Below are 57,438 nucleotides of genomic sequence, written 5' to 3' on the forward strand. Positions count from 1 at the left end.
CGAATGTCTGAAGAGGTGGCAGTTCTACACCTGGCCGGAGGTTCAGAGGGCGGCGAAGTCTGTCGGGACCCTCATCCTTGAGCAGCTCGTCAGCCGCGACCTCTGGGACGGTCTGACGCAGGCCGATCAGGCTGCGGTTCACTGGCTCATGGCGGAGGGGCATGCCGTGAGCGGCGTGCAGGAGGAGCGCCTCGATCGTGATCGCGAAGGGCCCCGAATCCAGTCGCTCTATGAGGCTGCCGACCACTTCACCGCGCTATGTGGCGGCCGTTGGTACCAGGGAAAGCAGGGGCGGGTGCGTGAGGGGCGCTCTGCCGTCGACTTTGCGGCGCGCTTCACGGTGATGCCTGACGGGTGGCGTGAGGAGGCCATGCGGCGGGCTATGGCCGGCCAGGACATCGCCTCGACGATCGCTCAGGCTGCCATGTACCGCAACATCCTCCGCAGCGTGCACGGCATTGGTTCGACGAATGAGTAGGCAACCCACGTGCTGTGGAAGGCCCATGGTTCTGTCGCAGGATCGCAAGACGTATACGTGCCTGGAGTGTTGGGCCGGTTGCTGTTGGACGGGCCGGCGCGCGGTGGGGCGGCAGGGTTCTGGGGCCGGTGAGGTTGGCCACCCGGGACCCTGCTCGCTCCACCCCCTCTGTCCGATCCGCCTCCCCGTCCCCGTGCCTAGGGGAGCGGGCGGAGGGGATGTAGCCACGTTCACCTCACTGTGCCGAGGTGGGCGGGGCTTCGACGTTTCCGCAGGTCAAGGGGTTTTCTATCGATACCTCCAGCGGCTTCAACGGCTGTTTTCTGCTGTGCCTGCTGTGACGAGTTCTAACCGTCCGTACGGGCAGGGGAGTTGAGGGCGAGCAGCGACAGCAGTCCGCGAACTCCCGTGTCGAAGGCGGCGGTCGAGCCGGACGCGCGGGCCAGGACGTACCCGCCCTGGACCGTGGCGACGATGGTCGCGGCGATCTCCTCGCCGTCCAACGAGGGGGCGAACTCGCCCCGCTCCTGCCCCTCCTCGACGAGTGCCGCGAGCCGCTCGCGCAGCCAGTCCAGCGTCTCGTCGACGGGTGCGCGCAGCTCATCGCTGGCGATGACGTCCGGGTCCATGGTCATCCGCCCGATCGGGCAACCGCGCAGCACATCGCGCTCGCGTCGCAGATAGGCCTCGACACGCTCGTACGGAGAGCCGGGCCCGTCCAGTACTCCCTCGGCGGTAGCGCGCATCTGGTCGGCCGTACGCCGGATCGCGGTGAGGGCCAGATCGGGCTTGCCCGCGAAGTGGTGGTACATGCTGCCCTGCCCCGCACCGGCCCGCTGCTGGATCGCCTTGGGGCTCGTGCCCACGTATCCCCGCTCCCACAGCAGCTCGCGGGTGGCCTCGATCAGTCGCTCCGGAGTGCTCATGAGATCACTGTACCTACTAGTAGGTACAGAAGCGCATACCAGTAGGTACAGAGCTGGGGGAGCAGGGGAGAACCCCGTTCGTACTCCCGAGGAGGTACGCGTACTGCCGCTGGCCGTACGACGACCCGGACCCCCTCCCGGCGCGAGCCTCGAAGCATCACCGGAACACCCACCGAGGAGATGACTTCAGATGCAGACCCTGGCGCACTGGGACGGCGGGCTCGGCCCGTGGATCCTTCTCTTCCCGCTGATCTGGGCGGCCGTCGTGATCGGCGTCGTGACCGTCCTCCGCCGTACCGTGTGGCGCGGCCGTCGCGGCCCGTGGCGCGGCATGGACCACGCCGCGACGGACGTCCGCCCGACCGGCGACTCGCCGATCGCGATGCTCGGCCGGCGCTTCGCCTCCGGCGAGATCGACGAGGACGAGTACTGGCGTCGGCTCTCCGTCCTGGACGAGCAGTTCGGACGCACCGACTTCGGACGTACGGGCAAGGGCGGTGCTTCCCAATGACGTTGTCAAGCCGCGTTGGTGACGGGTGGTGTGACTTGGTAGCACCGTTGGTCACGGATGAGTGCCCAGATGACGTTCACCCGTCGGCGGGCAAGTGCGATGACGGCCTGGACGTGCCGTTTCCCCTCGGCGCGCTTGCGGTCGTAGAACTGCCGCGAGTTCGCATCACAGCGGATGCTGATGAGTGCGGAGGTGTAGAAGACCCGTTGCAGGCGCCGGTGGTATCGCTTCGGCCGGTGCAGGTTGCCGCTGGTCTTCCCGGAGTCGCGGGGTGCTGGGGCAAGGCCCGCGAAGGCCGCGAGGCGGTCTGGGGTCGGGAAGGAGCCCAGGTCGCCGTCGATGGCGGCAAGGAACTCGGCCCCGAGCAGCGGACCGATGCCGGGCATGCTCTCGATCACTTCGGCGAGAGGGTGTTCGCGAAACCGGCCCTCGATGAGCTTGTCGATCTCAGCGACTTTCTCGTTGAGGGTCATCACCTCCTTCGCGAGGGTGCGCACCATCGTGGCGATGGGCCTCTCCCCGACGACGGCGGTGTGCTGTCGCTCGGCAGCTCCGACTGCTGCGGTGGCCAGGGCCTGGGCTCCGCGGACCTTGCGGTTGCTCAGCCAGGTGGCCAGGCGGCTGGTGCCACAGCGGCGGATCGCGGCCGGGGTCTGGTAGCCGGTCAGCAGTACCAGCGGTCCCGTGTTGGAAAGGTCCAGGGCCCGCTCCAGAGCGGGAAACATACTGGTCAACGTGGAACGAAGCCGATTGATGGTCCGGGTGCGGTCGGTGACCAGGTCCACGCGGCGGCTGGTGAGAAGGCCCAGCTCGATGCTCGCCTCGTCGCCGGGGCGGACCGGCTGCAGGTCCCGGCGCATGCGGGCCTGATCGGCGATCACGAGGGCGTCGCGGGCATCGGTCTTGCCCTCACCGCGGTAGCCGTCGGTGGCCCGGTTGACCGCACGTCCGGGGATGTAGAGGAGTTCCTGGCCGTGGTTGACCAGCAGGGCAATCAGCAGGCTGGGCTCGCCCCCGGTCATGTCGAGAGCCCAGGTTGCCCTGTCCCCGTCGGTCAGCGCCAGGACATCAGCGAGAAGCTTCAAGAGCTCCGGTTCGTCGTTGGCCACGCGCCGCGAGAGCAGTGTGCTGCCCTCGGCGTCGAGAACGAGGCAGTGGTGGTGGGTCTTGCCGCAGTCGGTCCCGGCCCATATCCGGCTCATCGTGCTCCATCAGGTCGTGCTTGCAGTTCGTACCACGGACGACCTCGCCGGCTTTGCTCTACGCAGCGACTTTCTCGCACTTCCCAATTGGCGGCCGAGTCGTCGTGGGGAGCCCGGCGGCCAAGCACCGGAAGCCACGAACGGCAGCGGCATGAAAGCCACACCCGGCTCCCCTGGGTGCCACAACCCTACGAACGGCTGCGACGAACCCAGGAAGAAGGTAGAGCGGCATGAGCACCGCGACCGCCACGAAGGCCACGCGGACCGCGGCACGTGTCGCCGACGCCGTGAAGGTGTACGGCGGCGGCGACACCGCCGTCCGGGCCCTGGACGGGGTGAGCGTCACCTTTCCGGCCGGACGCTTCACCGCGATCATGGGGCCCTCGGGCTCAGGCAAGTCCACCCTGATGCACTGTGCGGCCGGCCTGGACACCCTCACCTCCGGCGCCGCGTTCATCGGCGACACCGAGCTGAGCAGGCTCGACGACCGCCGCCTCACGCTGCTGCGCCGCGACCGCATCGGCTTCGTCTTCCAGGCGTTCAACCTGGTCCCGACGCTGACCGTCGCGGAGAACATCACGCTGCCGATGGACCTCGCGGGCGGCCGGGGCGACGGCTCGGCGCGGGAGTGGATCGACGCGCTCGTGGACGTCGTCGGCCTGCGCGACCGGCTGCACCACCGGCCCTCCGAACTCTCCGGCGGCCAGCAGCAACGCGTCGCCGTGGCAAGGGCGTTCGCCGGTCAGCCCGACGTCGTCTTCGCCGACGAGCCGACCGGCAACCTCGACTCGCGCTCCGGCGAGGAGGTCCTGAACCTCCTCGGCCGGGCCGTACGCCAGATGGACCGCACGGTCGTCATGGTCACCCACGACCCGGTCGCCGCCGCACACGCCGACGAGGTCGTCTTCCTCGCCGACGGGCGGCTCGTCGACCGGATAGAAGCCCCCACGGCCGACAAGGTCCTGGACCGCATGAAGGCCTTCGACAGCAAGGGAGCGCCGCCGTCATGAACGCCTCCGTGCGCATCAGCGTGTCCTCCCTGCGTGCCCACAAGCGCCGCTTCGCCGGTACGTTCCTGGCGGTGCTCCTCGGCGTCGCCTTCCTGGCCGGCACGCTCGTCATGGGCGACACCCTGCGCGCCGGCTTCGACACGATGTTCGGCAACGCCACGAGCGGCACCGACGCCGTCGTCCGCAGCGCGGGCACCATCACCACGCCGGGCGAGAGCCAGGGCGTACGGCAGCCCGTCGACACCGACCTGGTGACGGCCGTCGAGAAGGCCCCGGGTGTCGCGGCGGCCGTGCCCGACATCCAGGGCGCCGGCCAGCTCGTCGGCGCGAACGGCAAGCCCATCGGCGGCCAGGGTCCGCCCACCCTCGCGGGCAACTGGATCGACGACCCGAAGCTGAACTCGTACCAACTGGCCGAGGGACGCGCCCCGTCGAAGTCCGGCGAGGTGGTCGTCAACCGCGGTGCCGCCGAGAAGGGCGACCTGAAGATCGGCGACACGACGACACTGCGGACCCCCGACCCGGTCAAGGTCACGATCGTCGGCCTCGCGACCTTCGGCGGCGAGGACGGCATGGCCCAGGTGACCTACACCGGCATGACGCGGTCCGATGCCGAGAAGTACCTGACCGCGCAGCCCGGCGAGGCCGCGAGCATCCTGGTGCGGGCCGGACCCGGCACCGGTCAGCAGGAACTCGTGGATGCCCTGACTCCCGTACTCCCCAAGGGAGTTGAGGCGATCACCGGTCAGGAGCTGGCCGCGGAGAACACCGACATGATCTCCGGCCAGTTCCTGACACTCTTCACCACCTTCCTGCTCGTGTTCTCCGGCGTGGCGCTGCTGGTCGCGACCTTCTCCATCCACAACACCTTCGCGATCGTGGTCGCCCAACGCACCCGCGAGAACGCCCTGTTGCGCGCTCTCGGTGCCTCACGACGGCAGGTCACCGCGTCGACCCTGGTCGAGGCGAGCGTCGTCGCCGTGGTCGCGTCCGCCGCCGGTCTCGCGGGCGGCATCGGCATCGCGGCCGGACTCCAGGCGCTGTTCCCGGCCATCGGATTCCCGTTCCCCGAGGGCGACTTGGTGATCAGCGGGCTGTCCATGGCCCTGCCGCTCGCGGTCGGCATCGTGGTCTGTCTCGGCTCCGCGCTGCTGCCCGCCGTACGCGCCGGGCGCACCGCACCACTGGCAGCCCTGCGCGAGACGGCCGTCGACCAGTCCGGGGCGTCCCGTACCCGTGCCGTCGTGGGCACCGGTCTCGCGGCACTGGCGGTCGCCGTCACACTGACCGGCGTCATCGTCAGCCCGTCCCTGTGGCTCGCCGGAAGCGGCGCGATCCTGGCGCTCGCCGCCTTCGTGGTCCTCGGCCCGGTCGCGTCGACCACCGCCGTACGCGTCCTCGGCAGCCCGCTCGACAAGCTGCGCGGAGTCACCGGCGCACTGGCCCGGCGCAACGCCCTGCGCAGCCCCAAGCGCACGGCCGCCACCGCCGGCGCGCTGATGATCGGCGTCGCCGTCGTGTCACTGTTCACGGTCTTCGGCGCCTCGCTGAAGGCGACCATGGACCAGACCGTGTCACGGTCCTTCGCGGGCGATGTCGCCGTGAGCACCCCCTCGTTCGGCGCGGGCGGCAGCGGACTGAGCCCGCGGCTCGCCCCCGCGATCGCCGAGCGGCCCGAGGTCGACACGGCGGTCGGACTCGGCCGCGGCGTCGCTGAAGTCGACGGCGAGGGACGGGCGTTGACCGTCACCGACCCGGTCGCACTGGAGCGCGCCTTCGACCTCGGCGACGTACAGGGCTCCATGCGGAACCTCGGCGACGACGGCATCGCCATCACCGAGAGCGAGGCCGACAAGCAGGGCCTCAGGACCGGTGACACCGCCCAACTTGCCTTCACCGACGGCAAGAAGGAGACCTTCACGGTCCGCGCGGTCTACGGCCGGTCGGAGCTGGCAGGCGAGTACGTCATCACCCGCGAGGCCTGGGCCCCGCACCGCACCCAGGACTCCGACACACTCGTGGCCGTCACCTTCAAGGACGGCGTGAGCGCGGCCGACGGCAAGGCGGCGGTCGAGAAGGTCACGTCGGCGTACGGCAATCCGGAGGTGCAGACCCGCGACGAGTACGCGCAGTCCTCGGCCGGTGGCATCGACATGATGCTCACCCTGGTCTACGCGCTCCTCGCGCTCGCGGTGCTCATCGCACTGCTCGGCATCGCCAACACGCTGACCCTCGCGGTCCACGAACGCACCCGCGAACTCGGCCTGTTGAGGGCCGTCGGGCAGACCAGGTCGCAACTGCGCGCGATGGTCCGCTGGGAGTCGGTACTGGTCGCCGCGTTCGGCACGGTCGGCGGACTCGCACTCGGCGGCTTCCTCGGCTGGGTGCTCGTGAAGGCCTCCGACGGAGCGTCCGACAGCACCTTCGCCTTCGCGGTGCCGCCGGTCCAGCTCGCGGTGGTGGCCCTGGTGGGTGTCGCCGCCGGAGCCCTCGCGGGCCTGCGCCCGGCCCGGCGGGCCGCACGCCTCGACGTACTGCGCGCCATCGCCACGGAGTAGCCGGAGCGACTGGACGAACGCGCCCTCGCCACGGACGAACTGGACGAACGCCACCTCGCCACCGACTGAGGGAGGAGAAGGAGGAGGTCTTGGTCACCGCCCGGTCAGCCAGCAACGGCCGACCGGGCGGGAGCGTGTTCGGTCCGGAGCGTGCCGGCGGCGTGCTCCACCTCCGCGAAACTGCGGGTGGGCGACTCCGCGGCCGCGCCGTACGGCGGGCAGGCGGGCAGACCCGCTGTCGGGGCAGCCGCCGGAAGGGTGAACCACACGACCTTGCCCGACTCGCCGTCCGGCCGCACACCCCAGCTCTCGCTGACCGCGGCGACCATCGCGAGTCCGCGTCCGCAGGTCGCGGAGGAGTCCGCGTCCCGCACCTCGGGAAGGCGGGGGTCGTGGTCGTGCACCGAGACGGTGAGCCGGTCGAGCAGCAGCTCGATCTCCACGGTGCACAACTTGTCGGGCAGGGCGTGCCGGTGGACGTTGGTCAACAGCTCTGTCACACCGAGCGAGGCCCGGTCTATCAAGGGATCCAGATGCCAGTAGCGCAACTGCGCAGATACGATTCTGCGGACCTGGCCGATCCGCGACGGCAGGGCTTGGAGCTCCACCGTGCAATGCCTGCTTGGCTGGCTGATCACGGCTGCGACTCCCCGAATTGAGGTCCGGAAGAAGACGGAGTGCGGATCCAGCGGGCGGTCTACGTGCAAACGGCCGCCTGCGGTTGGTGGCCGGCGAGCTGGTTCGCAGCGTTATCGCCGGTAAACCCAGAGTGACGTGAGAACAGAGTGACTCAGGAGGTGCGGTCCCGCAACTCGCGGCGTTCTCGGCAACTGGACCGTCGCGCGTGGGCTCTCGACGCGTGGGCTCTCAGCGCCCGCGCCCCGCCGCCTTGCGCACGGCCTCGATGAACCTGCTGGCCGCCGGTGGGCCCGGTTCCCCCGGAGCCGGGTCGTGGTCGCCCAGGGTGAGCAGATAGCGCGTGCCGTTGACGTCCGCCAACGCCCGGTCCTCATGGGCGAACCAGGGCTTCGACGCCCGGACCGCCTGCACCGGCGCGCTGTCGATCTCGCTGCCGTAACTGGTCAGCAACTCCAGCCTGCCGTCGCTGATCCGGACCTGTCCGGCCCGCGTGAGCGAACGCAGCCTCTTTCCGATCCGCACGCCCGTGGCTGTGAACTCCGGCTCCGCCATGTGCCCCGCCCCCTTGTGCGCTTCGGTCGTATGCGCTTCGGTCGTGCCCTGTCGTGATCCGGCGTGGATCCCGATCCAGTGTGCATCCTCGTCAGGACCGGCGTCCTGTTCGGTGCAGTCTGCCTGCCTCCGGCGTCGAGCACCAGTACGCATGGTGACGTCACGCGTACTCGCCGGGGCACTCGCGCGAATGCGCCCCCTACCGCCCGCGACGGGCTGCGCCAGGGGTTCCTTTGAGGTGCCCAAAGGTGTGTTTATGCAGGTGAGAAGGGTGCGGAAGGTGCTTATGATCGAGGTGTCCGACCGCGTGAACCGGCGTCGGCGCAACCGAAGGAGCCCCGCCGTGACCACCCCACAGCAGGCCCGCACCCATGAGCCGATGGCCACACTCGATGTCGATCACAGCGACGCGGAGTACCGGCACTGGCTCAAAGAAGCCGTACGGAAGGTCCAGGCCGACGCGAACAGATCGGCCGACACCCACCTCCTGCGCTTCCCGCTGCCCGAGAAGTGGGGCATCGACCTCTACCTCAAGGACGAGTCCACCCACCCCACCGGCAGCCTCAAGCACCGCCTGGCCCGCTCGCTGTTCCTGTACGGCCTGTGCAACGGCTGGATCCGCCGCGACCGCCCGGTCATCGAGGCCTCCAGCGGCTCCACCGCCGTCTCCGAGGCCTACTTCGCGAAGCTGATCGGGGTGCCCTTCATCGCCGTCATGCCCCGCACAACCAGCCCCGAGAAATGCCGCCTCATCGAATTCCACGGCGGACAGTGCCACTTCGTGAACGACCCGCGGACGATGTACGAGGAGTCGGCGGCCCTCGCGGCCGAGACCGGCGGGCACTACATGGACCAGTTCACCTACGCGGAGCGGGCCACGGACTGGCGCGGCAACAACAACATCGCCGAATCGATCTACCGCCAGCTGGAGTTGGAGCGCTACCCCGAACCGGCGTGGATCGTCGCCACCGCCGGCACGGGTGGCACGTCGGCGACCATCGCTCGGTATGTGCACTACATGCAGCACAACACCCGTATCTGTGTGGCCGATCCGGAGAACTCCTGCTTCTTCGAGGGCTGGACCACGGGCGACGCGGACGTCACCACCGACTGCGGATCACGCATCGAGGGCATCGGCCGGCCTCGGATGGAACCGAGCTTCGTGCCGGGGGCCATCGACCGGATGATGAAGGTGCCGGACGCGGCGAGCGTGGCCGCCGTGCGCGCACTGGAAGCGGCCATCGGCCGCAAGGCGGGCGGTTCGACCGGTACCGGGTTGTGGAGCTCGCTGAAGATCGTCGCGGAGATGGCGGCGGCGGGGCGGACGGGGAGCGTGGTGACTCTGTTGTGTGACCCGGGGGATCGGTATCTGGACAAGTACTACTCGGACGAGTGGGTGGCCGGTCAGGGGCTGGACATCGAGCCGTATGCGGGGGCGATCGAGTCGCTGTTGGCCACGGGGGCCTGGCCGGACTGAGTGGCTCGGGGGCTTGCGTGGTGTTCGTCCGCGGGGCAGTGGGGGCTGGTCGCTTCCCCACTCTCGGCTTCGCTCGAGCGGGGGGACCCCCATCGCGGCGGAGCCGCATGATGTAACAGCCCCGCGCCCCTGAGGAGAGGCGGCCCCTCTGCGTCACGCGGGCATCGAAGCGAGCCGTCGGTCCAGCTTTGTCACCGCGTCGCGGAACGCCCGGCCCAGGCCCGCTCGGCCCAGCTTTATCGCGAAGCGGAACGGGGCCGTTCCGTCGGCGGCCCAGGTCCACTGCACCCTCGTACCCGTGCCGCTGCGCGCGAGGCGCCACTCCTCCACGAGGGCGCGGGTGCCGGGAGCGTTCGTCACGTCGACGCGGTACGTGTACAGCTCGGAGGGCTCGGCCGCGAGGATCGTCTCCTCGAAGCGCGTCCCGCCCTTCAGCCGGACGTGCCGCCCGGACCCGTCCTCGGTCGGGCGGGCCAGCTTCACCGCCGAGAACCACTCGGACCAGCCGGCCACGTCCTCGGCCAGCGCGCGATAGACGGTCTCGGGAGGCGAGTCGACCTCTCTCGCGAACACCAGACGCAGGGGAGCGGTCTCGACGAAGTCCAGTCCCACCGGACGCAGTCGGTGTGCCATGTACGGACCCCCTCGCGGGAACACAACGGGAACGAATCCGAACGCAGCCCCACAACACGGCAGTTGACGAGGCATCGTCACCATAGCTGGCGGCCTGGCGGATGTCTGTACCGCCCACGGATGCCGCCCAGGGGTGCCGCCTAGGGATGCCGCCCAGGGGTGCCGCCTAGGGATACCGCCCACCGACGCCGCCCACGGATACGACGGCCGTCGCCGCGGCAGTCGTCAGGTGCCGTCGTCAGACGTCCGTCTCGTTCTCGTGCTCGCTCTCGTCCTCGGGCTCGCCCGCCACCACCAGGCGCCGCAGATGCTCGGAGATCTCCTCGCGCGCCCCGGCGGTCAGCCCGTCATCCGTGACCAGGGTGTCGACCTGTTCCAGCGCGGCGAACGAACTCAGGCCCACCGTGCCCCACTTGGTGTGGTCCGCGACCACGACGACACGCCGAGCCGACTGGACGAGCCGCCGGTTGGTCTCGGCCTCGGCCAGGTTCGGCGTCGACAGGCCGGCCTCCACCGATATGCCGTGCACACCCAGGAACAGCACATCGAAGTGGAGCGCCCCGATCGCCTGGTCCGCGACGGGCCCCACCAGTGAGTCCGACGGAGTGCGCACACCGCCGGTCAGCACGACCGTCGCCGCTCCCTGCCGCTGCCCCGAAGTGCGCTGCGCGGCGTGGAAGACGTCGGCCACCCGCACCGAGTTGGTCACCACCGTCAGGTCCGGCACGTCGAGCAGCTGATGGGCGAGCGCGTACGTCGTCGTACCGCCCGACAGCGCGATCGCCGTACCCGGTGCGACCATCGCCGCGGCGGCCCGCGCGATGTCCTCCTTGGCCGTCAGCTCCATACCCGACTTGGCCTCGAAGCCCGGCTCGTGCGTGCTCGCCTCGACCACCGGGACCGCGCCGCCGTGCACCTTCTCCACCACGCCCTGCCGGGCGAGCGCGTCGAGGTCGCGGCGGACCGTCATGTCGGACACGCCGAGTTTCCTGGTGAGTTCGTTGACGCGGACACCGCCGCGCCGCCGGACCTCGTCGAGGATCAGAGCGCGCCGCTGCTCCGCGAGGAGGTTCTGATTCTCACTCACGTCCGCTCCGGTTCCCTTCGCCTCGACCTGCCCGACACGTCCCCGAACCCCGTCCGACAAGGCCATTTCCCCGCACCTCCGGTCCATGGGATGCCCCATCCTCGCACGGGCCACCGCAGGTCGCGCCACTGCCTGTGGCGACGCGCACACGTCACGCTGCCATCTTCCGTTCGTCACTGTCACACGGATCGGGGAGATTCCGTGACGAGTGGTGCTCAGACGCCTCTGAGGCGGGATCCTTATACCTGAACATGACACATGCTGCACAGGTATCACGGGGGAAGTAGAACAGTGGAGCGTCCACAGAGGCATGCCTCGCCGCATGAGGCGAGCGGTTCCGAGCGGCGGCCCGCGACGGCCGACACCGCACTCGAACTCCTGGTCCACGGCGTCGGCGGCACGACGCCCCAGGAGATGTTGAACGATCCGCGCACCGTCCGGATCACCGGCGACGACACGGCCGCGGTCTTCCGCCGCGCCGACGACGCCGAAGCTGAGAAGGACGCGGAGAAGGAAGCCGCGGAACGACCCGATGAGGACCGCGGTACGCCGGTTCCCGAGGCGTACGTGTGGAGCAATCTCACCTCCGGCAACGGCTCGCGCGCCCTGTGGCTGCTGCTCCTGCCGTTCATGGTGGTCAACCTCGCCCACTGGATGCGGCCCACGGCGCGGGACAACCGGGTCCGGACGGTACGGCTCTACGGCCTGCTCGTCCGCCTCGCAGGACTGACCCTCACGGTGCTGCTGGTCGCCGCCGCCTGCGAGGTCGCCCTCGACCTGGCCGCCTGGCAGTGCGCGGGCACGAGCGGCTGCGCCCGGGAGCACTCCTGGCTGGGGTTCCTCTCCCCGGCTGGCCCCGATGCCGGCTGGTGGAGCCAGCCCGGCCGCCGGCTCGCCCTCGCCTCCCTGGTACCCGCGGCCCTCACCGGCCTCCTCTGGTACCTCTCGCACCGCACCTGGAGCGCGTACGAGTCCCAGCAGCCGATCGAGTACGGGCCCGAGCCCGACGAGGTGAGCAGCCGTGCGGGACTCGGCCGCCCCGGCTTCTGGTACGGGCGCCGGCTGGTGGCCCGGCTGCGCGCGGCGCACACCGCCGCGGGCCTGCTGACGATCCTCGCGGCGGTCGGCACCTCCGCCGCCCGCTACGACCGCGCGGCCGGCGGCCCGCCCGTCCTGGACGCGCTCGGCCGGATCATGGAGGCGACGCTCGTGGTGGGCGGGGCCGTCGTGCTCTGGGTGGTCTGCCGCCGCGGCCGCAGCGAGAACCGGCTCGACCGGCACATCGACGCCGCCCTCGTGCGCTGGCTGCCCATCGGCTCGCTCCTCCTGCTCGCCGCCACCCTGCTGTACGCCGGCTGGTCGCGCCCGGCGTGGGGCTCGGAACACCGGCTGCCGGGCGGGGGCGCGATCTTCGGCAGCATCGCACTCGTCCAGTGCCTGCTCGTGATCGTGCTCGGCGTGGTGGCCCGCCTCCTGTACCGCGCCCACCCGGACCCCCGTACCGCGATGCGCGGCCTGGCCGGGCCCGCCGTCGCGATGCTGGCCTGCGCCCTGGGCGGCGTGATGTCCGGCGGGGTGGCCCAGCGCGTCGCCGACTGGCTGGACGGCACCGGAGGAACGATCGAGGGCCCGCCCGTCCTGCTGACCTGGCAGGCCTCCGTCATCCCGCCGCTGCTGATCGTCGTACTCGTCCTCGTCGGCTGGCTGGCCAGGCGTACCGTGCGGTTGCGCCGCATCGAGACGGCCGCGGTGGGTCTCGACTACCGGGGCGAGCCCGCGGACACCGAGCGCACCCGTCGCATCGCGGGCATGCGCGCGATGGCCGCGCTCACGGACCGGGCGCCCCGGATCGTCGGCATCACCTCCATCGTGACGCTGCTGCTGGGCGCCCTGGCCCTGGTGGGCGCCCTGACCACCGACGAGACGCCGGACGAGGCGGCGAACGGCTCGTACGCCGTCGTGCAGGGCGGGGCACAGACCGCGCAGGCACTCGGTTCCTGGCTGATCGGCGTCGGCTTCATACTGTTCGTCACCTGGGGGCGCCGCGCCTACAAGGACCCCTCCGCCCGGCGCACCATCGGCATCCTGTGGGACGTCGGCACGTTCTGGCCGCGCGCGGCACACCCGTTCGCGCCCCCTTGCTACGCCGAGCGCGCCGTGCCCGACCTGACCTGGCGGATGGCGACCTGGACCAGCGCCAAGAGCGGCCGGCGGCTCGTGATCTCCGGCCACTCCCAGGGCAGCGTCCTCGCGGCCGCCGCGGCCTGGCAGCTCAAGCCGTCGGTGCGCAGGCGGGTCGCGCTGCTGACGTACGGTTCGCCCCTGGAGCGGCTCTACGGGCGCTGGTTCCCGGCCCACTTCGGGCCCGACGCGCTCAGCGGGCTGCACCGCGAGGTCGACTGCTGGCGCAACCTGTACCGGGCCACGGACCCCATCGGCGGCCCCGTCCGACTGCCCGGCGACTGCGGGCCCCAGGTCGACCGCGAGGCCCTGAAGGACCCTCTCGCGTACGGCCGTACGAAGGATCACCCGCTCCCCGCGCCGATCCTCGGCCACTCCGACTACCAGGCGGACCCCGCCTTCGCCGAGGAGCGGGAGAAACTGCTCGCCCGGCTCCGGCCGGAGGTGCCGGGTCCGCGCCCGGACAACGGACCGGAGGAACCGCAGGAACCGCAGGAAACGCGGCTGGAACCGACGACCATGTGAGGTGGCCGACGCGACAGGGCGTCAGGCGTCGGGGCGTCAGGGCCTCGGCGCCGCACGGCCTCAGGGCAGCTCCGGCAGGTCCTCCGCGTACAGCAGGGTGAGGTCGTCCGTGCTCGGTTCGGAGAACTGGGCGACCCGCCCCGCGTGCCGCTCCACCATCGCCTCGAAGGTCTGCCGCGCCGTACGGCCGTTGCCGAACGCGGGCCCCTTCGGGATCGCCGTGAAGTACTTGACCAGCGCCTCGCCCGCACCCGGCGCGAGCCGGTACTCGTGCTCCTCGGCCTGCTGCTCCACGATCCGCAGCAACTCCTCGGCGTCGTAGTCGCCGAAGGTGATGGTCCGCGAGAACCGGGACGCCACACCGGGGTTGACGGTCAGGAAGCGCTCCATCTCGGCCGTGTAGCCGGCGACGATCACCACCACCGCCTCCCGGTGGTCCTCCATCAGCTTCACGAGCGTGTCGATGGCCTCGCGGCCGAAGTCGCGCCCCGAGTCCTCCGGCGAGAGCGCGTACGCCTCGTCGATGAACAGCACGCCGCCGCGCGCCCGGTCGAAGGCCTCCTGCGTACGGATGGCCGTGGAGCCGATGTGCTCGCCGACCAGGTCCACCCTGGACACCTCGACGAGATGCCCTTTCTCCAGGACTCCGAGCGAGGCGAGGATCTCGCCGTACAGTCGGCCGACCGTCGTCTTGCCGGTGCCGGGGGAGCCCGTGAAGACCAGATGGCGCCGGGCGGAGGCCGCCTTGAGACCCGCCAGCTGGCGGCGGCGGCCGACCTCGATCATGTCGGTGAGGGCCCGCACCTCGCGCTTGACGCTCTCCAGGCCCACCAGCGCGTCCAGTTCGCCGAGCACGGCCGTCGACGTGCGCGCGGGCTGCTCGGGCTCCTGGGAAGCGACGAGCGGCTCCTGCTCGGTGATGCGCTGCCCCGGGATCGCCCCCAGCAGACCGGAGGACTGACTCGTGGTCTGTACGGCGGTCTCCTGCGCCGGGGGCCGCACACTCGCGCTCTCGTCGCTCGTGCAGTCCTCGACCACGGGACCCGTACCGGACGCTTGGTCGCCGCCGGCGTCCGCGAACTCGTAACCACCGCGCGCGCACCGCTCCGTGCGGCACTTCTTCAGCGTCGTACGGCAGCCGTCGAGCACATGGAAGCCGTATCCGCCGCTGCCCGTGACCCGGCAGCCGTGGAAGGTGCCGCGGCCGCCCGCCGACACATAGAAGCCGGCCTCGGCCGGCGAGGTGACCGTGCACCGCTCGATGGTGGGGTCGGCACCCTTGGTGACGATCACGCCCGTCTGCGTACCGTCCACCGTGCAGCCGTTCAGCGTGCCGCCGCTGCCGTGGTCGCGGAACCAGGCGCCCGTCGCGGCGTCCCGGATGCGGCAGTCGTCGAGCTGCGCGGTCGCGCCGTCGCTCACCGACACGGCCGTGTTGCGGACCTGTGAGATGTCGCTGTCGACGACGTCCGCGCGCGAGCCGCGGTCGAGGACGAACAGGGCGTCCGGCACGTCGTGCACACGGCAGGAGTCGAGTACGACCGTCGCGCCGTCGCTGACCCACACCGCGGGGTAGTCGCCCGTACTGTCGTGGATCTCGCACTGGTTGGCGTCCACGCGCGTGCCCGGGTCCCAGACCGACAGGCCGTTGCGCCCGAACTGCCGCACGGTGGAACGGGTCATGGTGAGGACCGAGCGGGACCGCAGATCGACCGCGTTCTCCGGGATGTCGTGGATGCGGCAGTCGGCCAGCGTCAGCACGGCGTCCGTGTCGAGCGTGACGCCGTCCGCGGTCGTACGGTGCACATCGCAGTCGGTGAGATGCGCCGTGGCCCGGGCGGTGACCTGTACGCCGCTGCCCCTGACCTCGTACACCTCGCAGCCGATGGCCTCCAGGGCGGACTGCTCGCCGGTCGCCGACAGGCCCGCGCCCGAGGTGTGGTGGATCCGGCAGCGCTCCAGCCGCGGATGGGCGCCGCCGCGCACCGAGACGCCCGCCTGGCCGGCCGCGACGACCTCGCACTCCTCGAACACCCCGCCCCCGCTGTCCAGTACGGCGATGCCGACCCCCGCGGGGTTGTCGACGGTGCAGCGCCGGACGGTCGGACGCGCGCCCCCGCGGACCTCGATACCGGCCGCGGACCGGGTGACGATCCGGATGTCCGTCAGCTCCGGTGTGCCCTCCTCGACGAGGAGCGCGGGCGCCGCCGAGTCCTGGCCCTCCACGAGCAGGTCCTGGACCACGGCGGAGGCGCGCACGGTGAGCGGCACTCCGTCGATGGGCGCGATGCGCACGGAACCGGGGGAGCCCTCGGGGCCGCGCAGCGTCACCGCCCGCTGGACGACGAGGTTCTCGCGGTAGGTTCCGGCGGCGACGGTGAGGACGTCACCGTCGGCCGCTGCCTCCAGGGCGGCGGCGAGCGATGCGTACTCACCCGTGCGGCGCCGCCACCGCGACGTACCGGTGTGCGTCACCTGGACCGTGCCCTGTGCCATGGCGCTGCTGTGCCCCCACCTCGTCCTACGCGGGTCCTGAGAGGGTCTTCCCGACACCCGGCCGCGTCAACTCGGCGCACGGGGAACGAGAACTGCCTCTCACGACGATGCCGAACACCTCGGCCGGTCCACCGTAGCGTGCGCGGGGCCGGCCGGTTGACCGGAGCGGCCAGGCCGTCAACTGCCCGCGCCTGTCCTGCCCCAGTCCGGACCGGCCTGCGACCACGCCTGGTCGAGGCGCTCGTACCTGCGCCGCACCATGCGCCACACCACCAGGCGCCGGGAACCCTCGACGAGTCCCGCGCAGACGACGGCCGTGCCGAATCCGGCCAGGACGGCGTGCGTCGCCGCCGTCGCGGTGTCCAGCGGCCGGCCGACTATTCGGCCGTGCTTGTCCGTCCAGACCGTGAAGCGGTCGCCGCGCTGCGGGGACTTCAAGGACGCCATGACCGTGTCGCGCCGCGCGGTGCCGTCGGGGGCCGTCCAGTCGGCGAGCACCCGGCTGTGCGCGTCACGTCCCGAGGCCGTCTCGGGATCGGGGTCGAGCGGGGTCCGGTCCGTCTTCTTGACGACGGTCGCCGCCACCGGATGGCGGTCCAGCCGCTGCTCGCGCACCGCCTGCTGCAGGGCGTCCTCGGCGAGTCCGCCGACCAGGACACCGACCAGGGGTGCCGCGACGAGGATCAGCAGCAGCGCCGCCAGCGCAAGCCACGCCTCGGCGAGATCCGTCCTGCGCCGCAGCGGGTTGTGCCGCCAGCGCCAGAGTCCCCTGATGGCCCGCAACGTCCCGACCCCCTTACGCCTCCGTGATAGCCCCCATCGGAGTCGTTCACGCGCGCGGCCGGGGAAGAGAGAGCGAGATCACCCTCCACCGGCCTCTCATGAACTTCTCACACAAGCTCAACGGGCGTGCCGGGCGTCGGTGTTCCCGAGCGAGGGGCCCAGTTCCCGTGCGAAGGCCTGGTTCCCGTACGAGGGGCCTATTCGAGGATCCTGACGGGATCTCCCACGCGGACCGAGCCTGGGGACTCCGGCACGAGATTCTGCCCGAAGACCAGCTTGTCGCCGAATCGGCGGTGGCGGGCGAGGGTGCGCAGCGGCTCCTTGCCGCGCTCGGCGGTGGTCTGGTTCGTGGTGGTCACGACACAGCGCCCGCACATCTTCGCGACCCGGAAGGTGACCTCACCGATGGCGATCCGGGACCAGTCGTCCTCCGCCCAGGAGGCGGTGCCCCCGACCACCACGTTCGGCCGGAAGCGGTTCATGGGGAGCGGGCCCTCGTCGGGCCGATCGCCCTGCGCGACGAGCGCGTTGACGGCGTCGAGCGAGCCGAGTGTGGTGAGCAGCAGGGGGTAGCCGTCGGCGAAGCTCACGGTCTCGCCCGGCCGGGCGAACTCCGGGTCGATGGGCCGACGTGTGGCCGGGTCGTCCAGGTGCATGAGCCGCACCCCGATGCCGAGATAGTCGCTGAACCAGGTGTGGGCCGCCGCGTCGGCGGGGACCACCTCCACCTTGTCGTTCCAGACATCCACCGGTGTCGTCCCGGTCGGCTCGGGCACGCGGACGGTCAGTGGGTCACAGCCGGGCGCGGACAGCAGAATTCCGCCGCCGGGCAACAGCTCGGCGGCGACCAACGCCAGGCGCGGCTGCGGGCGTTGGGTGACGACCTTGTCGCTCTCGTCGATCAGCACCCAGCGGCGGTCACCCGCCAGACCCCATGGCTCCACGACCGACTCACGCAGGTCACTGCCCCCGGCCGCCTTCAGTGGATAGAGGTGGATCGAGTGCAGTACCGGCTTCGACATGAGGTCATCCTGCCAACAACCGCGGACAACCTCCGCCGATTTCTCTCAGTAGCCGCGGTACTGCTGGTTGTTGTAGGGCTCCTGGTGCGGAGCCGGGGCGGGCCGCGGGGCCGCGGGACGCATCGCCTCGTACCCCGTGCCGCCCGCCATGGGCCGCTGCGGCTGGGGAGCCTGCGGGCCCGGGTAGCCGCGCGGCACGCCGGCCTGCTGAGGGATGTACGGCGCGGCCTGCTGCAGCGGAGCGGGCTGCTGGGCCTGCGGGTAGGCGTACGAAGGAGCCTGCTGGGAGGGACCGGCAGGCAGGGCGGGCAGTGCTGCGGGCAGAGCGGGCAGGTGACTGCCCGTGTCGTACGCCGCGGGGACCCGGATCGGGGCGATCTGCGGGGTTCCCCGCTCGGCCACGAGAGAGTCGTAGATCGGAGTGTCCGGGAAGGAGGCGGAGTAGTAACCGCCGCCATAGGTGGAGCGGGGGGAGGTCATGGCACATAAGTTAAGCCCACGATGTGCTGGTTGGGGAGACCGATAAGAGGGTTGTTTTCCGTGTCGGCAGTGGTGTGGAACCCCCAATATGAGCGAACTTGGTGAAAAGGGGCGGCGGGTAGAGCTCTGCACATGTAAAAGCCGAGTTCCGGACGGGTTACTGGTGAGTCGCTTGATGATCGTGCGACCCGGGTGATGGGCGTTCGCCGCTCGGGGGATTAGGTTGGCGCAGAACGACTGCACGAACCGCACGACCTGAACGAAACTGCACGCGACGAGGCGCGGTCTTGCGCGGAGACACCCGATGGGGAGCGGATATGTCAATGCCCAAAGGATCGAACGTTCCGGTGCCGACGACCGGACTCCGCGTCGAACTCGGTTGGCGGGCCGGCCCGGGCGTACCCGACGCGGATGCCTCGGCCCTGCTGCTGGCCTCGGGGAAGGTCCGTTCCGACGCCGACTTCGTCTTCTACAACCAGCCGGCCCACTCCTCCGGCGCGGTGCGCCACGAGGGCAAGAAGGACGTCGGCGGCCAGGTGAACGACACGCTGCTCGTCGACCTCGCGCGCGTGGAGCCCGCGATCGACAGGGTGGTGCTCGCCGCGTCCTCCGACGGCGGGACGTTCGGGCAGGTGCCCGGGCTCTACATCCGGGTTGTCGACGCACAGCAGGGCACGGAGGTCGCGCGCTTCGACAGCGAGGGCGCGAGTGTGGAGACGGCCTTCGTGCTCGGGGAGTTCTACCGCCGCCAGGGCGCCTGGAAGTTCCGCGCCGTGGGCCAGGGCTACAGCAGCGGACTCGAAGGACTCGCCACGGACTTCGGGATCACGGTGGACGAACCGCAGCGGGCGGCGCCGGCTCCCGTGCCGCCGCGGCCCGCCCCCGCGGCCCCACGACCCGCTCCTGTGGCCCCGCCGGTCACGGCAGCGCCGGTGACACCGCCGGCCGCACCACCGGCCCCGCCCGCGCCGCCCGCGACTCCGGTACGCCTGACCAAGGTCACGCTCACCAAGGAAGCCCCGTCCGTCTCGCTGACCAAGCAGGGCGGCACGTCCGGCGTGATGCGCGTGAACCTCAACTGGCAGGTGCGCAAGCAGTTCTCCGGGTGGCAGGCCAAGCTGGGCCGGGCCGTCGCCATGCACGCGGACCTCGACCTCGACCTGTGCGCCCTGTACGAGCTCTCGGACGGCAGCAAGGGAGTCGTCCAGGCACTGGGCAACGCCTTCGGAGCGCTGCATCAGCCGCCGTTCATCCATCTCGACGGCGACGACCGCACCGGCGCCTCGACGAGTGGCGAGAACCTCAGCATCAACCTCGACCACACACAGTACTTCCGGCGCCTCCTCATCTTCGTGACCATCTACGAAGGGGCACGTTCCTTCGCCGACCTGGACGCGACGGTGACCCTGCAGCCGCTGCACGGCGCGCCCGTCGACTTCTCGCTCGGCGAGTGCACCGTCCCCTCCACGGTGTGCGCACTCGCCCTCATCACCAACACCGGCAGCGACCTCGTCGTCCAGCGCGAGGCCCGCTTCCTCGTCCCGGACCGCGGCGTGAGCCCGCAGCGCACCGTCGACTACGCGTACGGGTGGGGCATGAACTGGACGCCCGGCAGGAAGTGACCGGCAGGACAGAAGTGAACGGCGGGAGGTGACCGGGAAGCCCAGTCCGAGCCGACAGCGACCGCTCAGGGCTGCTCGGGCGCCGCGTCGGGGTGGCGATCGGGGCGCGTGTAGGTGCGGCCCTTCCAGGCCGCGCCGCGCCCCCTGTAGTGCTGCACCGCGGAATCCACCGTCATGAGGAGGTACAGGAACGCGGTGAAGGGGAGCGACGGGGCGAGCCAGAGCGGCTCGCGGTAGTACCGGAGCATCGGCAGGTACGTCACGGTCATCAGCAGCCACGCGAGCCCGCCGGCCACCGCCGCCCCGGCACTGCCGGCCGCCAGGCCCACGCACAGCGCCACGGGCGGCACCAGATACACGAGGGCGAGACCGGCCACCGTCCCGGCCAGCACCAGCGGGTTGTGCCGAAGTTGGGCGTACGCGCTGCGCGAGACCATCCGCCACAGATCGTGCAGCCGCGGATACGGGCGCACGCTGTCGACGTGGTCCGCGAGCCCCAGCCAGATGTGTCCTCCGGAGCCCTTCACCGCCCTCGCCACCGCCACGTCGTCGATCACCGCGTGCCGGACGGCGTCCGGAATCCGCGCCCGCTCGGCGGCCTCGGTCCGCAGCAGGACACAGCCGCCCGCCGCTGCCGCGGTCCGCGACCCCTTCACGGCGATCCAGCGGAACGGGTACAGCTGTGAAAAGAAGTACACGAACGCGGGCACCACGAGCCGCTCCCAGACGCTCTCCACCCGCAGCCGGGCCATCTGGGACACGAGATCGAAGCCCCCGGTACGGGCCGCGGCCACCAACTCCCGCAGACTGTCCGGCGCGTGCGCGATGTCGGCGTCCGTCAGCAGCAGATATTCGGGTGTACGCGCGCGTGCCATACCGATGCCGTGACGTACGGCCCAGAGCTTGCCGGTCCAGCCCGCGGGCGGCTCCCCGGGCGAGCCGACGGTGAGCGGCAGCCCACCATGCCGCCGCGCCAACTCATGGGCCACCTCCCCGGTGCCGTCCGAACTGCCGTCGTCCACGAGGAAGATCTCGGCCCGCCCCGGATAGTCCTGCGCGAGGAGCGAGGGCAGGCTGTCGGGCAGCACGGCGGCCTCGTCCCGCGCCGGTACGACGACGCACACGGACGGCCAGACTTCCGGCTCCCGGCGCGGTGGCAAGCGCATGTCCGTACGCCAGAAGAAGCCCTGGCCGAGGAGCAGCCACAGCCAGGCGACCAGTGATCCGACAGCGATCCACACGACGGCGCTCACCTGCCGCAGTCTGCCCCACCCGGCGGCCCGTTGAGGCGGATCGTCTATGGTGACCGGGTGAAGATCGCGCTCATGGACTCCGGAATCGGACTGCTCGCGGCAGCCGCCGTCGTGCGTCGTCTGCGGCCCGATACGGAGCTCGTTCTCTCCTCGGACCCCGGCAGCATGCCGTGGGGACCCCGCACACCCGAGGACGTGACCGCCCTCGCCGTCGCCGTCGCCGAGGCGGCCGCAGCGCACCGGCCCGACGCCCTGATCGTCGCCTGCAACACCGCCTCCGTGCACGCCCTGCCCGCGCTGCGCGCCCGCCTGGAGCCGGGGGTGCCGGTGATCGGCACGGTCCCGGCGATCAAGCCGGCCGCGGCGGGCGGCGGACCCGTCGCGATCTGGGCGACGCCCGCCACCACCGGCAGCCCCTACCAGCGCGGCCTCATCCGGGAGTTCGCCGACGGTGTGACGGTCACCGAAGTGCCCTGCCCCGGGCTGGCCGACGCCGTGGAGCACGCGGACCAGGCCGGTATCGACGCCGCGATCGCCGCGGCCGCCGCACGCACCCCCGACGAGGTAAGGGCCGTCGTCCTGGGCTGCACCCATTACGAGCTGGTCGCCGAGCGCATCCGCGCGGCCGTGCAGCGGCCCGGTGTCCCCCCGCTCGTCCTGCACGGCTCCGCGGGCGCGGTGGCCGCCCAGGCGCTGCGCCGGATCGGCGAGACCCCGGCCCCGGAGGCACTCGCTCACGGCAGCCTCACGGTGCTGCTCTCCGGACGCGAGGGGACGCTGCCCCGGACCGCGCTGACCTACGACGAGGGCACCCTGCTCCAGGCGATGAGCCCCGCGCACTGAGCCCTTCCGCCACGAACCGGACACTCCGAGTCCACCCGGAGCAGTTACGGACGGCAACCTGGTGCCCGCGCTGCGGAACCTGAGTACGCTCATTGGCATGAGGGACCACCCCCACGGCGAACAGGGCGATGCCGACGCCCCGCACCCCGAGGTATGGCACGGCCGCGCTTCCAACCGCGTGCAGTGGCTGCTCGCGTGCGGCGGTGCCGCCTTCGTGGCGCTGGGTATCGAGCTGGCCGTCGACTCGGCGTGGACGTCCGGCACCGCTCCCCTCGTGATGTCCGTGGTCGGCTGCATCGCCGCGGGACTCCTGGTGCTGTTCGGCACGCTCGCTTTCGTGCACGTCGCCGTGAAGGTCGACAAGGACTACCTGGAGGTGCGCTGCGGCCATATGGGCCTCCCGCGCCGCCGCATCCCGCTGTCGCACATCACCGGTGCCGACTTCGTACCCCGGGTGACGCCGCGCCAGTGGGGCGGCTGGGGCTACCGCTGGCGGCCCGAGCAGGGGACCGCCGTGGTCGTCCGGCGCGGCGAGGGCCTGGTGCTCCGCCTAGGGGACGGCCATACGTTCACGATCACGGTGGACAACGCGGAAGCGGCCGTACGGGACATCCGTCGCCGTCTGAGGTCGGCCGCCGCGGGCACGACCCGCTGACCAGAGAAAAGGTCACTACGCGCTGACCCGGAAGGTCATTACCCGCTGACCGGGGAAATGGGTTGGCGGTTCGCGACTTGTGGCTCGCGGCTTCACGGTGTCAGTGGGCCGCTCCAGGCGCGGCCACCGGCCTCCATCGCGTTCCGCGGCACCTCGTCGAGTACGGGGCGTGCCGTGGCGATCCCCGCGAGCAGGCCGGCGCCCGCCGTCACCGTGGTGAAGCTCAGCGCGTTGCCGACCGCGGCGATCGCGGCCAGCGCCGTCAGGGCGGCGCCCGCCGTGAGGACCACCGGCGTCGGGCGCGGCGACCGCCACAGGGCGTACAGGACCCAGCAGAAGACCGCGGCCAGCAGGGCCACGCCGACCACGCCCTGCTCGGCCGCCTGCTGGAAGGGCGCAGAGTGGGGTTTGCCGTCGGGCAGCAGCGACTGCGTGACGGTCGGGCTCAGCTCCGAGAACCGGCCGGGACCCACGCCCAGCCCCGGCTCCCGGCCCACCATGTCGAGTGCGTCCTGCCACAGCAGCACACGGTGCTGGGTGAGCTGACCCTCCAGAGACGCGGTGAGGCCGTCCGGAAGGACGTTCTCGGCGACCGCCCAGGTCGCTCCCGTCATCAGGACCGCGGCGAGAGCGAGGCCGCCGAGGCCCAGGCCGCGGTGGCGCATGCGGTCGGCGGCCAGGGAGCACAGCAGCACTGCCAGGCAGGCCGCGAAGCCCGACGTCGACCCCAGTACGACCGCGGCCACCGCGATTCCGGCGGCCATCAGCCGGAGCACGAGCCGCAGTCCCGGCGGGCGGGCCGCCCAGGCCGCGCAGCACGCGGACCCCGCGGAGACGGCCAGCAGCGCGGCGGTGGCGCCGGTCTGCCCGAGCGGCGAGATCACCTGCGGCCCCGGAGCGGTGTGCGGGGAGGCCACCGCGAGACCGAGTCCGGCGAGCGCGCCCGCGCAGGGCGCGGCGACCGGCAGAAGCTCTCCGCAGATCCGCCCCGACGCGTAGCCGGCGGCGACGGCGAGCACCGCGAGCAGCACCCCTTCGGGGCGTCCGCCGTGTGCCGCGGCCGTGATCAGGGACCAGGCCGCGCAGGCTCCCAGCACGACGACACCCGTGGCGTCCGAAGCGCTGCGTCTCTCGTGAGCCGACGCCGGACCGGTCGCCGACGCCATTCCTGTGGACCCCACCCCGTAGCCCCCCGGCCTGTGAAAGGCCCCGACCGCCCGGCCGCCACGGCTCGTACGTCAGAGGCTCCGGCACACCGTAACGGGTGATGCGCCGGTTTGTGGATGAGTTGCGCAGAAACGATGCAGCAGGTGGGAGGAGAGTGCCCGGGCAGGTCGTGAGGGCCGCGCTGTCGGCGCCGTGGTCACCCGCCGTACACTCCGGGGGTGACCGCCACTGCAACCTCCGTAGACGAGCCGGAACAGCTCGAACCGCAGGCCCGGCCCCTTTCGCGCGGGATCCGGCTGGCGCGGCGGCTCGCTCCGGCGGCCACCGCGGCACTCTCCGGAGTACTGCTGTACGTCAGCTTCCCGCCGCGCACGGTGTGGTGGCTGGCCCTGCCGGCCTTCGCGGTCTTCGGCCGGCTGCTGCGCGGCCGAACCTGGAAGGCGGGCCTCGGTCTCGGTTACCTCTTCGGCCTCGGCTTCCTGCTGCCTCTGCTCGTGTGGACCGGTGTGGAGGTCGGGCCCGGGCCGTGGCTGGCGCTCGTGGTCATGGAGGCGGTGTTCGTCGGCCTCGTCGGCGCCGGTGTCGCGGCCGTGTCGAAGCTGCCCGGCTGGCCCCTGTGGGCGGCCGCCCTGTGGATCGCGGGTGAAGCGGCACGCGCGCGTGCGCCGTTCGGCGGCTTCCCCTGGGGCAAGATCGCCTTCGGTCAGGCAGACGGTGTCTTCCTGCCGCTCGCGGCGGTGGGCGGCACTCCGGTACTCGGCTTCGCGGTCGTCCTGTGCGGCTTCGGACTGTACGAGATCGTCCGCCTGGCCATCGAGGCGCGGCGCACCCGTGCCGTACGCCGCGGGGCGGCCGCGGTGGCGCTGCTGAGCTTCTTCCTCCCCGTGCTCGGCGCCTTCGCCGCGCGGCCCCTTGTCAGCGACAAGGCGGAGGACGGCACCGCGACCGTCGCGGTCATCCAGGGCAACGTCCCGCGCGCGGGCCTCGACTTCAACTCCCAGCGGCGCGCCGTCCTCGACCACCACGCGCGGGAGACCGAGCGCCTCGCCGCGCGGATCAAGGCGGGCAAGGCCGCCCAGCCCGACTTCGTGCTCTGGCCGGAGAACTCCTCCGACATCGACCCGTTCCGCAACCCCGACGCCTACGCCGTGATCGACAAGGCCGCCAGGGCGATCGGCGCGCCCGTCTCGGTCGGCGGCGTCGTCGAGAAGAACGGCAAGCTCTACAACGAGCAGATCCTCTGGGACCCGGAGAAGGGCCCCGGTGCCACGTACGACAAGCGGCAGGTCCAGCCGTTCGGCGAGTACCTGCCCTTGCGGTCGCTCATCGGGGCCATCAACGGCGACTGGACGTCCATGGTCCGCCAGGACTTCAGCCGCGGCACCAAGCCGGGCGTGTTCTCCATGGCGGGCACCGAGGTCGGCCTCGCGACCTGCTACGAAGCGGCCTTCGACTGGGCCGTGCGCGACACCGTCACCCATGGCGCGCAGTTGATCTCCGTGCCGAGCAACAACGCCACGTTCGACCGCAGCGAGATGACCTACCAGCAGCTCGCGATGTCCCGGATCCGCGCCGTCGAGCACAGTCGCACCGTCACCGTCCCGGTGACCAGCGGCGTCAGCGCCGTGATCATGCCGGACGGGAAGATCACCCAGCGGACGGGCATGTTCGTGGCGGACTCGCTCGTCCAGAAGGTGCCGCTGCGTTCCTCCGAGACCCCTGCCACGCGGGCCGGGATCGCGCCGGAGATGCTCCTGGTGCTGATCGCGGCGGGCGGCCTCGGCTGGGCCGTGACGTCCGCGGTCCGCGGGCGACGCGCCGGTGACGTGTAGCCGTACGCCCGTCGTGCGCCGCTTGTACGCCTCAGGAATGCGCGGAGGCAGCAGAACCGGGCCGTTAGGGTCGGTTCATGTCTACACCTGACTTCATTCGTACGATCCGGGCCGCCGCCGGCCAGCAACTGCTCTGGCTCCCCGGCGTCACCGCCGTCGTCTTCGACGACGAGGGCAGAGTGCTGCTGGGGCGCCGGGCGGACACCGGCAAGTGGGCGGTCGTCGGCGGAATGCCGGACCCGGGGGAGCAGCCCGCTGCCTGCGCCGTTCGGGAGGTGCACGAGGAGACGGGCGTCCGGTGTGTCGCCGAGCGTGTCGTGCTCGTACAGGCCCTCAAACCGACCACGTTCCCGAACGGCGACGTCTGCCAGTTCATGGACATCACCATCCGGTGCCGGGCCGTCGGCGGTGAGGCCCGGGTCAACGACGACGAATCGCTGGAGGTCGGCTGGTTCGACGTGGACGCGCTGCCGGAGCTCGACGAGTTCGGGCTGTTCCGGATCAAGCAGGCGATGTCCGACGAGCCCACATGGTTCGACCCCACGACCTGAGAGAAAAGTATGGGGGTCGACCACATCCGTCGGGGCGTTGCCGCTGTCTAGGGTCGGGGCATGACCGCGCCCAGCGCCCTCGCAGGCCCTCACACCTCGTCCCTCGATCTCGGCGGCCGAACCGCCCTCGTCACGGGCGCCGCGGGTGGCATCGGCCGCGCGTGCGCACTGCGGCTCGCCGCGGCCGGGGCCAAGGTGCGGGCGGTCGACCGGGAGGCCGGGGGACTGGACACGCTCACCGGACAGGCCCGGGGTCTCGCGGGCACCGTCGAGCCGTACGTCCTCGACCTCACCGACCTGGACGCCGCGGAGTCCGCCGCGACCGGCACCGACATCCTCGTCAACAACGCCGGGCTGCAACTGGTGCGCCCCATCGAGGAGTTCCCGCCCGACGCCTTCCACACCGTGCTGACCGTGATGCTGGAGGCTCCGTTCCGGCTGATCCGCGGGGCACTCCCGCACATGTACGGGCAGGGCTGGGGCCGCATCGTCAATGTGTCCTCCGTCCATGGGCTCCGCGCCTCTGCCTTCAAGTCGGCCTATGTGGCGGCGAAACACGGTCTGGAGGGCCTCTCCAAGACCGCGGCCCTGGAAGGCGCCCCCCACGGAGTCACCTCGAACTGTGTGAATCCCGCCTATGTGCGCACCCCACTGGTCGAGAAACAGCTCACCGACCAGGCCGCCGCCCACGGCATCCCCGAGGAGCGCGTGCTCACCGAGATCCTGTTGCGGGACAGCGCGGTCAAACGCCTCATCGAACCGGACGAGGTCGCCGAGGCCGTGGCGTACCTGTGCGGCCCGGCCGCGTCGTTCGTCACCGGGACCTCACTGGTCCTCGACGGCGGCTGGACGGCGCACTGAGCGTGAGTTGTCCACAGGGCTGGTCGGGCTGTCGGTGTGATGGGTGATCCTGGTGGACATGTCTCGCGATCAATTGCAGTCCGCCGGGCGCTCCGACGTGAGCGCCGAGGCGCCGTTCCTGGAGCTGCTGGCCCGGGGCGCGTCCGCCGACGCGTACGAGCAGCCGGTGCTGCTCGCCCGCGCGGACGGGCTGCCGCCCGACCGGATCGCCGCTCTGGAGCGCGCCAAGCTCCTCGCGCTGGGCGTGCGCTCGGAGATGGAGGGGCGCCGCAGACGCGAGGCCGAGCTGTCCGCGCTCTTCGAGACCGCCCACGACCTGGCGGGGCTGCGCGACCTCGACGCCGTGCTCCAGGCGATCGTGCAGCGCGCCCGCTCACTGCTGGGCACCGACATCGCCTACCTCAGCCTGCACGACCCGGCCGTGGGCGACACATACATGCGGGTCACCGAGGGATCGGTCGCGGCACGCTTCCAGCAGCTGCGGCTCGGCATGGGCGAGGGCCTCGGCGGACTCGTGGCCCAGACGGCCCGCCCCTATGTCACCGACGACTACTTCCGGGACGGCCGCTTCCAGCACACCGCGGCCATCGACGAGGGTGTGCGGGACGAGGGCCTGGTGGCCATCCTCGGCGTGCCCCTCATGCTCGGGCCGCATGCCATCGGCGTACTGTTCGCCGCCGACCGGCGGGCGCGGGTCTTCGAGCGGGAACAGATCGCGCTGCTCGGCTCGTTCGCCGCTCTCGCGGCCGCCGCCCTCGACACCGCGAACCTGCTCACCGAGACCCGCGAGGCGCTGGCGGACCTGGAGCGGGCCAACGAGATCATCCGCGACCGCAGCGGGGCGATCGAGCGGGCCTCCGACGTCCATGACCGGCTGGCCGAGCTCGTGCTGCGGGGCGGCGGGGTCCACGACGTGTCCGCCGCGGTCTCCGAGATCCTCGACGGCAGCGTGCGGTTCGCGGGCGCGGGCACCGCACCCGATGACGCCCTGGAGATGTCACGCGCCGAAGGACACGCCGTCCGGCACGGGGACGACTGGGTCGCGGCCGTCGCCGCCGGCGGTGAGCTGCTCGGCGCGCTGGTGCTGCGCGGTCATCCCGGGCTCGACCCCGTCGACCAGCGCACTCTGGAGCGGGCAGCCATGGTCACCTCGCTCCTGCTGCTCGCCCGGCGCTCGGCCGCCGAGGCCGAACAGCGCGTCCGCGGTGAGCTGCTGGACGATCTGCTCGACGCGCGCGACCGCGATCCCCGGCTGCTGCGCGATCGCGCCGCCCTGCTGGACGCCGACCTCGACGCCACCCATGTGGTGCTGGCCTCCCGCCTCGACGCCACGGCCGCCGACGCGGCCCACGAGGCCGCCGCCCGCCGCAGACTGTGGTCCGCCGCCTCCCACCTGGCCGCGACCCGGCACGGGCTGGCCGCCGCGCGCGACGGCGGCACCGTCCTGCTGCTGCCGCTGAGCCCCGGCGACACGGCGACGGACCTGGCCCGCCGCACGGCCAAGGACCTCGGTACCGCCGTGCACGAGGCGGTCACCGTCGGCGCCTCCGCGCCCGTCCAGGACCTCACCGCCCGCCCGGACATCGTGGCCGAGGCCTACGCCGAAGGGCAACGATGCCTCGACGCGCTGCTGCTGCTCGGCCGCACCGGGGACGGCGGCGCCGCGGAGGACTTCGGATTCCTCGGGCTGCTGCTCGCCGGGAGCAGGGACATCCCCGGCTTCGTCGAGCGCACGATCGGCCGGGTCGTCACGTACGACGAGAAGCGCGGCACCGATCTCCTGCGCACCCTCGACGCGTACTTCGCTTGCGGCATGAGCCCCGCACGCACCAAGGACGAGCTGCACGTCCACGTCAACACGGTCGCGCAGCGCCTGGAGCGGGTGGGCCGGCTGCTCGGCCCCGACTGGCAGAGCCCGGCCCGCACCCTGGAGATCCAACTCGCCCTGAGGCTGCACCGGTTGACGTCCACAGGACGGCACTGACCCCCGTACGCGCTGATGACCCCCGTACGCGTGGGCGCACGGGGGTCGGTCCGGGGCCCGGGGCTCCCGCTCAGACGGTACGGGCGTCCGCGGCGAGGGCCGACGCCTTCGTGTCCTGCGCGTCGGGGCCGGCCTCCACCGCCACGTCCGCGAGGTCGCGGTGCCGGGTCTCCTTGGCCACGCCCACCGCGATCAGTGTCAGCACGGCCGCCCCGATCACGTACAGGGCGATCGGTGTGGGGCTGTCGTACTCCGCCAGCAGCGCGGTCGCGATGAGCGGTGCCGGCGCGCCCGCGGCGACCGACGAGAACTGCGCGCCGATCGAAGCGCCGGAGTAGCGCATGCGCGTCGCGAACATCTCCGAGAAGAAGGCGGCCTGCGGCGCGTACATGGCGCCGTGCAGGACCAGGCCCACGGTCACGGCGAGGATCAGGTTCCCGAAACCGCCGGTGTCGATGAGCGAGAAGAACGGGAACATCCACAGACCGACGCCGGCCGCGCCCAGCAGATACACCGGCCGCCGGCCCACACGGTCGGACAGCGCGCCCCACAGGGGGATGACCGCGAAGTGGACGGCGGAGGCGATGAGTACCGCGTTCAGCGCGGTCTGCTTGGACAGTCCGGCCGAGGTGGTGGCGTACACGAGGATGAAGGCGGTGATCACGTAGTAGCTGATGTTCTCCGCCATGCGCGCGCCCATCGCGACCAGGACGTCCCGCCAGTGGTAGCGCAGCACGGACACCAACGGCAGCTTCTCGGCGGCCCCGTCCTCGGTCGCCCTGCGTGCCTCGGCCTGGGCGAGGGCCTCCTTGAAGACAGGCGATTCATCGACAGACAGACGAATCCACAAACCGACGATCACCAGCACCCCCGACAGCAGGAAGGGGATGCGCCAGCCCCAGGAGGTGAAGGCGGTGTCCGACAGGGCGGCGGTCAGCAGCGACAGCACGCCCGTCGCCAGCAGTTGCCCGGCGGGCGCCCCGGTCTGCGGCCACGAGGCCCAGAACCCACGCCGTCGCGCGTCCCCGTGCTCCGACACGAGCAGCACCGCGCCGCCCCACTCGCCGCCCAGCGCGAAGCCCTGCACCAGACGCAGCACGGTCAGCAGCACCGGTGCCGCCGTACCGACGGTCGCGTGTGTGGGCAGCAGCCCGATCGCGAAGGTCGCCCCACCCATCAGCAGCAGACTCAGGACCAGCAGCTTCTTGCGCCCGAGCCGGTCGCCGTAGTGCCCGAACACGAGCGCCCCGAGCGGCCTGGCGGCGAAGCCGACCGCGTACGTCAGGAACGAGAGCAACGTGCCGACGAGCGGGTCGGAGTCCGGGAAGAACAGCTCGTTGAAGACGAGCGCGGCGGCGGATCCGTAGAGGAAGAAGTCGTACCACTCGATGGTGGTGCCGATGAGGCTCGCGGCGACGATGCGCTTGAGGCTGGCGGGTGGTGGGGGAGCGGTTGCTGCGGCGGCCATGTGCACCACTTCCATGTGGTTGGCGGGGGACGTGCGCGTGTCGGGCCAAGGTAGAAAGCGGCAGGTCGGCGGCACATGTGGTGGGACACCATAGTTCGGCGGCTCAGTGTGCGTGTTGGCCCCACGTCTGCGTCCATCCAGGACGGGGTCAGCTCACCCGGCGCCGGATCCGCCAAAGGCCGAACCTGGTGAGGATCGCGCTGAGTGCCAGATAGATCGCTGTCTCCAGCCATTGGAACGCCCAATAGCGGCTGCTGGGGTGGTAGTTGACATCGACATGGAGGTCCAGCTTGGCCAGACACACCGCCGCGTCGCCGAACGTGCCGCTCGCGCCGGTCCTGGGCGGGGTGTTGACGCAGTTGTTGAACGAGGCCCCGTCGAGGGCCCTGCCGTTCGAGGTGCGCAGCGGGCTCGTGTCGGCGATCCACGCGTCGGGCGCGCCCGGGATCTTCACCCCGCCGATGACGGAGCCACCGCCGATACTGCCCAGGTTCTGCGCCTCGTTGATGGCCTGGGCCGTCATCGGCAACGTGGCCTTGTCCGGCGGCACGAGGCTCGGCCGCACCACGTTGGGGAAGAAGAACTGGAAGGCCAGGAAGACGACGAGCGTCACGGCCATCGCGGGCAGGGTCCGGCGCAGCAGGAGCCCGACGACGGTGCCGAAGGTGAAGGCCAACGCGGCATAGCCGATCGGGGCGATGTTGCGCGCGCCGAACACGAAGGTGCTGAACTCGTTCTTGACGACCTCGTCGAACGGCTCGGCCGCCCAGGTGAGCAGGGCCGCGGACGCCCCCGTCAGGATCATGGCGGCCAGACCTACGAGCAGGATCTTGCTGAGGAGCCAACGCGGGCGGGTGACACTCTGGTTCCACACCAGCCGGTGCGTGCCGTTCTCCAGCTCCCGGGCGATCAGCGGCGCGCCCCAGAACGTGCCGATGACCGCCGGGATCAGACCGAGACCGGCCGCCAGGAACAACAGCGTGTTCTCGTACCCGCTGCGGAACTGGCTCCGAGCCTGTGCGCAGTCCGCCACGCCCTTGCAATTGGCCTGGTAGAGGTCGTAGCCGTCGCGGACGTCCACGCCGTAGTACACCAAGTACGCGGCGATGACGACCAGCGCGCCGGCGCCGACCAGCGCCTGGACGCGGAACTGCCGCCAGTTCAACCACATCATCGCGAGGCCCCCCAGGCTGCGGCCTCGGTCCCGGCGGCGGGCACAGCGGCCGCCCGGGTCATGTAGGCGAGAACGAGTTCTTCGAGCGAGACCGGCTCGACCGTGTACGGAAGCGACGCGAGCGGGGCGTCGGTACGGACGACCGCGCTGCTGTGCTTGCCGCTGTGCTCCGTCGAAATCACTTCGACCCCGGCGGCCAACCCGTCGAGCTCACCGCGGGGCGCGACCAGCCGGGCATGCCCGGCCAGCAGGTCCCGGGTGTCGCCGGCGACCTGCACCCGCGAGTCGCACAGCACGATGAGGTAGTCGCAGACCTGCTCGATGTCGCCGAGCAGATGCGAGGAGAGCACCGCGCTGGCGCCGAGTTCGCGCACGAACTCCATCAGGTTCTGCAGGAACCCCTTGCGGGCCAGTGGGTCCAGCGCCGCCGCCGGCTCGTCGAAGATCAGCAGCTCGGGCCGTTTGGCCGCCGCGATGGTCAGTGCCAACTGCGCGCGCTGGCCACCCGACAACTGCCCCGCCTTCTGGGCGAGGTTCAGCCCCACCTGGCTGATACGCCGCTCCGCCAGGACCGGGTCCCACGCCGGGTTCATCCTCGCGCCGAGCTTCATGTGCTCGGCCACGGTGAACGAGCTGTACACCGGCGTGTTCTGCGCGACGAACCCCACCCGGGCCAGATGCGCGGCGCTCGCCGCCGGACGCGCCCCCAGCACGGTCAGCGAGCCGGACGTCGGCTCGATGAGACCGCAGGCCAGGTGCAGCAGGGTCGACTTGCCCGCCCCGTTCGGGCCGACCAGGCCGATGACACGGCCGGAGGGGATGGTGATGTTCACGTCGCTCAGGGCCAACTTGCCGTGGCGGCCGTATTTCTTCGTCAAGCCCTCTGCGTGAAAGGCCGGAGGAGAGTCTGCATTTGGCATGCTCTCATCCTCGAAATACCCGTCCTTCCCAGCATCAGCTCAAAGCACGGTTCCCGTTGTCGGCGACCGTACTTTTGACCGGTTCGGCGCCGGGGTCGCGTTGCCGGGCGAACCGCGTGTACGGCCGGCCAGGGCGGCTACGCGGTGCTGTCCACGATGCGGTTCCCCCAGGCCCAGGCGGCGATCTGGACCCGGTTGCGCACCCCGAGCTTGGTCTGGATCCCGGACACATGGCTCTTGACCGTGCTGATGGAGATGAACAACTCGGAAGCGATCTCCTGGTTGGTGCGACCCTGGGCGATGGCCTGCACGACCTCGATCTCACGCCCGGACAGCGGTGACGACTGGTCGGCGCCGGAACGGGGCGCGGCCGCGGTGTTGTTGAGGTGCTTCAGCAGCCGGAGGGTGACCGAGGGCGAGACCAGGGCCTCGCCGTTGTGGGCGGCGCGGACCGCCTCGATGAGCAGGGCGGGCCCGGCGTCCTTGAGCACGAACCCCACCGCGCCGCCGCGCAGCGCCCCGTACACGTACTCGTCGAGATCGAACGTGGTGACCACGACGACCCGCATCGGATCGGCCACCCCCGGGCCGGCCAGCGCGCGGGTGACCTCGATGCCGTCGAGCTTGGGCATCCTGATGTCCACCAGGCACACGTCCGGCCGCAGCCGCCTGGCCATCTCGATGGCATCGGCGCCGTCCTCGGCCTCCCCCGTGACGGTGATGTCGGGCTGGTCCTCCAGGATCAGCCGCAGGCCGCGGCGGATCATCGCCTGGTCGTCGGCGAGCAGAACCTTGATGGTCATCCGGGCTCCCCGCTGGGGACGGGCAGGGCTGCCCGCACGGACCAGCCGACGCCGGGCCGGGGGCCGGCGGACAGCGACCCGCCGAGCGTCTCGACGCGTTCGCGCATACCGATCAAACCGTACCCGCCGCAGTGGTGGGGGCGGGGCGCGTTGGGCGGGGCATCGTCGACGATGTCGACGGTGACGCCCTCCGGGGTCCGGTCGACGGTCACCTCGATCGACCGTGCCTGCTGGGCGTGGAGCAGGATGTTCGTCAGCGCCTCCTGGACGATGCGGTACACGGTGCTGGCCACCTCCGGCGGCCACTCCGAGTCGTCGTCCGGCATGCTCAGGCTCACCTTCGGGCCCTGTCGGCTGAAACGCTCGACCAGTGCGCCGATCCCTTCCGGCCGGGGCGAGGCGGGGGCCGCGTCGTCGGTGTCGCGCAGCAGGCCGACGACCCGGCGCATCGCGGTCATGGCCTCGGAGCCGGCTGCCTCGATCTCGCTCAGCGATTCCGACACCTTCGCCGGATCCCGCCGCGCGACGATCTGGGCGGCCTGCGCCTGGACCAGCATCCCGGTGATGTGGTGGGCCACGATGTCGTGCAGTTCCCGCGCGAGTTCCAGCCGTTCCACCCGGCGCACCCGCTCGGCGGTGGCCCGTGCGCGGTTGTCGTTCCTCCGGAGCGACAGCCCTACCGCGACGGCGGTCAGCCAGCCCGCCGCGGTCAGGGCGGTCACGGCCGACGTCGGCCGGCCGGCGAACTGGCCGACGATGACCAGCAGTCCGCCGCCCGCGACGGCACCTGCCCGTACGGCGGGCAGTGCCCTGACCGCGGATCCGATGAGTACGGCCAGACCCAGGGCCATGGCGGGCCCGGGTTCGGCGGGCAGGCGGATGCCGGGCAGCAGGCCGAGCAGGACCGCCAGGGCCGCAACGGCCAGGCCCGCGACCGCCGTCCAGGTCCGCTCCCGATGGCGCGTCAGCGCGAGCCCGCACACGACCACGGCGGCGGCGCACCCCGGGATCCAGTACGTGCTGCCCCAGCTCTGTGCGATGGCGATGGCCTGGACGGCGATCGCCGCGAGAAACACGGCGCCGAGCCCGGCGGCGGAGACGACCTTGATCCATCGGTCCGGAATGGCCACGTTGATCAGATTACCGAGTCTCTGCCCGCGGTCCGCGCCGTTCGGCGGGGCCGCGGGCTCGGCGGCGTGCACGGCGTCCACCAGATTTCCGTTCACGCTATGACCGCGGCGGGTTGGCCCAGGAGCCTTGCGGATCCGGGGTGTTGGCGTTCCGCCTGCCTCCGAGACTGCGCCGTGTCGCCCCCATCACGAGGGCGGCGACCGTCGCCATCGTGGCCAGGTTCGTCACACCGGTCCAGCCACTGGTCCAGGTGAGCACGGTCACCACGACCGCGCCCGCCGCGATCCCGGCGGCCGGTCCCAACGGCAGCGTCCTGATCGCGGATCCGACGAGCACCGCCAGGGCCAGCGCCGTGACGGGCGCGGGTTCCTGCGGCAGGTCGTCCCCGGCGATCAGGGTCACCGTGACGGCGAGGGCCGTCGCGGCCAGACCCGCGCCCGCGGTCAGCAGCGGCTGCCGCGAGCGCATCAGCGCGAGGCCGCTCACGACGACCGAGACGGCGGAGCCGAACACCCAGGAAGCGCCGCCCCAACTGTCCATGAGCATGAACGCCGTGAAGACGATGCCCAGGGCGGACACGATGCCGAGCCCGATGTTGAGCATCATTCCGACCGGCTGTGCCGACCGATCCCCTGAATCCATGGAGCTCAGGCTAGGAAGCCGAGGCCCACCGCGTACCGGTCGAAAGTACGGAAGAGCGTCGACGGACTCGTGCTTTGGGCCAGTCCTCTCACACCGAGCCCGAGCCCGAGCCGGAGCCCGAGCCGGAGCCGGAGCCGGAGGGCTGGACTCCCGCAGGGCCTCACGCCGAAGTCGCGTAGACGATGAGGTTGTTCACCGGGTGGCCCTCGGCGTCGAAGCCGCCGTCGCAGGTGACCAGGCGTAGGGCGCGGTCCTTGGTCGGGCCGTAGACCTTCTCGGTGGGGAAGGAGTTCTTGCTGACGGTCTCGGTGGCTGTGACAGTGAAGTGTGCCGATTCTCCCCGGTCGTTGGTGACGGTGATGTCCGCACCCTTGGTGATCTTCTTGAGGTCGTGGAAGACTGCCTTGCCGAAGCGGGTGTCGTTGTGGCCGATGATGACCGCGGCACCGACCTCACCGGGTACGGCACCGTCGACGCAGATTCATCACGTGTACGTCGACGGTCCGGCCGCTGATGTACTTGTCGAAGCCGTGCAGCTCCTCCAGGAGCCGCTGCCTGCTGAAGACCCGGTCGGGCTCCGCCGCCATGGCGGCGAGGACACGGAACTCGCCGGGCGTGCACTCGACCGGCGTCCCCCCGACCGACACCTCGTGCCGGGCCCGATCGACCCTGAGCGTGCCCACCGACAGCACCTCGTCCTCGGGGGCGACCGGCGCGGGGCCGGGAGCGGTGGGGACGGCGGGGGCGGGGACGGCGGGACCCCGGTTGCGGCGCAGGAGCGTACGCACCCGGGCCACCAGCTCACGCGGGCTGAACGGCTTGGTCACGTAGTCGTCGGCACCGAGATCCAGGCCCAGCAGCAGATCGTCCTCGGTACTGCGGGCCGTCAGCATCAGCACCAGAACTTCGCGGCGCTCGGCGCGCAGAATCCGTACCACGTCGAGACCGTCGGCCCGGGGCATCATCACATCGAGAACGAGCAGGTCGGGTTCCCGGTGCCGCACCTCCTCAAGAGCCGCACGGCCGTCCTCGACAACCGTGACCGTGTGGCCCTCGTGCTCCAGATAACGGCGCACCAGTTCGGCCTGCTTCGCGTCGTCTTCAGCGACCATGATGTTTGCGCACACGCCGCAGATCGTAGCGAGGGCGGAGCCCGGGACGGCGGTAAGTGGCCTTTACGCGAAGGGAGTTCGGGTTTCCTCGCCGCCGCTTCCCGTACGCCGACGGGGCTATGCGGGTGGGACGGCCAGGTCCGGCAGGGTACGCCTTCGACGCGATGCCCGCCCCCATCGATCACGCCGGTCCCCTCGCCGAGGAGCGCGGCCCGGCGGGGGAGCGACCCGCCGACGGTCCGCAGGCCCGCAGGCACGGTGGCGGGGTGTCGTTTCCCCGTCCCCAGGGACCACTGGACGGTGTTGGCGCGCACATGCGGAGAAACCGCGGGATGCTGAGGGGAGCGCTGCGCATGACCTGACGAACATCGGCGGTGAGCGCCATGGCTGGGCTGGAGGAGAACGGTCCGGAACCGACCACGTCGGGCGCCGATCCCCGGGGTGACCCGTTCCTGCACACGCGGTTCGCCATACCGACACGTCCCGTGACGTTCCTGAGACGGGAGCGGCTGGTCAAGCACCTCGACCAGGCTCCGCGGACGCCGTTGACCATGGTCAGCGGGGCCGCGGGCGCGGGCAAGACCCTGCTCGTCGCCGACTGGGCCGCGCGAGAGGACCGGTCCGTCGCCTGGCTCACCAACGAGGCCACCGACCAGGGGTGCGGAATGTTCTGGGCGTACCTCCTGCAGGCCCTGCGCGCCTCCGGTGTGCCGCTGCCGGACGAGGTCGGTTTCCCCGCGGACACGAACCGCGTGGACCAGACACTGCTGACGCGACTCGCCGCGGGACTGAGCGACCGGGACCGGCCCGTGATCGTGGTGCTCGACGAGTACGACCGGGTGACCGCGCCGGAGATCGCGGAGCAGCTGGAGTTCGTCCTGCACCACGCGGGCCGGGGCCTGCGCCTGATCCTCGTCACCCGCACCGAGCCTCTCCTGCCGCTGCACCGCTACCGGGCGGTCGGCGACATGACCGAGATCAGGGCAGCCGAACTGGCCTTCACCCCCGAAGAGGCGGCAGAGCTCCTGGAACTGCACGGGCTGCGCGTTCCGGTACCCGCCGCCCGGGCCCTCGTGGAGCGCACCCGGGGATGGGCCGCCGGTCTGCGGCTGTGTGCCCTGGCCGCGCAGCAGAGCCCGGATCCGGAGACGTATCTGAAGGAGTTCGAGGTCGATCGCACCACCGTGGCCGACTTCCTGCTGGCGGAGGTGCTCAAGCGGCAGAGCCCCGAGGCGCAGGACCTCCTGCTGCGGGTCAGCGTCCTCGAACGCTTCGGACCCGAGCTGGCGAACGCGCTCACCGAGCGCACCGATGCCGACTCCATCCTGGCCGGACTGCATCGCGAGAACGCGTTCGTGGAGTACCTCGGGCACGCCTCGTACCGACTCCACCCGCTGTTCGGGGAGATCCTCCACGCCCATCTGAGGGTGCGCTCTCCCGGTCTGGAGCCCGAACTCCATCGGCGGGCCGCCCAGTGGCTGCGGCGCTCCGGATCCCTCGCGGAAACGCTCGGTCACGGTGCCGCCGCGGGCGACTGGGAATTCACCGCGGGCGCCCTCGTCGACGATCTCGCCATCGGCCAGCTCTTCACCGGTCTCCGCTCGGACGATCTGGCCGAGCTGTTCTCCCGGATGAGCCCCGAGGCCGCGAGCCCTGCCACGGACCTCGTCCGGGCGGCCCGTGACCTGGCGCGGAGCGACCTCGACCACGGCCTGGCCCATCTGCGGCACGCCGAGCGGAGCCTGGCGGGGAATCCGGCGGGGAAGCGGAGACCGGCCGGGGACGGCCCACACGGGCTCGCGGCGGCCCGGCTGAGCTGTGCCCTGCTGGAATCACTGGCGGCCCGGCTGACCGGTTCGCCCGGAAGGGCCGAGTCGGCGGCGGAGGCGGCCGGGAAACTCCAGGAGGAGGTGCCCGCCCACCTCCTGGACGCACATCCCGAACTCACCGCCCTTTTGCTGACCCATCTCGGCTCGACGCGGCTGTGGGCCGGACGCTTCGAGGACGCGCGCACCGCCCTGAAGACGGCGGCAGGCTGCTCCGGGGGAGCCTCGACGGCGCTGCCTCGCGAGGAGTCCCTCGGCCAGCTGGCGCTGATCGACTACCTGAACGGCTGGCTGGGCCGGGCCGAGCGCAAGGCCCTGGCGGCGCTGACCGAGACCGAGCGGTTCAGCCTGCCGGAGGAGTCCGGCTCCGGTATCGAGCTGCTGGTCCTGGCCGCCGTGGCCGTCGACCGCAACGAACTGGACCGGGCCCAGGCCCTCCTCGACGCGGCGGCCGACGCGCATCACGCCATGCGGGACCCGGTGACACGGGCGGCGCGGGCCGTCGCCACCGCGCGGCTGCACCTGGCCCGCGGCAACACGCAGGCCGCACTCGAAGCGGCGGCACCGGCCGTCGCCGCCGACGTGGCCTCCCCCTGGTCGGAGGCCCACAACGCGCTGGTCACCTCCGCCGTGCACCTGGCGGAGGGCCGACCGGAGACGGCCGCCGAACTGCTGAGAGAGGTGCCCGGCGAACAGGTGGCATGTGTCGTGGGAGCCGCACGGGCCGAGCTCGCCGCGGGCAGGCCCGTCGCGGCGCTCGACCTGCTCGACGGAGTGCGCCCCGAGGGCCGTACCGGTCCGGCGGCGACCGTCCGGGCCTCGTTGCTGCGGGCCCAGGTCGCGGACGGGGCGGGCGACTTCGCCACCTCACGCCGGCTCGTCGCCCAGGCTCTCCGCGAGGCACGCCGCGAACAGCTGCGCCGCCCCTTCCTCGAAGCCGGACCGTGGATCCGGCCGCTGCTCGGCACAGCGCCGCTGCACGGGCTGGCCGCGGGCTGGCTCGCCCCCGGACCGCCGCCGTGCGACGCGCGGCCCGGCCCCGAGGCCCGCACGCAGGCACCGGTCGTCGAGGAGCTGAGCGCACGCGAACACGACGTACTGGAACGGCTCGCCCAGATGATGTCGACGGAGGAGATCGCCGCCGACCTGTATGTGTCGGTGAACACCGTCAAGACCCACCTCAAGAGCGTCTACCGCAAGTTGGCGGTGAACCGGCGCCACGACGCGGTCCACCGCGCACGCGAGCTGCGGCTGCTGTGACCGCATGACTGGGTGACTGCGTAGCTGTGACCGCATGGCTGTGACCACTGGCTGTGTCCGGGCAGGAGTCCTTGTGGCCTGTCCGTCCGGCGGCTCGCCCGTGCCGGGTGAGGCGCCGGGTGAGTTCTTCCGGTGCGATGGGGGCGGCGGCACGGCATCTGCCGGCCGCCGCCCGGTGGACTCCGCCGGGTCCCGGCCGACTCGGTGAGGTGGACACCGTGGGGCACTGGCGAGCGCTGATGGTCCTGGGTACCGCCCAGTTCCTGATGGTCCTGGACACCGCCGTCATGAACGTGTCCATCAACCAGCTGGTGGAGGACTTCGACACCGAGGTCACCGCGATCCAGGCCGTCATCACGTTGTACGCGCTGGTCATGGCCGCGTTCATGATCGTCGGCGGTCGGCTGGGGGACATCTTCGGACGTCGGCGTCTGTTCCTGTTCGGGCTCGCCGTGTACGCCACCGGGTCGGCGCTGACCGCCGTGGCTCCCACGCTGTGGGTCCTCGCGCTGGGCTGGTCCGTCATCGAGGGACCAGGGGGCTTCTGATGGATCTCCGCGGCGTCGCGACGCCCGGCACGTCCTCTCGCCGCACCGGGCACAGACCCAAGTACGTCCAGTACGCGGGTCTGTGCCCGGCACACCGAGAGAACGCACCGAACGCCGCTCCTTCCCCACGGAGATCCATCAGAAGCCCCCTAGGCGCCGCGCTGGTGCTGCCTGCCATGGCCGCCCTCGTGGCCGAGTCCTACCGCGGGCGGGACAGAGCCGTCGCCTACGGCGTCATCGGCGGCCTCGCCGGAGCCGGCATCGCGGTCTGCCCGCTGCTGGGCGGCTGGGTGACGACGTACCTCACCTGGCGGCTGGTGTTCGCCGGTGAGGTCGTGGTCGTCCTGATCGTCCTCTGCTTCCACCGGGTGATCACGGAATCGCCTCGCACCGGACCGCGCCCCCACCTGGACGGGGTCGGCGCCGCACTCTCGGCGACCGGGCTGGGCCTCGGCGTCCTCGGGGTACTGCAGAGCGGCACCTGGGGATGGGTGCGGCCCCGCAACCCGCCCTTCACCGTCTTCGGCTTCGCACCGACCCTGTTCGTCGTCGCCGCCGGGGTGGCCGTACTCGCCGCCTTCCAGCACTGGGAGAAACGGCGCTTCGACGCCTTCGAGACAGGTCTGAGACTGCTCCCCGTGTCCGTCACCATGCTCGCGGCCTCCATGGTCGCCGCACGGCTCGGACGGGCGGCCGGACCGCGCCGGGTGGTCCGGCTGGTCCTGGCGACCCTGGTCGGCGCCGTCGTGTGGCTGCTGGCCACCATCGACCCGGTCATCGACGACGCGCAGTTCGCCGGAGCCATGGCTCTGCTCGGTGTGGGCATGGGCCTGCTCGCTTCCCAGCTGGGCAACGTCGTCCAGTCCACCGTGGGCGAGGAGGAACGCAGCCAGGCGGGTGGACTGCAGTTCACGGCCCAGAACCTGGGCTCCGCGCTGGGTACCGCGCTCATCGGATCCAAACTCATCGGCGCCCTGGCCCATGCCTTCACCGCGCAGGTGGAGGAGAACCCGCAGCTGTCGGAGGAGGCCCGTCAGCAGACCGGTGTCGCCCTCGAAGCCGGGATCAGCTTCGTGCCCACCGACGAGGTGCGCTCGGCCGCCGAACGCGCCGGGCTGCCCCCGTCCGAGGTCGACGCCGTGGTTGACTCGTACGCGTCGGCGCAGCTCAACGGTCTGAAGGCGGCGATCCTCGCCACCGGCGGCATCACGCTCGCCAGTTTCCTGGTCACGCCGCACCTGCCGACCCGGGGGTCCGCCCGTCCGAAGCAGGCCGGCTCCGGCGTGCCCGCCGACACGACCGGCTCGGCTGATACGGCCGGTTCGGCCGGTTCGGCCGGCTGACCGACTGCGAGGGAGGCCGCCGTGTCCGAGACCGAGCACAGCACAGCCCGAGCGCGCAGCGCCGAGCGCCGGGTCCGTGCCGACTACACCGGTGGCGTCTACGGCTCCATGCTCGCCGCCTCGGTGATCGTCGGCGCCGGCTCCCTGGGCGACTTCCCACGGCTGGAAATGGTGCTGCTGCTGTTGCTCACCGGCGTGGTGTTCTGGATCGCGCACGTGCACGCCGAACTGTTCGGGGCGCGCCTGGCCGAACAGAGCCTGGACCGTGGGGTCGTCCTCCGCGTGTGCCGCGACGAGTGGCCGATCGTCGACGCCGCTGTCCCACCGGCCGTCGCCCTGGCCGTCAGCCCTCTCCTTGGCCTCGACCTGTCGGGCTCCCTGTGGCTGGCACTCGCGGTGGCCGTGGCGGGCCAGGTGGGCTGGTCGGCGGTCGCGGCGCGACGGGCCGGAGCGGCATGGAGCCTGGTGGTCGCCGCCGCCTCGGTGAACCTGCTGCTCGGTCTGCTGATCATCGCGTGCAAGATCTTCCTGACGCACTGAGGCGGGAGTCGCCCCCTGACCGGCCGGAGCCGTCACCCCAGGGAGCATCGACGCAGGTCGAGCGTGTGCCGTGCGGCGTTTCACCTGTGCGGGGTGAGGCCGGGCGGTGCGCCGTGGCGGAGGATTGCAGTGAAGGACCGCAACCCGTCTGCCCCAGGCCACCCGCGGGAGCAGCTCATGCGCTACGAGATCCGCGTCGACGGACACATGTCGAAGACGCTGACCAGCGCCTTCCCGGAGCTGGAGCACGTGGTGATGTCCGGCCAGACGGTCCTGTACGGCTCGGTCATCGACGAGGCGCACCTGTACGGCCTGCTGGCCCGCTGCCGGTCGCTCGGCCTACGGGTCCTGGAGATGCGCCAACTGCCGGAGTGAGCCAAGTGGCCGATTGACGCTCGATCACCTTGATGGGGTCGGGCCGCTCCTTCTCCGCCTCGAACCAGCCGTGGCACGAACGCGAGGCGCGCGTACGCGCGTGCCTTCCGTACGTGGCCCGCTCGCCCGGTGACAGGGACGCTGTGAATGCGCGCTTGGTACGGCCATGACTCGCATTCCTGTGCGCTGTCCTCGTGCCGAGGAGTCCTAGTCCGGCGGTGGCTCCCGGCCCTGCCGTCGCAGACCCGCCCGGACCGCACCAGCGAGCACCCGGGCGGCGGCCCCCACGAGCATCAGTCCGCCGATCATCTGGATCATCGTCACCACGCGTCCCGTCTGGGACTGGGCCACGATGTCTCCGAACCCGACGGTGGCGAACGTGGTCAGAGTGAAGTACAGCGCGTCCGTCCTGGTCAGCGGCTCGCTGAAGGAGCCCGGGGAGGAGTGCTCCAGCACGTAGTAGACGCCGGCGAACAGCACCAGATACGACGCCAGCGTGGCCGCCAGAGCCTCGACGGCCTTCAGCCGGGGCCAGGGCGAGCGCATGATGGCCCGCACCTCCCACAGGAAGACCAGGGTGACCGCCAGCAGGCCGATCACGAGCAGTGCCGTGGTACGGCCCGTACCGCGCCTGTCCAGGGGCAGCAGGTAGTACGCGGTGACGAGGCCCGCCGCGAGGAACACGATTCGCGCGACGGCCACGACCGTCTCCCACCGCTTCGGACCTGGTCGTCTCCGGTCCGCCGCCTGCTCGGGCCGGGTGGACTCCGTCCGGGCGGCCACGTGATCCTTCGGGGCAGCCGCTTGATCATCCATCTCGCGTCTCTTCGTCTGTTCCGTCCGTTCTTCTGTCCGTTCTTCTGTGCTGTCGGTTCTTCTGTTTCGTCGGTCGCGCCGCATGTCGGCGCGTGTCCTCCGTGTTCACCTCATCGCTGCGGCGGTGCGGACGGATCACCCGCCGAGGGTGACCCGGTGGCCGACGGCGGGCGGGACGCTGGCCGTGCGATCCCCGTACACCGCCGCTCCGTCGGCGGTCCGGGAGCGACCCGCTCGATCGCGCGAGGAGGAGCCATGACCGTGTCGCGTGATCCCGCATCTCCTGCCGGACCTGCGCACATGCCCGACGGGGCGGCCCCCGGGCCCGCCGACCCCGCAGAGGTGCTGGCGAAACTCGGCCGCTCCTGGACGTGGGTCCTGGGCTCCGCGGTCGCCACGCTCGTACCGGGCATTCTGATCCTGGTCTGGCCGGAGGAGACCCTGCACGTCGTGGCGGTCCTCCTCGGTCTGTATCTGCTCGTGACCGGGGCGTTCCGGTTCGTCGAGGCCTTCGCCCGCGACGACCACGGCGAACGGCTGCCCGGGCTGCTCCTCGCCGTGCTGTACGTCCTGGGCGGGGTGCTGTGCCTGCGGAACCCGTTGCAGACCATCGCCGCGCTCTCACTGATCGTCGGGATCGTCTGGGTGGTCTCCGGCATCCTCACCCTCTACACGGCCCTCGCCGCCAGGGACCTGCCCCACCGGGGCTTCGTCCTCGGCATCGCGGTGATCGGCATCGTCGCGGGGATCGTGGTGCTGGCCCTGCCCTCCGAGTCGGCCCGGGCACTGACCCGGCTGCTCGGACTCTGGCTGGTCCTGCTCGGCCTGGCCGAGGTGGCCCTCGCCCTCGCCTGGCGGGCCGCACTCCGCAGGGCCGGTATCGCGGGATCGCACGACCCCGCCCGGACCGGCTGAGTCTGCCGTTCGCGTACACCCCGGCGGGCGCCGTGCCCCGACGGCACGACGCAGCTCGCCGCCGAGAGCGGCCCGCCCGACCGAGGAGGAGCCATGACCTCGGACCAGACCCCCGGACCGTCCCCGTCCGGCGAACCGTCCCCCTCCGGCGCGCACACGGCATCCGGTCACGCCCGACCAGCGACGAGCGCGCGGAGTACCAGCGACTGCGCCGGGCGACAGGCATACGCACCTGCGCCTGCGCCGTGTCGTCGCCTCGGCCCTGCTGATGCTCACCCTCCTGCCGTCGTGGGGCGGGTCGCCCGAGGTGTCCGGGCCGTGGCCCGGCGGGGTGCCGGGGCCGCCGGGCAGGCGCTGGTCGTGGCAGCGCTCGCCGCAGTCGCGGGCCCAGCGGACCTCTCTCTCACCCGCCCTGGGTGAGGACGTCCGGCCATGTCATGGGCAGGCTGGAGGCGACAGACAACGGCTGCCGGGCGAATGTCCGGGACGGAGCGGAGGAGAGACATGAGTGGGCCGACGTACCTCGCGTACGACTATCCGCTGCTGAGCGTCTTCTGGTCCATGCTGGTGTTCTTCCTGTGGATCATGTGGTTCGTCCTGCTCTTCCGGATCGTCGTCGACATCTTCCGTGACGACGCGATGAGCGGCTGGGCCAAGGCCGGCTGGCTGGTGTTCGTCATCCTCCTGCCCTTCGTGGGCGTCTTCGTCTACGTGATCGCCCGCGGCAAGAACATGGGCCGCCGGGAGGCCGCGCAGGCACGCGCACAACAGGACGCATTCGCCAGTTATGTCCGGGAGACCGCCAAGAGCGGCGACGGCGACGGCAGGCCGAGCAGCGCCGACGAACTCGCCAAGCTGTCCGAGATCCGCGGTCGTGGCGACATCACGGACGACGAGTTCCGCAGGGCGAAGGAACTGGTCCTGAGCGGCCACGGCCCGTCGGAACGCACGGGCAGCACCGCCACCTCCGCTTCCGGTAGCTGAGGGCACACGTCGAAGGCACGAGTCGAAGGCACCGTACGAGACTGAAACGAGGTAGCACGATGACCGCCACACACACCGCGCACACGCACACGACCAAGCGGCCGTGGGCCGAAGGACTGACGGCATTCGCAGCGGTCATGCTGATGATCGCGGGCGTACTCGACATCTGCCGGGGCATCGCGGGGATCGCCGAGGACGACGTCTTCGTCACGACAAGCAACTACAGCTTCGAGTACGACCTCACCGGCTGGGGCTGGATCCATCTCATCCTGGGCGCCGTCGCCGTGCTCGTCAGTATCGGACTCTTCCAGACGGCACTGTGGGCGCGCGTCGCCGGAGTGGCCGTCGCCGGACTCATCATCATCGCCAACTTCCTCTCCCTGCCGTACTACCCGGTCTGGTCGATCGTGATGATCGCCGTCTCGGGGTTCATCATCTGGGCCCTGTGCGTGGTCCGGCGGGACGACTCCGACCAGATGGAACGCTCCTGAGGGTTCAAAGCGTCGTGAGCGGGCTCATATAGGCTGCACGCTCTGTCCGTTGCAGCCCGTACCACCTCCCAGGAGAGTCTCTCAGTGACCGTGGAGATCGCTCAGCCCGCACCGACCGTCCCGCCCGCCGCCGAGACACCCGGGGAAGGAAACTCCGCGGACGAGGGCTTCTGGGAGGAGCCCGGGGCGTCCGACGACGGGGATCCGGCGGTCGTCGCGCACGACGCGGTGGCACAGGGCGTCGCGCACGACGTGGTGGCGCAGGATGTCCCGCACCAGATGGTGGCGCAGGAAGTCCCGCACGAGATGGTGGCGGTGGACGCCCGGGAGTTCGGGGCGTATGTCCGGGCCGGCGGTTGGGCGTTCGCGCTGAAGGTCGCGCGCAGCGTGCGGCCCGGCGGGGAGATCGCGGGGGAGACGCCGAAGGTCTCCGCGAAGGAGTTCGCCGAGCTGGCCGGGTGCTCGCCGGAGCGGGTCATGCGCTACTACAAGGCGTGGGACAAGGCTGCCGACGACGGTCTCGTCCCGTACTTCGAAGCGCTGGCCCCGGGCCAGGACGTGGAGCTGCCGGACTCCGACGTGTGGCACTCGTACTACACCTCCCGCTCCAGCGCCTCCTCCGACCGTGGCACCGCGATCGCCGCGGCGGCCGAGGCCGAGGGCATCCGGCCGACCAAGGCCCTGGAGGTCGCCGAGAACCCCACCGCGCTGCGGGCCGCGATCCTCGCCGACCCTTCCACCGCCCAGGCGGCGCGGGCCGCGCTCCTGGACCGGCTGAAGGAGGACCCGGCCCTGCAGACGGAGCTGGCGCGGGACATCGCCCGTACCGACGACCTGAAGAAGGCGGTCGCCACCGAGACCCAGGCGGCCAGCCGTATCGGCTACGTCCGCCAGATCGTCGAGAACGGCCAGGTCAAGACCCCTGCCGGGCAGACGATCGAGGCAACCTCGGAACTGCGCGCCGAGGCCGAGCGCCACCTGTCCCTCATCGACGAGCTGGACGAGGGCGAGGACACCGGCGAGTGGGCCTCCGACGCCTACGACACGGTGAAGGACCTGGTCGCCCAGACGGTCCAGGCCAACCCCGAACTCCGCCTCCAGGAGCGCCGCACGAAGTTCTACAGCAGCCTGCAGAAGGCGACGAAGGTCTTCGAGGAGCTGACCTTCGACGACGTGGACGACCTCGACACCATCTACGAGGACGACATGCTCCAGCGCCTGGAGGAGCTCCAGCAGGCCGTCAGCATGTGCATCACGGCCCTGCGGAAGGCGGCTCCCGGGAACTGAGTGAGTGTTCCACCATGACGATGCCGCCCCGGCGCTCACTTCGGTGATCGCCGGGGCGGACGCATGACGGCCGAGTCGGCCCCCGCGCAGTCACCGCCGCCGAGCGGCGGTACCGAGCGCCGGTCCAGCGCCGCTCAGCCGCCCGGACGGACGAGCCGCTCCTCCGGGATCACGGCCACGCCGAGGATCTCGATCATTGCCTCGGGCTGCCAGAGACCGGTGCAGCCGATCCCCGCCATCGCCGGGTACACGGGTCCGGCGAGTTCGCGCCAGACCCTGCCGATCTCCTTGCCGTGCGCCTGGTAGTCGGGGATGTCCGTGAGGTAGATCGTCACGCTGACCAGGTCATCCGGCTTGCCGCCCACCTCCCGGAGCGTCGTCAGAATGTTGCCGAACGCCTGGCGGAACTGTTCGACGATGCCCCCAGGAACGATCTTCATGTCGGCGTCGAGGGCTGTCTGCCCGCCGAGATGCAGGGTGTTCCCCGCCAGTGTTCCGTGTGAGTAGCCACGGGGCGTCGGCAGGGCAGCCGGGTTCACGGCGATGTGGGTCATACGGCCTCCGGTTCGAGGTCGGTCGCGGTCCGATCCGACGATCCGTACAGTGGCATGTATTGACAGTAAATGACGGTCGTGAAAAAAACGAGATAGCGCGAACGGGACTGAAGTCGTCTGAACCGAAGTCGTCTGAGCCGTCACGACTGGAACGGAGCCCCCTCCATGGAGCCCGACCTCAGCAAATACCGCCTTGAGGGCGACAACTCGATGTACCGGCTGCCCAGCGGGCTCGTCGCACCCGTGGTGACCCGGGCCGGCTCCGAGAGCGCGAACACCGCCGACTCGGGCGGGGCCGTCCGGGTCTCGGGCGTCAGCGCCCAGCACACCCCGGCCCGGCGGCTCTGGTTCGGCAAGGTCAGCAACGAACCCGGCTACCGCTCGGTGACCCACCACCACGGCGAGGCCGAGACGGGCGGCTATGTCCTGTCGGGGCGGGCCCGCATCTACTTCGGCGAGAAGTTCGCGGACTACGTCGACATGCAGGAGGGCGACTGGGTCTTCGTGCCGCCGTTCATGCCGCACATCGAGTGCAACCTCTCCCGGAGCAGGCCGCTGACGTGGATGACCACCCGTACGCCGGAGAATATCGTCGTCAACCTGCCCGACATCGCGGACGCCGACCTGCTGGATTGGCTGGACCGATGACGACCGGAACCCCGCCCACCTCGGAGATCTTCACCGCGGCCGTCGCGCTGACACCGGCCGAGCCCGAGCACTTCGACCTCGCCTTCACCGCTGTCACCCAGCCCTGCCCGTGGCCCAAGGCGTACGGTGGAGACCTGGTCGCCCAGGCCGCCGCCGCGGCCATGCGGTCGGTGACCGACGGCAAGACGCTGCACTCCATGCACAGTTACTTCCTGCGCCCGGCCGACATCGGGGCGAGCGTGCGCTACGAGGTGGAGGTACTGCGCGACGGCCGCGGCTACAGCACCCGTCAGGTACGCGGCTACCAGAACGGCAAGACCCTCTACGTCTGCCTTGCCAACTTCGCCGCGGGGGAGCCCGGCCAGACCTTCGAGGCCGAACTCCCGGAGCTCGCCGAGGACTTGCCCGCCCCCGAGGAGCTGCCCAGCTCGGCGGCGTATCTCGCCGGGCTCAGCGGCGGTTCCATGACCGAGGAGTCGAAGGCCTACTGGTCCGGTGGCCGCGGTTTCGACATGCGGCACGTGCCCGGTCCGGTCTACCTCACCGTCGAGGGCAAGCGGGTCCCGCAACAGGCTGTCTGGCTCAAGCCGTTCGACCCGCTCCGGCCCGTCGAGGGACTTACCGACGCCCAACGCGACCTGGCCGCGCTGGCCTACGTCTGCGACTACACGATTCTCGAACCCGTCCTGCGCGTCCTCGACCTGCCCTGGGCCAAACCCGGGCTCGTCACCGCCAGCCTCGACCACGCCATGTGGTTCCACCGCCCCGAACCCGTCGGCGACTGGCTCCTCTACGTCCAGGAGGCCGGCGCCGCCGAGGCGGGCCGCGGCCTCGGCTCGGGCCGCTTCTTCACCCGCGACCACCGTCACCTGGCCACCGTCGTCCAGGAGGGCATGATCCGCCCCACCTGACCCGCCGCCTCCACCGGTGGGCTCCCGGAAGGACTCCCGCGATGACTCCTCCGTCATCTCCCCCGATATTCGCGATATCCGCGCACCTGGACACCTTCACACGCGACCACCTTCCTCCCGCGCACCTGTGGCCGACCATCGAGTTCAGCACGCCCGAACTGCGGTACCCGGACCGGCTCAACGCCGCCACCGAGCTCATCGACATCCCCGTAACGACGTTCGGAGCCGACCGTCCGGCGCTGCGTACACCGACCGGGGAGACCTGGTCCTACGGCGAGTTGCGGACCCGGGCCAACCAGGTCGCCCAGGTGCTGACCGAGGACCTCGGGCTGGTCCCGGGACAGCGGGTCCTGCTGCGGTCTCCCAACAACCCCTGGGCGGTGGCGAGTTGGCTCGGCGTGCTCAAGGCCGGGGGAGTGGTCGTGACCGTCATGGCCGCGCTGCGCGCCCGCGAGATCGCCCCGATCGTCGAGCGCACGCGCCCCTCAGTCGCGCTGGTGGACGAGCGGTTCGCCGGGGACGTGCACGCCGTCCGGGAGGCGCAGGACGCGCAAGACGCCCACGCCGGCCGGGACACCGCGTCACCGACGTTGACGGTCGTGGAGTTCGGCGGCACCGGCCCGGACGACCTCGTGGTGCGGGCCGGTACCAAGTCCGGCGAGTTCACCGCCGTGGACACCGCCGCCGACGACGTGGCGCTCCTCGCGCCGACATCCGGCAGCACCGGCGTCCCGAAGATCACGATGCACTTCCACCGGGACATCCTGTCCATCGACAACACCTTCGGCCGCCATGTGCTGCGCCTGCTCCCCGGCGACCTGGTCGCCTGCAGTGCCCCCTTCGCCTTCACCTTCGGCCTCGGCATGCTCGTCGTCTTCCCGCTGCGGGCGGGCGCCTGCGCCCTGCTGACCGAGGCCGCAACGCCGCTCCAACTCGCCGAGTACGTCGATGAGTTGGGCGTCACCGTCCTCGCGACAGCCCCCACGGCGTACCAGGCGATCCTGCGGGAGGGGCAGGAACAGCGGTTCGCCGGGCTGCGCGTCGCGGTGTCGGCCGGCGAGCACATACCCCGGGCCGTCTGGGAGCGGCTGAGGGATCGGCTCGGACTGCGGGTCATCGACGGGATCGGTGCCACGGAGCTGCTGCACATCTTCCTCTCGGCCGCCGGTGACGACATCCGGCCCGGCGCCACCGGGAAACCGGTGCCGGGCTATCGCGCCACCATCCTCGGCTCCGACGGATCGGAACTCGGACCCGGCGAGCCCGGGCGGCTCGGCGTCATCGGCCCGGTCGGCTGCCGCTACCTCGACGACGAACGCCAGCAGGACTACGTCGTGGACGGCTGGAACGTCACCGGCGACGTCTTCCACCGGGACGAGGACGGCTACTTCCACTACCACGCCCGCGGCGACAACATGATCGTCTCCTCGGGCTACAACATCGGCGGGCCCGAGGTCGAGGCAGCCGTGGACACCCACCCCGACGTCCTGGAGTCCGCGGTCGTCGGCAAGCCCGACGCCCAACGCGGCTTCGTCGTCTGCGCGTTCGTCGTGCTCCGTGAGGGCGTGGCGGGCGATGGTGCCAAGGCCAAGGAGATCCAGAACCACGTCAAGCAGGTCATCGCTCCCTACAAGTACCCGCGTGACGTGCGGTTCTGCGACGCGCTGCCCCGCAACGCCAGCGGCAAGCTCCAGCGTTTCGCACTCCGCAGGATCGTCGAGGACGAGCAGGCCGCCACGGCCGCCGTCGAGCAGTGAGAGGAACCCCCGTGAAGATCGCGATCGTTGGCGGTGGCCCCGGTGGCCTCTACTTCGCCGCTCTCATGAAACAGCTCGACCCCTCACACGACATCACCGTCTGGGAACGCAACGCCCCGGACGACACGTTCGGCTTCGGCGTGGTCTTCTCCGACGAGACGCTCGGCGGCATCGAGAACGCCGACCCGGAGTTCGCCGACGCCATGGCACGGCGGTTCGCCCGCTGGACCGACATCGACATCCACTACCGCGGCCGGAGTCACACCATCGGCGGCCAGGGCTTCGCCGCGATGAGCCGCAAGGACCTGCTCCGCCTGCTGCAGGAACGCTGCCGCGAACTCGGTGTCTCCGTGCGCTACTCGACGCTCGCGCCCGCGGTGGACGACCTGCGTGCCTCGTACGACCTGGTGGTGGGGGCCGACGGTCTCAACTCCCAGGTCCGGGCGGCCCGTGGGGACGTCTTCCGCCCCTCGCTGGACCGGCGGCACAACAGATACATGTGGCTGGGCACGGACCGGGTCTTCGAGGCCTTCCAGTTCTTCATCAGGCAGACCGAGTGGGGGACCATGCAGGTCCACGGCTACCCCTACTCCGAGAGCGGCTCCACCTTCATCGTCGAGATGCACGAGGACGTCTGGCGTCGGGCCGGTTTCGACGACACCGAGGAGACCGAGTTCCCGCCGGGCGCCTCCGACGAGCGGGCCGTGGAACGCCTCCGCCACCTCTTCGCCGAGGAACTCGCGGGCCACCAGGTGTTCGCCAACAACTCGAAGTGGCTGGGCTTCACCACCGTACGCAACGAGCGGTGGCATCACGACAACCTCGTCCTCGTCGGCGACGCCGCGCACACGGCGCACTTCTCGATCGGATCGGGCACGAAACTGGCGATGGAGGACTCGCTCGCCCTCGCCGCCTGTCTGCACGAACACCCCGACATCGAGGGCGCGTTGACGGCCTACGAGGAGGAGCGGCGACCGGTGGTCGAGTCCACGCAGCGGGCCGCGCAGGCCTCGCTGGAGTGGTTCGAGAACATCGGCATGTACGTCCACCAGGAGCCGACCCAGTTCTGCTTCAACCTGCTGACCCGCTCGCGCCGCATCACCTACGACAACCTCCGCACCCGCGACCGGGAGTTCGCCGACCGCGTCGACGCCGGCTTCGCCGCGTCCCAGGGGATCGACGAGGTCGCGCCGGCGATGTTCCAGCCGTTCCGGCTGGGGGAGCTGGAGCTGAAGAACCGGGTGATCGTCTCCCCGATGGACATGTACTCCGCCGTCGACGGCGTGCCCGGCGACTTCCATCTCGTCCACCTCGGCTCCAAGGCCATGGGCGGGGCCGGACTGGTGATGACGGAGATGGTGTGCGTCTCGCCCGACGCCCGCATCACCCCCGGCTGTACGGGGCTGTGGACCGAGAAACAGCGTGACTCCTGGGCGCGGGTCGTGTCCTTCGTCCACGACCGCAGCACCGCCCGCATCGGCCTCCAGCTCGGCCACTCCGGCCGCAAGGGTTCCACGCGGCTGATGTGGGAGGGCATGGACGATCCGCTGCCGGACGGCAACTGGGAGACCGTAGGCCCGTCGCCGCTGCCGTACGGCCCCGAGTCGGCCGTCCCGCGCGAGGTCACGCGTGCCGACATGGACCGGATCACCGCCGACTTCGTCGCGGCTGCCCGACGCGGCGCCGAGGCGGGCTTCGACCTGCTCGAACTGCACTGCGCGCACGGCTACTTGCTGTCCTCCTTCCTGTCACCGGTCGCGAACCACCGCACCGACGAGTACGGCGGTTCGCTGCACAACCGGCTCCGGTTCCCCCTGGAGGTGTTCGACGCGGTCCGGGCCGCCTGGCCCGCCGAGCGGCCGATGATCGTGCGCATCTCCGCGACCGACTGGGTGCCGGACGGCAACACCGAGCACGACGCCGTCGGCATCGCCCGCGCCTTCGTCGCCCACGGCGCGAACGCCATCGACGTCTCCTCGGGACAGGTCACCAAGGACGAGAACCCGGCGTACGGCCGCTCGTACCAGACCCCGTTCGCGGACCGGATCCGCCACGAGGTCACCGCCGCGACCGGCACCGCGGTCATCGCGGTCGGCGCGATCGCCTCCTACGACGACGTCAACTCGATCCTCCTGGCGGGCCGCGCCGACCTGTGCGCCCTCGCCCGCACCCACCTCTACGACCCGCACTGGACCCTGCACGCGGCGGCCGAGCAGGAGTACCGGGGCGCCGCGAGCGAATGGCCGGTCCAGTACCGGGCAGGCAGCCGCAAGCCGCCCACCTCACGCACCGACGCCGTACGCCCCCGCCTCTCGCTGCTGCGGTCCGACGACTCCGACCCCCAGAATGTCCACCTGCGCTGGACCCCGCCCCGCGAGCCGGTGACGGTCACCTGAGCCGAGCAGGTGGCGGGCCCCGGTCCGAAACCCGATGCTGTTGGCGAATCCCGTCAGACCTCCAGCAAGTGGGCCCTGAGTCCCAGCGACACGCCGTAAACCCGGCGTGTCGCTGGGACTCACGCGACAATTGCTTCGCCCCGCGGATTCGCCAACAGCATCCGAAACCCCTGCGGGGACCGTGCGGCGCACGCAACCTATGCGTGCGCCGCACGGTCCTCGTCGACCCTCGTCAGCGTGAGAACGGCTCTGTTAGCTTCGCCGCTGGATCGATTTGGTAGCCGCGCGCGGACTTTAGCGATGACGATGACGACAAGGAGCCGTATGGCAACCCCCAGTCTTCAGGACGGCATCGACAACGCGGGGTCGCCCATCGCGCTCCTGTGGAAGCCGGGTGCCGCACCGTGGACCCCCGAGGTCGTCGAGCGCGAGTACGCCGGCTGGCGCCGGGAGCAGGCCGCGTGGCACGAGGGCGTGGCTCTCCTCAACCTCTCGCACCACATGTACGACTTATGGATCGAGGGTCCGGACGCCACGCGCCTGCTCGCGGACCACGGTGCCAACAACTTCGAGAAGTTCGCCGTCGGTCAGGCCAAGCAGTACGTCCCGGTGACGAAGGACGGCAACATCGTCACGGATGGCATCCTCGCCCGCGAGGCCGAGAACAGGTATCTGCTCAGCGGTATCCCCGCCGCGCAGCACTGGGTCCAGTACCACGCGGAGAAGGGCGGCTACGACGTCTCCTTCGTCACCGACCCGTCCTCGGCCTACCGCCGGGGCGGCGGCGACCCCGTCCTGTTCCGCTACCAGGTCCAGGGTCCGTTCGCCCAGGACCTGGTGGAGCGGGCCTTCGGCGGGCCGCTGCCGGAGACGAAGTTCTTCCACTCCACCCCGGTCGCCCTGGACGGCCGGCGCTTCCGCGCCCTGCGGCACGGCATGGCGGGTCAGGCCGGCTTCGAGTTCATCGGCCCCTGGGAGCACGCCGCCCCCGTACACGAGGCGTTCATCGAGGCGGGCGAACCGCTCGGCCTGGTCCAGGTCGGCGCCCTGGCCTACACGACGCCGAACGTGGAGAGCGGCTGGATCCCCTCACCGGTACCCGCCATCTACTCCGACCCCGACCTGCTGGAGTACCGCAAGCACCTTCCCCTGTACGGCATCGAGGGCCAACGCCCGTTGAACGGCAGCTACTTCTCGACGGACATCGAGGACTACTACTGCTCCCCGTACGAGCTCGGCTACGGCAGGATGATCTCCTTCAACCACGACTTCCTGGGCCGGGACGCTCTCGCGAAGGCGAAGGACGCCGTCCGGCGCACGAAGGTCACGCTGCTCTTCGACGCCGGTGACGTGCTCGACGTGATCGGCCGGGGCCGGGATCCGGGCTTCCGGCTGACCTACGCCCGCCACCGAGTGGAGAGCGCGACCGGCCTGGTCGGCGTGACCATGCAGACCGCGAGCATCGACCCGGTCGGCACCCTGCTGTCGCTGGCCCTGGTCGACAAGGAGTACGCGGAGCCCGGCACCCAGGTCCGGGTGGTGTGGGGCGAGCACCCCGGCTCCGGTACCGACCCCGAGGCGGACCTCGGATTCCCGCGCGTCCGCGCCACCGTCCACCCCGTGCCGTTCAACCTGCACGCGCGCACCCTGTATCGCCGCAACGCCTGACACGTCCGAGTAACGCCTCATGCGTCTGAGCGACGTCTGACACATCTGACGCGCCCGCGCTGTTGCTCCGGACGGCGGAACGTCTCCTTCGCTCCTCCCTGCGTTCTCGAAGAACGCGCGTTAATTTGGCCATGTTTTCACCGGAAAATACCTTTCGTCCTGCCCTCCTCGGCGGAGACGGAGGAGGCCCTGCGCACGCGCGGGGACGAAGGGTGGACGATGGCCAAGACCTTGAACGTCACGCTCGTACCCGCCGAGCGCCACGGACCGACGCGTACCGCCCGCATCGGTCCACGCACCGCGGGCCACGCCTGGCCGGCCGCGGTGGCGGTCGGCTTCACACTGGCCCAACTGGCGTTCGTACGCCCCGGGATGGGCCTCGGCTGGGACGAGACGGTGTACGTCAGTCAGGTCAGCGGTCACACCCCGGCGGCGTTCTTCAGCGCCCCGCGCGCCCGCGGCGTCTCCTTGCTGGTCGCGCCGATCACCTCGTGGTCGTCGTCCACGGAGCTGCTGCGGGTCTATCTGGCCCTGCTGTCCGGGCTCGGCCTCTTCCTGGCGCTGCGTGCCTGGCGCGGGCTCTTCCCCGCGCGGGTGCTGGGCGCCGCGGGTGCCCTGTTCGCGACGCTGTGGGTGACCGTGTTCTACGGCCCGCAGGCCATGCCCAACTACTGGGTCGCGATCGGCGCCCTGGCGGCCGTCGGCTACTTCCTGCGCGCGCAGGCCGACCCGCACGACCGGGCGGCCCTGTGGGGCGTGGGTGCGAGTGCGGCACTGATGGCGTGGATGCGGCCCACCGACACCTTCTGGGCCGCGCTGCCCCTGCTCGCCGTGCTGGTGTGCGTCCATCGGTGGCGCCGACCGGGCCTGTTGGCGGCGCTCGTCGTGGGGTCGGCGACCGGGACGGCGCAATGGATCGTCGAGGCGTACGTCGGTTTCGGCGGCCTGAGCGAGCGGCTCGCCGCCGCATCCGGGATCCAGGGCGGCCTCGGCTGGAACATCGCCGTCCTGGACCAGCTGCGCACCCTGGGCGGACGCAGCCTGTGCCGCCCGTGCGCCGGATCGATTCCGGCCACACCGATCATCGTGTGGTGGTTCGTCCTGCCGCTGCTCGCCGCCCTCGGGCTGGCGGTCGCGGTCCGGGCCCGGCGTACCGCGGGCACCCTCCTGCCCCTGGCCTGCGCCACGACCGTGGCCGTCCCGTATCTGTTCATGATCGGATACGCGGCGCCGCGCTTCCTGCTCCCCTGCTACGCGCTGCTGGCCATTCCGGTCGCCGATGCGCTCATCCACGTCGTCACCGTGTCGATGCGGAAGCGGCGGCCGGTGGCCGCGGCCCTGGTGACACTCGGCCTCGCCGGGCATCTGGCGGTCCAGTACGCCGTGCTGGACCGCGCCGTGGACCGCACCACCGCCTCGCACCGCGACTGGGCCCGCACGGCGGCCGAGCTGCGTCGTCTCGGCGTACGGCCGCCCTGTCTGCTGACCGGGCACCTGGCCATCCCGATCGCCTTCTACGCGGGCTGCCGCTCCGTCCAGACCGACGGACACAACGCGAACACCACCCCGGCGGACATCCTCGGGGCCGCCCAGCGGCTACCGGTCGCCGCCCTCACGACGCCGAAGGGGCAACCGCCCGCGTTCGCCCGGACCTGGGAACAGCACCAGGTCGGCGGCCTGCGCCTCCACGTCGCGCCCTCCGCGGGCTGAGTCCCGACTCCGAGCACCGAAGCCCGACCCCCACGCACCGAGCCCGGAACCCCGAGCCCTGCACCCCGCACGCCGAGCCCGTCGCGCACGGCCTTCGGCCGGACTGTGGCGTACTTGTGCGGCCTCCTGTCCGGTCAGGTCCGATCAGGAGATATCTTGATGTCGAGCAATGTTGCAGACGTGGAGCGGAGCACCCGGTGACTGACTCGACCATCATCTATACGCACACTGACGAGGCCCCGGCCCTGGCGACCTATTCGTTCTTGCCGGTGGTCCAGGCGTACGCGTCGCAGGCCGGTGTCACTGTGGAAACCCGTGACATCTCGCTGGCCGGACGGATCATCGCCCTCTTCCCCGAGTTCCTGGAGGAGGGCCAGCGCATCCCCGACGCCCTCTCCGAGCTCGGTAACCAGGCCAAGACGCCCGAGGCCAACATCATCAAGCTGCCGAACGTCTCGGCGTCGATCCCGCAGCTGAAGGCCGCGGTCGTCGAGCTGCAGGCGCAGGGCTACGCGCTGCCCGCCTACCCGGACGACCCGAAGACCGACGAGGAGCGCGACATCCGCGCCCGTTACGACAAGGTCAAGGGCAGTGCCGTGAACCCGGTGCTGCGCGAGGGCAACTCCGACCGCCGCGCCCCCGCGTCGGTCAAGAACTACGCCAAGGCCCACCCGCACCGCATGGGCGCCTGGACCCCCGAGTCGAAGACCAACGTCGCGACCATGGGTGTCGACGACTTCCGTTCCACCGAGAAGTCCGCGGTGATCTCCGAGGCCGGCTCGCTGCGTATCGAGCTGGTCGGCGACGACGGCTCCACCACGGTCCTGCGCG

Annotated in this window: 48 protein-coding genes and 3 pseudogenes (2 of these 51 cut by a window edge); 29 read left to right on the top strand and 22 right to left on the bottom strand. The window is 71.1% G+C overall.

Annotated elements, in window-relative coordinates; genetic code table 11:
* Window positions 1-478: the 3' portion of a hypothetical protein gene (locus tag OHA11_RS43235; RefSeq protein ID WP_266506374.1), read on the top strand. Its footprint begins 50 nt before the window's first position; 478 of the gene's 528 nt are visible here — the last part of the coding sequence; its start codon lies beyond the left edge, outside the window; its stop codon occupies window positions 476-478.
* 347 nt (window positions 479-825) lie between these two features.
* On the opposite strand, the gene OHA11_RS43240 is transcribed toward OHA11_RS43235, so the two are convergent.
* On the bottom strand, window positions 826-1,404 hold the full coding sequence (locus tag OHA11_RS43240) for a TetR/AcrR family transcriptional regulator (RefSeq protein WP_266506375.1): 579 nt from the start codon (window positions 1,402-1,404) through the stop codon (window positions 826-828).
* A gap of 190 nt (window positions 1,405-1,594) precedes the next feature.
* Between OHA11_RS43240 and OHA11_RS43245 the strand changes: the two genes are divergently transcribed.
* The gene (locus tag OHA11_RS43245) at window positions 1,595-1,915 is read left to right on the top strand and encodes an SHOCT domain-containing protein (protein ID WP_266506376.1); all 321 of its coding nucleotides are present in this window, start codon (window positions 1,595-1,597) and stop codon (window positions 1,913-1,915) included.
* A gap of 5 nt (window positions 1,916-1,920) precedes the next feature.
* Here OHA11_RS43245 and OHA11_RS43250 read toward each other — a convergent pair whose 3' ends face one another.
* Window positions 1,921-3,117 carry an IS110 family transposase gene (locus OHA11_RS43250; RefSeq protein ID WP_266506378.1) on the bottom strand — a complete coding sequence of 399 codons (1,197 nt, stop codon included), beginning with the start codon at window positions 3,115-3,117 and terminating at the stop codon, window positions 1,921-1,923.
* 230 nt (window positions 3,118-3,347) lie between these two features.
* Between OHA11_RS43250 and OHA11_RS43255 the strand changes: the two genes are divergently transcribed.
* A complete protein-coding gene (locus OHA11_RS43255) occupies window positions 3,348-4,127 on the top strand; it encodes an ABC transporter ATP-binding protein (RefSeq protein WP_266506380.1) in 780 nt (259 codons plus the stop codon).
* Window positions 4,124-6,685 carry an ABC transporter permease gene (locus OHA11_RS43260; RefSeq protein ID WP_266506381.1) on the top strand — a complete coding sequence of 854 codons (2,562 nt, stop codon included), beginning with the start codon at window positions 4,124-4,126 and terminating at the stop codon, window positions 6,683-6,685. The genes OHA11_RS43255 and OHA11_RS43260 overlap by 4 nt, the downstream gene beginning before the upstream one ends.
* 104 nt (window positions 6,686-6,789) lie before the next feature.
* Here OHA11_RS43260 and OHA11_RS43265 read toward each other — a convergent pair whose 3' ends face one another.
* Entirely contained in the window at window positions 6,790-7,323 is a 534-nt protein-coding gene (locus OHA11_RS43265; protein ID WP_266506383.1) for an ATP-binding protein, read from the bottom strand.
* A 229-nt stretch (window positions 7,324-7,552) separates the two neighbouring features.
* Window positions 7,553-7,876 (bottom strand): hypothetical protein, encoded by a 324-nt coding sequence (locus tag OHA11_RS43270; protein WP_151477355.1) that lies wholly within the window; start codon window positions 7,874-7,876, stop codon window positions 7,553-7,555.
* A 379-nt stretch (window positions 7,877-8,255) separates the two neighbouring features.
* Between OHA11_RS43270 and OHA11_RS43275 the strand changes: the two genes are divergently transcribed.
* The gene (locus OHA11_RS43275) at window positions 8,256-9,353 is read left to right on the top strand and encodes a PLP-dependent cysteine synthase family protein (RefSeq protein ID WP_266507839.1); all 1,098 of its coding nucleotides are present in this window, start codon (window positions 8,256-8,258) and stop codon (window positions 9,351-9,353) included.
* 153 nt (window positions 9,354-9,506) lie between these two features.
* Here OHA11_RS43275 and OHA11_RS43280 read toward each other — a convergent pair whose 3' ends face one another.
* A complete protein-coding gene (locus tag OHA11_RS43280) occupies window positions 9,507-9,986 on the bottom strand; it encodes an SRPBCC family protein (RefSeq protein WP_266506386.1) in 480 nt (159 codons plus the stop codon).
* A gap of 238 nt (window positions 9,987-10,224) precedes the next feature.
* On the bottom strand, window positions 10,225-11,073 hold the full coding sequence (locus OHA11_RS43285; protein WP_266506388.1) for a DeoR/GlpR family DNA-binding transcription regulator: 849 nt from the start codon (window positions 11,071-11,073) through the stop codon (window positions 10,225-10,227).
* Window positions 11,074-11,487: 414 nt separating this feature from the next.
* On the opposite strand from OHA11_RS43285, the gene OHA11_RS43290 reads away from it, so the two are divergent.
* Complete coding sequence (locus OHA11_RS43290) at window positions 11,488-13,779, top strand: hypothetical protein (RefSeq protein WP_266507841.1); 2,292 nt, start codon at window positions 11,488-11,490, stop codon at window positions 13,777-13,779.
* A gap of 60 nt (window positions 13,780-13,839) precedes the next feature.
* On the opposite strand, the gene OHA11_RS43295 is transcribed toward OHA11_RS43290, so the two are convergent.
* The 4 genes from OHA11_RS43295 to OHA11_RS43310 form a co-directional block, all read right to left on the bottom strand.
* Window positions 13,840-16,275 (bottom strand): right-handed parallel beta-helix repeat-containing protein, encoded by a 2,436-nt coding sequence (locus tag OHA11_RS43295; protein ID WP_266506390.1) that lies wholly within the window; start codon window positions 16,273-16,275, stop codon window positions 13,840-13,842.
* 177 nt (window positions 16,276-16,452) lie between these two features.
* Window positions 16,453-17,058, bottom strand: coding sequence for a hypothetical protein (locus OHA11_RS43300; protein ID WP_266506396.1), 606 nt, complete (start codon window positions 17,056-17,058; stop codon window positions 16,453-16,455).
* A 197-nt stretch (window positions 17,059-17,255) separates the two neighbouring features.
* Window positions 17,256-18,080 (bottom strand): MOSC domain-containing protein, encoded by an 825-nt coding sequence (locus OHA11_RS43305; protein WP_266506398.1) that lies wholly within the window; start codon window positions 18,078-18,080, stop codon window positions 17,256-17,258.
* A gap of 45 nt (window positions 18,081-18,125) precedes the next feature.
* Window positions 18,126-18,560: a DUF6643 family protein gene (locus OHA11_RS43310; RefSeq protein WP_266506400.1), complete on the bottom strand. Its 435-nt coding sequence runs from the start codon at window positions 18,558-18,560 to the stop codon at window positions 18,126-18,128.
* 323 nt (window positions 18,561-18,883) lie between these two features.
* Here OHA11_RS43310 and OHA11_RS43315 point away from each other — a divergent pair, with 323 nt between their 5' ends.
* Window positions 18,884-20,182 (top strand): TerD family protein, encoded by a 1,299-nt coding sequence (locus OHA11_RS43315; RefSeq protein ID WP_266506402.1) that lies wholly within the window; start codon window positions 18,884-18,886, stop codon window positions 20,180-20,182.
* A 65-nt stretch (window positions 20,183-20,247) separates the two neighbouring features.
* On the opposite strand, the gene OHA11_RS43320 is transcribed toward OHA11_RS43315, so the two are convergent.
* Window positions 20,248-21,435 (bottom strand): glycosyltransferase, encoded by a 1,188-nt coding sequence (locus OHA11_RS43320; RefSeq protein WP_266506404.1) that lies wholly within the window; start codon window positions 21,433-21,435, stop codon window positions 20,248-20,250.
* A 57-nt stretch (window positions 21,436-21,492) separates the two neighbouring features.
* On the opposite strand from OHA11_RS43320, the gene OHA11_RS43325 reads away from it, so the two are divergent.
* Both OHA11_RS43325 and OHA11_RS43330 read left to right on the top strand, forming a co-directional pair.
* Window positions 21,493-22,278 carry a glutamate racemase gene (locus OHA11_RS43325; protein WP_266506406.1) on the top strand — a complete coding sequence of 262 codons (786 nt, stop codon included), beginning with the start codon at window positions 21,493-21,495 and terminating at the stop codon, window positions 22,276-22,278.
* A 97-nt stretch (window positions 22,279-22,375) separates the two neighbouring features.
* Window positions 22,376-22,933 carry a hypothetical protein gene (locus tag OHA11_RS43330; protein WP_266506408.1) on the top strand — a complete coding sequence of 186 codons (558 nt, stop codon included), beginning with the start codon at window positions 22,376-22,378 and terminating at the stop codon, window positions 22,931-22,933.
* Between the two features lie 92 nt (window positions 22,934-23,025).
* On the opposite strand, the gene OHA11_RS43335 is transcribed toward OHA11_RS43330, so the two are convergent.
* Window positions 23,026-24,099, bottom strand: a complete 1,074-nt coding sequence (locus tag OHA11_RS43335; RefSeq protein ID WP_266507843.1) for an O-antigen ligase — start codon at window positions 24,097-24,099, stop codon at window positions 23,026-23,028.
* 219 nt (window positions 24,100-24,318) lie between these two features.
* Between OHA11_RS43335 and lnt the strand changes: the two genes are divergently transcribed.
* From lnt to OHA11_RS43355, 4 genes are all read left to right on the top strand, one after another.
* The gene (gene lnt / locus OHA11_RS43340) at window positions 24,319-25,932 is read left to right on the top strand and encodes an apolipoprotein N-acyltransferase (protein ID WP_266506410.1); all 1,614 of its coding nucleotides are present in this window, start codon (window positions 24,319-24,321) and stop codon (window positions 25,930-25,932) included.
* Window positions 25,933-26,009: 77 nt separating this feature from the next.
* Window positions 26,010-26,483 (top strand): NUDIX domain-containing protein, encoded by a 474-nt coding sequence (locus OHA11_RS43345; protein ID WP_266506412.1) that lies wholly within the window; start codon window positions 26,010-26,012, stop codon window positions 26,481-26,483.
* Window positions 26,484-26,543: 60 nt separating this feature from the next.
* Window positions 26,544-27,344, top strand: a complete 801-nt coding sequence (locus tag OHA11_RS43350; protein WP_266506414.1) for a 3-hydroxybutyrate dehydrogenase — start codon at window positions 26,544-26,546, stop codon at window positions 27,342-27,344.
* Window positions 27,345-27,402: 58 nt separating this feature from the next.
* On the top strand, window positions 27,403-29,328 hold the full coding sequence (locus OHA11_RS43355) for a GAF domain-containing protein (RefSeq protein WP_266506416.1): 1,926 nt from the start codon (window positions 27,403-27,405) through the stop codon (window positions 29,326-29,328).
* A 70-nt stretch (window positions 29,329-29,398) separates the two neighbouring features.
* Here OHA11_RS43355 and OHA11_RS43360 read toward each other — a convergent pair whose 3' ends face one another.
* The 8 genes and pseudogenes from OHA11_RS43360 to OHA11_RS43395 form a co-directional block, all read right to left on the bottom strand.
* Window positions 29,399-30,796, bottom strand: a complete 1,398-nt coding sequence (locus OHA11_RS43360) for an MFS transporter (protein ID WP_266506418.1) — start codon at window positions 30,794-30,796, stop codon at window positions 29,399-29,401.
* Between the two features lie 148 nt (window positions 30,797-30,944).
* On the bottom strand, window positions 30,945-31,970 hold the full coding sequence (locus OHA11_RS43365) for an ABC transporter permease subunit (RefSeq protein WP_266506420.1): 1,026 nt from the start codon (window positions 31,968-31,970) through the stop codon (window positions 30,945-30,947).
* Window positions 31,967-32,848, bottom strand: a complete 882-nt coding sequence (locus tag OHA11_RS43370; RefSeq protein WP_266506422.1) for an ABC transporter ATP-binding protein — start codon at window positions 32,846-32,848, stop codon at window positions 31,967-31,969. Before OHA11_RS43370 ends, OHA11_RS43365 begins: the two co-directional genes overlap by 4 nt.
* A gap of 179 nt (window positions 32,849-33,027) precedes the next feature.
* On the bottom strand, window positions 33,028-33,693 hold the full coding sequence (locus OHA11_RS43375) for a response regulator transcription factor (RefSeq protein ID WP_266506424.1): 666 nt from the start codon (window positions 33,691-33,693) through the stop codon (window positions 33,028-33,030).
* Entirely contained in the window at window positions 33,690-34,919 is a 1,230-nt protein-coding gene (locus OHA11_RS43380) for a sensor histidine kinase (RefSeq protein ID WP_266506426.1), read from the bottom strand. Before OHA11_RS43380 ends, OHA11_RS43375 begins: the two co-directional genes overlap by 4 nt.
* 1 nt (window position 34,920) lies before the next feature.
* Window positions 34,921-35,466, bottom strand: coding sequence for a metal transporter (locus tag OHA11_RS43385; protein WP_266506428.1), 546 nt, complete (start codon window positions 35,464-35,466; stop codon window positions 34,921-34,923).
* 160 nt (window positions 35,467-35,626) lie between these two features.
* Window positions 35,627-35,935 (bottom strand): annotated as a pseudogene (locus tag OHA11_RS43390) (sortase); the annotation flags it as partial.
* On the bottom strand, window positions 35,919-36,578 hold the full coding sequence (locus OHA11_RS43395) for a response regulator transcription factor (RefSeq protein ID WP_266507844.1): 660 nt from the start codon (window positions 36,576-36,578) through the stop codon (window positions 35,919-35,921). The pseudogene OHA11_RS43390 and the gene OHA11_RS43395, both read right to left, overlap by 17 nt.
* A 383-nt stretch (window positions 36,579-36,961) precedes the next feature.
* On the opposite strand from OHA11_RS43395, the gene OHA11_RS43400 reads away from it, so the two are divergent.
* From OHA11_RS43400 to OHA11_RS43420, 5 genes and pseudogenes are all read left to right on the top strand, one after another.
* Entirely contained in the window at window positions 36,962-39,664 is a 2,703-nt protein-coding gene (locus tag OHA11_RS43400; RefSeq protein WP_266506430.1) for a LuxR C-terminal-related transcriptional regulator, read from the top strand.
* A 218-nt stretch (window positions 39,665-39,882) separates the two neighbouring features.
* A pseudogene (locus tag OHA11_RS43405) lies at window positions 39,883-40,197 on the top strand (MFS transporter); the annotation flags it as partial.
* 164 nt (window positions 40,198-40,361) lie between these two features.
* Window positions 40,362-41,555: pseudogene (locus tag OHA11_RS43410) on the top strand (MFS transporter); the annotation flags it as partial.
* Between the two features lie 21 nt (window positions 41,556-41,576).
* The gene (locus OHA11_RS43415; RefSeq protein ID WP_266506432.1) at window positions 41,577-42,095 is read left to right on the top strand and encodes a hypothetical protein; all 519 of its coding nucleotides are present in this window, start codon (window positions 41,577-41,579) and stop codon (window positions 42,093-42,095) included.
* A 177-nt stretch (window positions 42,096-42,272) separates the two neighbouring features.
* Window positions 42,273-42,470, top strand: a complete 198-nt coding sequence (locus OHA11_RS43420) for a hypothetical protein (RefSeq protein ID WP_266506434.1) — start codon at window positions 42,273-42,275, stop codon at window positions 42,468-42,470.
* 207 nt (window positions 42,471-42,677) lie between these two features.
* On the opposite strand, the gene OHA11_RS43425 is transcribed toward OHA11_RS43420, so the two are convergent.
* On the bottom strand, window positions 42,678-43,286 hold the full coding sequence (locus tag OHA11_RS43425) for a potassium channel family protein (protein WP_266506436.1): 609 nt from the start codon (window positions 43,284-43,286) through the stop codon (window positions 42,678-42,680).
* Between the two features lie 255 nt (window positions 43,287-43,541).
* Here OHA11_RS43425 and OHA11_RS43430 point away from each other — a divergent pair, with 255 nt between their 5' ends.
* The 4 genes from OHA11_RS43430 (at window position 43,542) to OHA11_RS43445 (ending at window position 46,963) form a co-directional block, all read left to right on the top strand.
* The gene (locus tag OHA11_RS43430; RefSeq protein WP_266506438.1) at window positions 43,542-44,201 is read left to right on the top strand and encodes an HdeD family acid-resistance protein; all 660 of its coding nucleotides are present in this window, start codon (window positions 43,542-43,544) and stop codon (window positions 44,199-44,201) included.
* Window positions 44,202-44,705: 504 nt separating this feature from the next.
* Complete coding sequence (locus OHA11_RS43435; RefSeq protein WP_266506440.1) at window positions 44,706-45,185, top strand: SHOCT domain-containing protein; 480 nt, start codon at window positions 44,706-44,708, stop codon at window positions 45,183-45,185.
* Between the two features lie 59 nt (window positions 45,186-45,244).
* On the top strand, window positions 45,245-45,676 hold the full coding sequence (locus OHA11_RS43440; protein ID WP_266506442.1) for a hypothetical protein: 432 nt from the start codon (window positions 45,245-45,247) through the stop codon (window positions 45,674-45,676).
* Window positions 45,677-45,955: 279 nt separating this feature from the next.
* Complete coding sequence (locus tag OHA11_RS43445) at window positions 45,956-46,963, top strand: hypothetical protein (RefSeq protein ID WP_266507846.1); 1,008 nt, start codon at window positions 45,956-45,958, stop codon at window positions 46,961-46,963.
* 134 nt (window positions 46,964-47,097) lie between these two features.
* Here OHA11_RS43445 and OHA11_RS43450 read toward each other — a convergent pair whose 3' ends face one another.
* A complete protein-coding gene (locus OHA11_RS43450; RefSeq protein WP_266506444.1) occupies window positions 47,098-47,517 on the bottom strand; it encodes a RidA family protein in 420 nt (139 codons plus the stop codon).
* Window positions 47,518-47,682: 165 nt separating this feature from the next.
* Here OHA11_RS43450 and OHA11_RS43455 point away from each other — a divergent pair, with 165 nt between their 5' ends.
* The 7 genes from OHA11_RS43455 to OHA11_RS43485 form a co-directional block, all read left to right on the top strand.
* Window positions 47,683-48,165: a cupin domain-containing protein gene (locus OHA11_RS43455; protein WP_266506446.1), complete on the top strand. Its 483-nt coding sequence runs from the start codon at window positions 47,683-47,685 to the stop codon at window positions 48,163-48,165.
* The gene (locus OHA11_RS43460) at window positions 48,162-49,076 is read left to right on the top strand and encodes an acyl-CoA thioesterase II (protein ID WP_266506448.1); all 915 of its coding nucleotides are present in this window, start codon (window positions 48,162-48,164) and stop codon (window positions 49,074-49,076) included. Before OHA11_RS43455 ends, OHA11_RS43460 begins: the two co-directional genes overlap by 4 nt.
* Before the next feature lie 41 nt (window positions 49,077-49,117).
* Window positions 49,118-50,833, top strand: a complete 1,716-nt coding sequence (locus OHA11_RS43465) for an AMP-binding protein (protein WP_266506450.1) — start codon at window positions 49,118-49,120, stop codon at window positions 50,831-50,833.
* 11 nt (window positions 50,834-50,844) lie between these two features.
* Window positions 50,845-53,229 (top strand): bifunctional salicylyl-CoA 5-hydroxylase/oxidoreductase, encoded by a 2,385-nt coding sequence (locus OHA11_RS43470; protein ID WP_266506452.1) that lies wholly within the window; start codon window positions 50,845-50,847, stop codon window positions 53,227-53,229.
* 324 nt (window positions 53,230-53,553) lie between these two features.
* A complete protein-coding gene (locus OHA11_RS43475; RefSeq protein ID WP_266506454.1) occupies window positions 53,554-54,897 on the top strand; it encodes an aminomethyl transferase family protein in 1,344 nt (447 codons plus the stop codon).
* Between the two features lie 372 nt (window positions 54,898-55,269).
* A complete protein-coding gene (locus OHA11_RS43480) occupies window positions 55,270-56,607 on the top strand; it encodes a hypothetical protein (RefSeq protein ID WP_266507848.1) in 1,338 nt (445 codons plus the stop codon).
* A gap of 197 nt (window positions 56,608-56,804) precedes the next feature.
* On the top strand, window positions 56,805-57,438 hold the beginning of the coding sequence (locus tag OHA11_RS43485) for an NADP-dependent isocitrate dehydrogenase (RefSeq protein ID WP_266506456.1). 1,586 nt of this gene lie beyond the right edge of the window; only the first 634 of its 2,220 coding nucleotides appear in the window; the start codon lies at window positions 56,805-56,807; its stop codon lies beyond the right edge, outside the window.

The organism is Streptomyces sp. NBC_00878 (assembly GCF_026341515.1).
Lineage (GTDB): Bacteria > Actinomycetota > Actinomycetes > Streptomycetales > Streptomycetaceae > Streptomyces.

Excerpts from the sequence above, each read along its gene's own strand:
- OHA11_RS43445 (WP_266507846.1), top strand. The coding sequence starts at position 45,956 with ATGGTGGCGCAGGAAGTCCCGCACGAGATGGTGGCGGTGGACGCCCGG.
- OHA11_RS43430 (WP_266506438.1), top strand. The coding sequence starts at position 43,542 with ATGACCGTGTCGCGTGATCCCGCATCTCCTGCCGGACCTGCGCACATG.
- OHA11_RS43240 (WP_266506375.1), bottom strand. The coding sequence starts at position 1,404 with ATGAGCACTCCGGAGCGACTGATCGAGGCCACCCGCGAGCTGCTGTGG.
- OHA11_RS43480 (WP_266507848.1), top strand. The coding sequence starts at position 55,270 with ATGGGCCTCGGCTGGGACGAGACGGTGTACGTCAGTCAGGTCAGCGGT.
- OHA11_RS43395 (WP_266507844.1), bottom strand. The coding sequence starts at position 36,578 with ATGGTCGCTGAAGACGACGCGAAGCAGGCCGAACTGGTGCGCCGTTAT.
- OHA11_RS43400 (WP_266506430.1), top strand. The coding sequence starts at position 36,962 with ATGGCTGGGCTGGAGGAGAACGGTCCGGAACCGACCACGTCGGGCGCC.
- OHA11_RS43330 (WP_266506408.1), top strand. The coding sequence starts at position 22,376 with ATGAGGGACCACCCCCACGGCGAACAGGGCGATGCCGACGCCCCGCAC.
- OHA11_RS43280 (WP_266506386.1), bottom strand. The coding sequence starts at position 9,986 with ATGGCACACCGACTGCGTCCGGTGGGACTGGACTTCGTCGAGACCGCT.
- OHA11_RS43295 (WP_266506390.1), bottom strand. The coding sequence starts at position 16,275 with ATGGCACAGGGCACGGTCCAGGTGACGCACACCGGTACGTCGCGGTGG.
- OHA11_RS43435 (WP_266506440.1), top strand. The coding sequence starts at position 44,706 with ATGAGTGGGCCGACGTACCTCGCGTACGACTATCCGCTGCTGAGCGTC.
- OHA11_RS43290 (WP_266507841.1), top strand. The coding sequence starts at position 11,488 with ATGTTGAACGATCCGCGCACCGTCCGGATCACCGGCGACGACACGGCC.
- OHA11_RS43305 (WP_266506398.1), bottom strand. The coding sequence starts at position 18,080 with ATGTCGAAGCCGGTACTGCACTCGATCCACCTCTATCCACTGAAGGCG.
- OHA11_RS43375 (WP_266506424.1), bottom strand. The coding sequence starts at position 33,693 with ATGACCATCAAGGTTCTGCTCGCCGACGACCAGGCGATGATCCGCCGC.
- OHA11_RS43455 (WP_266506446.1), top strand. The coding sequence starts at position 47,683 with ATGGAGCCCGACCTCAGCAAATACCGCCTTGAGGGCGACAACTCGATG.
- OHA11_RS43365 (WP_266506420.1), bottom strand. The coding sequence starts at position 31,970 with ATGATGTGGTTGAACTGGCGGCAGTTCCGCGTCCAGGCGCTGGTCGGC.
- OHA11_RS43315 (WP_266506402.1), top strand. The coding sequence starts at position 18,884 with ATGCCCAAAGGATCGAACGTTCCGGTGCCGACGACCGGACTCCGCGTC.
- OHA11_RS43420 (WP_266506434.1), top strand. The coding sequence starts at position 42,273 with ATGCGCTACGAGATCCGCGTCGACGGACACATGTCGAAGACGCTGACC.
- OHA11_RS43245 (WP_266506376.1), top strand. The coding sequence starts at position 1,595 with ATGCAGACCCTGGCGCACTGGGACGGCGGGCTCGGCCCGTGGATCCTT.
- OHA11_RS43345 (WP_266506412.1), top strand. The coding sequence starts at position 26,010 with ATGTCTACACCTGACTTCATTCGTACGATCCGGGCCGCCGCCGGCCAG.
- OHA11_RS43465 (WP_266506450.1), top strand. The coding sequence starts at position 49,118 with ATGACTCCTCCGTCATCTCCCCCGATATTCGCGATATCCGCGCACCTG.
- OHA11_RS43460 (WP_266506448.1), top strand. The coding sequence starts at position 48,162 with ATGACGACCGGAACCCCGCCCACCTCGGAGATCTTCACCGCGGCCGTC.
- OHA11_RS43310 (WP_266506400.1), bottom strand. The coding sequence starts at position 18,560 with ATGACCTCCCCCCGCTCCACCTATGGCGGCGGTTACTACTCCGCCTCC.
- OHA11_RS43360 (WP_266506418.1), bottom strand. The coding sequence starts at position 30,796 with ATGGCCGCCGCAGCAACCGCTCCCCCACCACCCGCCAGCCTCAAGCGC.
- OHA11_RS43475 (WP_266506454.1), top strand. The coding sequence starts at position 53,554 with ATGGCAACCCCCAGTCTTCAGGACGGCATCGACAACGCGGGGTCGCCC.
- OHA11_RS43275 (WP_266507839.1), top strand. The coding sequence starts at position 8,256 with ATGGCCACACTCGATGTCGATCACAGCGACGCGGAGTACCGGCACTGG.
- OHA11_RS43250 (WP_266506378.1), bottom strand. The coding sequence starts at position 3,117 with ATGAGCCGGATATGGGCCGGGACCGACTGCGGCAAGACCCACCACCAC.
- OHA11_RS43335 (WP_266507843.1), bottom strand. The coding sequence starts at position 24,099 with ATGGCGTCGGCGACCGGTCCGGCGTCGGCTCACGAGAGACGCAGCGCT.
- OHA11_RS43440 (WP_266506442.1), top strand. The coding sequence starts at position 45,245 with ATGACCGCCACACACACCGCGCACACGCACACGACCAAGCGGCCGTGG.
- OHA11_RS43270 (WP_151477355.1), bottom strand. The coding sequence starts at position 7,876 with ATGGCGGAGCCGGAGTTCACAGCCACGGGCGTGCGGATCGGAAAGAGG.
- OHA11_RS43350 (WP_266506414.1), top strand. The coding sequence starts at position 26,544 with ATGACCGCGCCCAGCGCCCTCGCAGGCCCTCACACCTCGTCCCTCGAT.
- OHA11_RS43255 (WP_266506380.1), top strand. The coding sequence starts at position 3,348 with ATGAGCACCGCGACCGCCACGAAGGCCACGCGGACCGCGGCACGTGTC.
- OHA11_RS43385 (WP_266506428.1), bottom strand. The coding sequence starts at position 35,466 with ATGGATTCAGGGGATCGGTCGGCACAGCCGGTCGGAATGATGCTCAAC.
- OHA11_RS43260 (WP_266506381.1), top strand. The coding sequence starts at position 4,124 with ATGAACGCCTCCGTGCGCATCAGCGTGTCCTCCCTGCGTGCCCACAAG.
- OHA11_RS43450 (WP_266506444.1), bottom strand. The coding sequence starts at position 47,517 with ATGACCCACATCGCCGTGAACCCGGCTGCCCTGCCGACGCCCCGTGGC.
- OHA11_RS43425 (WP_266506436.1), bottom strand. The coding sequence starts at position 43,286 with ATGGATGATCAAGCGGCTGCCCCGAAGGATCACGTGGCCGCCCGGACG.
- OHA11_RS43355 (WP_266506416.1), top strand. The coding sequence starts at position 27,403 with ATGTCTCGCGATCAATTGCAGTCCGCCGGGCGCTCCGACGTGAGCGCC.